44 protein-coding genes are annotated in these 43,368 nt (G+C 63.7%); 20 read left to right on the forward strand and 24 right to left on the reverse strand.

Features of this window, described 5'->3' with window-relative positions; all coding sequences use genetic code 11:
* The 3 genes from AC1D0I_RS26305 to AC1D0I_RS26315 form a co-directional block, all read right to left on the reverse strand.
* A partial coding sequence (locus tag AC1D0I_RS26305; RefSeq protein WP_477398769.1) for a type I glutamate--ammonia ligase occupies nt 1-686 on the reverse strand: 686 nt, incomplete at its 3' end.
* An 88-nt stretch (nt 687-774) separates the two neighbouring features.
* The gene (locus AC1D0I_RS26310; RefSeq protein ID WP_184876729.1) at nt 775-2,331 is read right to left on the reverse strand and encodes an amino acid permease; all 1,557 of its coding nucleotides are present in this window, start codon (nt 2,329-2,331) and stop codon (nt 775-777) included.
* A 20-nt stretch (nt 2,332-2,351) separates the two neighbouring features.
* Entirely contained in the window at nt 2,352-3,170 is an 819-nt protein-coding gene (locus AC1D0I_RS26315; RefSeq protein ID WP_457150363.1) for an N-formylglutamate amidohydrolase, read from the reverse strand.
* 237 nt (nt 3,171-3,407) lie between these two features.
* On the opposite strand from AC1D0I_RS26315, the gene AC1D0I_RS26320 reads away from it, so the two are divergent.
* The 3 genes from AC1D0I_RS26320 (at nt 3,408) to AC1D0I_RS26330 (ending at nt 8,788) form a co-directional block, all read left to right on the forward strand.
* Nucleotides 3,408-4,235, forward strand: coding sequence for a MurR/RpiR family transcriptional regulator (locus tag AC1D0I_RS26320; RefSeq protein ID WP_457150364.1), 828 nt, complete (start codon nt 3,408-3,410; stop codon nt 4,233-4,235).
* A gap of 261 nt (nt 4,236-4,496) precedes the next feature.
* Nucleotides 4,497-5,660 (forward strand): efflux RND transporter periplasmic adaptor subunit, encoded by a 1,164-nt coding sequence (locus AC1D0I_RS26325; protein ID WP_477398771.1) that lies wholly within the window; start codon nt 4,497-4,499, stop codon nt 5,658-5,660.
* Complete coding sequence (locus tag AC1D0I_RS26330; protein WP_477398773.1) at nt 5,657-8,788, forward strand: efflux RND transporter permease subunit; 3,132 nt, start codon at nt 5,657-5,659, stop codon at nt 8,786-8,788. Before AC1D0I_RS26325 ends, AC1D0I_RS26330 begins: the two co-directional genes overlap by 4 nt.
* Before the next feature lie 49 nt (nt 8,789-8,837).
* On the opposite strand, the gene AC1D0I_RS26335 is transcribed toward AC1D0I_RS26330, so the two are convergent.
* From AC1D0I_RS26335 to AC1D0I_RS26360, 6 genes are all read right to left on the reverse strand, one after another.
* Nucleotides 8,838-9,248 carry a GtrA family protein gene (locus tag AC1D0I_RS26335; RefSeq protein WP_095084614.1) on the reverse strand — a complete coding sequence of 137 codons (411 nt, stop codon included), beginning with the start codon at nt 9,246-9,248 and terminating at the stop codon, nt 8,838-8,840.
* Nucleotides 9,245-10,057: a ChbG/HpnK family deacetylase gene (locus AC1D0I_RS26340; RefSeq protein WP_477398775.1), complete on the reverse strand. Its 813-nt coding sequence runs from the start codon at nt 10,055-10,057 to the stop codon at nt 9,245-9,247. The genes AC1D0I_RS26335 and AC1D0I_RS26340 overlap by 4 nt, the downstream gene beginning before the upstream one ends.
* Nucleotides 10,054-11,043 carry a glycosyltransferase family 2 protein gene (locus AC1D0I_RS26345; protein WP_457150368.1) on the reverse strand — a complete coding sequence of 330 codons (990 nt, stop codon included), beginning with the start codon at nt 11,041-11,043 and terminating at the stop codon, nt 10,054-10,056. Before AC1D0I_RS26345 ends, AC1D0I_RS26340 begins: the two co-directional genes overlap by 4 nt.
* Complete coding sequence (locus AC1D0I_RS26350) at nt 11,036-12,199, reverse strand: glycosyltransferase 87 family protein (protein WP_477398777.1); 1,164 nt, start codon at nt 12,197-12,199, stop codon at nt 11,036-11,038. The genes AC1D0I_RS26345 and AC1D0I_RS26350 overlap by 8 nt, the downstream gene beginning before the upstream one ends.
* 206 nt (nt 12,200-12,405) lie before the next feature.
* Nucleotides 12,406-13,443, reverse strand: coding sequence for a zinc-binding dehydrogenase (locus AC1D0I_RS26355; RefSeq protein ID WP_477398779.1), 1,038 nt, complete (start codon nt 13,441-13,443; stop codon nt 12,406-12,408).
* A gap of 54 nt (nt 13,444-13,497) precedes the next feature.
* Nucleotides 13,498-14,739: an acyl-CoA dehydrogenase family protein gene (locus tag AC1D0I_RS26360; protein ID WP_477398781.1), complete on the reverse strand. Its 1,242-nt coding sequence runs from the start codon at nt 14,737-14,739 to the stop codon at nt 13,498-13,500.
* A gap of 132 nt (nt 14,740-14,871) precedes the next feature.
* Here AC1D0I_RS26360 and AC1D0I_RS26365 point away from each other — a divergent pair, with 132 nt between their 5' ends.
* From AC1D0I_RS26365 to AC1D0I_RS26390, 6 genes are all read left to right on the forward strand, one after another.
* On the forward strand, nt 14,872-15,687 hold the full coding sequence (locus AC1D0I_RS26365) for an SDR family oxidoreductase (protein ID WP_477398783.1): 816 nt from the start codon (nt 14,872-14,874) through the stop codon (nt 15,685-15,687).
* Nucleotides 15,688-15,723: 36 nt separating this feature from the next.
* Nucleotides 15,724-16,209 (forward strand): MaoC family dehydratase, encoded by a 486-nt coding sequence (locus tag AC1D0I_RS26370; protein WP_477286079.1) that lies wholly within the window; start codon nt 15,724-15,726, stop codon nt 16,207-16,209.
* Entirely contained in the window at nt 16,206-17,243 is a 1,038-nt protein-coding gene (locus AC1D0I_RS26375) for a phosphotransferase family protein (RefSeq protein ID WP_477398785.1), read from the forward strand. Before AC1D0I_RS26370 ends, AC1D0I_RS26375 begins: the two co-directional genes overlap by 4 nt.
* Nucleotides 17,243-18,019 (forward strand): SDR family NAD(P)-dependent oxidoreductase, encoded by a 777-nt coding sequence (locus tag AC1D0I_RS26380; RefSeq protein WP_477398787.1) that lies wholly within the window; start codon nt 17,243-17,245, stop codon nt 18,017-18,019. Before AC1D0I_RS26375 ends, AC1D0I_RS26380 begins: the two co-directional genes overlap by 1 nt.
* Nucleotides 18,020-18,111: 92 nt before the next feature.
* Entirely contained in the window at nt 18,112-18,756 is a 645-nt protein-coding gene (locus tag AC1D0I_RS26385) for a TetR/AcrR family transcriptional regulator (RefSeq protein ID WP_477398788.1), read from the forward strand.
* A 216-nt stretch (nt 18,757-18,972) separates the two neighbouring features.
* Nucleotides 18,973-19,221, forward strand: a complete 249-nt coding sequence (locus tag AC1D0I_RS26390; RefSeq protein ID WP_477398790.1) for a DUF680 domain-containing protein — start codon at nt 18,973-18,975, stop codon at nt 19,219-19,221.
* Nucleotides 19,222-19,354: 133 nt separating this feature from the next.
* Here AC1D0I_RS26390 and AC1D0I_RS26395 read toward each other — a convergent pair whose 3' ends face one another.
* From AC1D0I_RS26395 to AC1D0I_RS26425, 7 genes are all read right to left on the reverse strand, one after another.
* On the reverse strand, nt 19,355-20,140 hold the full coding sequence (locus AC1D0I_RS26395) for a ThuA domain-containing protein (protein WP_477398791.1): 786 nt from the start codon (nt 20,138-20,140) through the stop codon (nt 19,355-19,357).
* A gap of 76 nt (nt 20,141-20,216) precedes the next feature.
* Nucleotides 20,217-20,447, reverse strand: a complete 231-nt coding sequence (locus AC1D0I_RS26400) for a hypothetical protein (protein WP_477398793.1) — start codon at nt 20,445-20,447, stop codon at nt 20,217-20,219.
* Nucleotides 20,448-20,506: 59 nt separating this feature from the next.
* Nucleotides 20,507-21,091, reverse strand: coding sequence for a sarcosine oxidase subunit gamma (locus AC1D0I_RS26405; RefSeq protein ID WP_477398795.1), 585 nt, complete (start codon nt 21,089-21,091; stop codon nt 20,507-20,509).
* Nucleotides 21,084-24,077 carry a sarcosine oxidase subunit alpha gene (locus AC1D0I_RS26410; protein ID WP_477398796.1) on the reverse strand — a complete coding sequence of 998 codons (2,994 nt, stop codon included), beginning with the start codon at nt 24,075-24,077 and terminating at the stop codon, nt 21,084-21,086. The genes AC1D0I_RS26405 and AC1D0I_RS26410 overlap by 8 nt, the downstream gene beginning before the upstream one ends.
* On the reverse strand, nt 24,074-24,385 hold the full coding sequence (locus tag AC1D0I_RS26415) for a sarcosine oxidase subunit delta (protein ID WP_457150381.1): 312 nt from the start codon (nt 24,383-24,385) through the stop codon (nt 24,074-24,076). Before AC1D0I_RS26415 ends, AC1D0I_RS26410 begins: the two co-directional genes overlap by 4 nt.
* Nucleotides 24,386-24,396: 11 nt before the next feature.
* Complete coding sequence (locus tag AC1D0I_RS26420) at nt 24,397-24,819, reverse strand: hypothetical protein (RefSeq protein WP_095084629.1); 423 nt, start codon at nt 24,817-24,819, stop codon at nt 24,397-24,399.
* Nucleotides 24,819-26,072, reverse strand: a complete 1,254-nt coding sequence (locus AC1D0I_RS26425; protein ID WP_095084630.1) for a sarcosine oxidase subunit beta — start codon at nt 26,070-26,072, stop codon at nt 24,819-24,821. The genes AC1D0I_RS26420 and AC1D0I_RS26425 overlap by 1 nt, the downstream gene beginning before the upstream one ends.
* 200 nt (nt 26,073-26,272) lie before the next feature.
* On the opposite strand from AC1D0I_RS26425, the gene AC1D0I_RS26430 reads away from it, so the two are divergent.
* The 8 genes from AC1D0I_RS26430 to AC1D0I_RS26465 all read left to right on the forward strand — a co-directional run bounded on the left by AC1D0I_RS26430 (nt 26,273) and on the right by AC1D0I_RS26465 (nt 32,563).
* Nucleotides 26,273-26,641, forward strand: coding sequence for a DUF2568 domain-containing protein (locus AC1D0I_RS26430; RefSeq protein ID WP_095084631.1), 369 nt, complete (start codon nt 26,273-26,275; stop codon nt 26,639-26,641).
* A gap of 164 nt (nt 26,642-26,805) precedes the next feature.
* A complete protein-coding gene (locus AC1D0I_RS26435) occupies nt 26,806-27,564 on the forward strand; it encodes an SDR family oxidoreductase (RefSeq protein ID WP_477398798.1) in 759 nt (252 codons plus the stop codon).
* 127 nt (nt 27,565-27,691) lie between these two features.
* A complete protein-coding gene (locus AC1D0I_RS26440) occupies nt 27,692-28,078 on the forward strand; it encodes an SET domain-containing protein (RefSeq protein WP_457153128.1) in 387 nt (128 codons plus the stop codon).
* A 177-nt stretch (nt 28,079-28,255) separates the two neighbouring features.
* Entirely contained in the window at nt 28,256-28,534 is a 279-nt protein-coding gene (gene rpsU, locus AC1D0I_RS26445; protein WP_023810129.1) for a 30S ribosomal protein S21, read from the forward strand.
* A 192-nt stretch (nt 28,535-28,726) separates the two neighbouring features.
* The gene (locus tag AC1D0I_RS26450) at nt 28,727-29,578 is read left to right on the forward strand and encodes a tetratricopeptide repeat protein (protein ID WP_477398800.1); all 852 of its coding nucleotides are present in this window, start codon (nt 28,727-28,729) and stop codon (nt 29,576-29,578) included.
* 189 nt (nt 29,579-29,767) lie between these two features.
* The gene (locus AC1D0I_RS26455) at nt 29,768-30,244 is read left to right on the forward strand and encodes a DUF992 domain-containing protein (protein WP_095084635.1); all 477 of its coding nucleotides are present in this window, start codon (nt 29,768-29,770) and stop codon (nt 30,242-30,244) included.
* Between the two features lie 196 nt (nt 30,245-30,440).
* On the forward strand, nt 30,441-30,923 hold the full coding sequence (locus tag AC1D0I_RS26460; protein ID WP_457153124.1) for a DUF992 domain-containing protein: 483 nt from the start codon (nt 30,441-30,443) through the stop codon (nt 30,921-30,923).
* 203 nt (nt 30,924-31,126) lie between these two features.
* Nucleotides 31,127-32,563, forward strand: coding sequence for an MFS transporter (locus tag AC1D0I_RS26465; protein WP_477398802.1), 1,437 nt, complete (start codon nt 31,127-31,129; stop codon nt 32,561-32,563).
* 94 nt (nt 32,564-32,657) lie between these two features.
* Here AC1D0I_RS26465 and AC1D0I_RS26470 read toward each other — a convergent pair whose 3' ends face one another.
* Genes AC1D0I_RS26470 through AC1D0I_RS26500 form a run of 7 tightly spaced genes read right to left on the reverse strand, consistent with a single transcriptional unit; the run spans nt 32,658 to nt 40,867 of the window.
* Complete coding sequence (locus AC1D0I_RS26470) at nt 32,658-33,350, reverse strand: response regulator transcription factor (protein ID WP_457153126.1); 693 nt, start codon at nt 33,348-33,350, stop codon at nt 32,658-32,660.
* Nucleotides 33,347-36,082: a DUF4118 domain-containing protein gene (locus AC1D0I_RS26475; RefSeq protein WP_477398804.1), complete on the reverse strand. Its 2,736-nt coding sequence runs from the start codon at nt 36,080-36,082 to the stop codon at nt 33,347-33,349. Before AC1D0I_RS26475 ends, AC1D0I_RS26470 begins: the two co-directional genes overlap by 4 nt.
* 57 nt (nt 36,083-36,139) lie before the next feature.
* Nucleotides 36,140-36,703: a potassium-transporting ATPase subunit KdpC gene (gene kdpC / locus AC1D0I_RS26480; RefSeq protein ID WP_457154564.1), complete on the reverse strand. Its 564-nt coding sequence runs from the start codon at nt 36,701-36,703 to the stop codon at nt 36,140-36,142.
* 11 nt (nt 36,704-36,714) lie between these two features.
* Nucleotides 36,715-38,808 (reverse strand): potassium-transporting ATPase subunit KdpB, encoded by a 2,094-nt coding sequence (kdpB, locus tag AC1D0I_RS26485; RefSeq protein ID WP_095084639.1) that lies wholly within the window; start codon nt 38,806-38,808, stop codon nt 36,715-36,717.
* Nucleotides 38,805-39,014 (reverse strand): hypothetical protein, encoded by a 210-nt coding sequence (locus tag AC1D0I_RS26490; protein WP_095084640.1) that lies wholly within the window; start codon nt 39,012-39,014, stop codon nt 38,805-38,807. The genes kdpB and AC1D0I_RS26490 overlap by 4 nt, the downstream gene beginning before the upstream one ends.
* Before the next feature lie 25 nt (nt 39,015-39,039).
* Entirely contained in the window at nt 39,040-40,743 is a 1,704-nt protein-coding gene (gene kdpA, locus AC1D0I_RS26495; protein WP_477227960.1) for a potassium-transporting ATPase subunit KdpA, read from the reverse strand.
* Between the two features lie 34 nt (nt 40,744-40,777).
* The gene (locus AC1D0I_RS26500) at nt 40,778-40,867 is read right to left on the reverse strand and encodes a K(+)-transporting ATPase subunit F (protein ID WP_095084642.1); all 90 of its coding nucleotides are present in this window, start codon (nt 40,865-40,867) and stop codon (nt 40,778-40,780) included.
* Between the two features lie 442 nt (nt 40,868-41,309).
* Here AC1D0I_RS26500 and AC1D0I_RS26505 point away from each other — a divergent pair, with 442 nt between their 5' ends.
* Nucleotides 41,310-41,807, forward strand: a complete 498-nt coding sequence (locus tag AC1D0I_RS26505) for a YciE/YciF ferroxidase family protein (RefSeq protein WP_477306445.1) — start codon at nt 41,310-41,312, stop codon at nt 41,805-41,807.
* Between the two features lie 40 nt (nt 41,808-41,847).
* Here AC1D0I_RS26505 and AC1D0I_RS26510 read toward each other — a convergent pair whose 3' ends face one another.
* On the reverse strand, nt 41,848-42,567 hold the full coding sequence (locus AC1D0I_RS26510; protein ID WP_477227958.1) for a Crp/Fnr family transcriptional regulator: 720 nt from the start codon (nt 42,565-42,567) through the stop codon (nt 41,848-41,850).
* 221 nt (nt 42,568-42,788) lie between these two features.
* Here AC1D0I_RS26510 and AC1D0I_RS26515 point away from each other — a divergent pair, with 221 nt between their 5' ends.
* A complete protein-coding gene (locus AC1D0I_RS26515; protein WP_095084645.1) occupies nt 42,789-43,025 on the forward strand; it encodes a DUF6894 family protein in 237 nt (78 codons plus the stop codon).
* A gap of 145 nt (nt 43,026-43,170) precedes the next feature.
* Nucleotides 43,171-43,368 carry a hypothetical protein gene (locus AC1D0I_RS26520; protein WP_477398806.1) on the forward strand — a complete coding sequence of 66 codons (198 nt, stop codon included), beginning with the start codon at nt 43,171-43,173 and terminating at the stop codon, nt 43,366-43,368.

The following is a 43,368-nucleotide window of genomic DNA, read 5'->3' on the forward strand; positions in this document are numbered from 1 at the left end:
ACGTGGCGGTCCGCCATGTCGAGCGCTTCGGCATAGCGCACATTGATCTCTTCCTGGCCTGGGCCCCACTCGCCCTTGGAATTCTCGATCGGGATGCCGGCCGCTTCCATCTCGTTGCGAAGCCGGCGCATGACGCCTTCTTCCTTGGTGGTGATGCCGATCTGGTAGTCGCCGATGTAAGGCGAGGCGGTATCGAGCCCCTGCCAGTGTTTCTTGCGGGCGGAATCGTAGGTCTCGTTGAACAGATAGAATTCGAGCTCGGAAGCAAAATAGCCGATATAGCCGCGCTCCGTCAGCCGCTTGACCTGCTTCTTCAGGATGGCGCGTGGCGAATGTGGCAGGTCGTCATGCGTGTGGTGGTCGAGCACGTCGCAGATCACCAGCGCCGTCTTTTCCAGCCACGGAATGCGCCGCAGCGTCGCCAGATCCGGCTTCATGACGAAATCGCCATAGCCCTTCGACCAGCTCGCCGCCTTGTAGCCGGGCACCGGCTCCATATCGATGTCGGCGGCCAGGAGATAGTTGCAGCCGTGCGTCTCGTCATGCGCGGAATCGACGAAATACTGCGCCAGGAACCGCTTTCCCGCCAGCCGCCCCTGCATGTCGACGATGCAGGCGAGCACCGTGTCGATCTCGCCGCTGGAGACCGCTTTCTTCAACTGATCGAACGAGAAATTTCCGGCCATTCCTTTGGCACTCCAGCGCTTGAGCTTTTGAACGGGTTAAACAAAACCATGGCCGGCGCGATGCCGGCCATGGCCAGGATGGTTGATGTCAGTGACCAGTTTCGCCGACGGCCTGTTCCGCCGCCTTGATGGCTGCCTGACGCGCCGCGATGATGTCGCCGAGCGGCGGACCCTGGAAGCGGTTCCGTTCGAAGGCGAACCAGACGATCGCCGTCAAGATGAAGAAGCCGACGGTGATGTAGAGCGCCCAATCGTTTGGCGGCTGGATGCCGATGACGAAGATCAGGATCATCGACACGATCGACAGGAACGCGAACAGCATGAACACGCCGCGCCCCATGTTCCACGGACCCATCTTGTCCCACTTCGGCGTGCCCCAGGCCAGCATGCCGAGCACGATCGGCACTGTGAAGGACAGGAACAGGAAGATGACGGTGCAGGACACGACGATGGTGTAGGCCGAGGTCCCGGCGACCGAGACCAGCGTCGAACCCCAGACGAACAGCACCGACAGGATCGACGCCGTCCAGATCGCCGCCACCGGCGTGCGATAGGTCGGGCTGACCTTGGCGAGTGCCGATGAGCCCGGCAGGCCGCCGTCACGCGAGAAGGCGAAGATCATACGCGAGGCAGAGGTCACGGTTGCGAGGCCGCACAGAAGCTGCGCGACGAACACGACGAGGTACACGAACTCCTTGATGCCGGGGCTGACGCGCTGGTCGAAGGCCCAGAAGAACACGTTCCAGCCCTGCTTGGCGGCGTCATCCATGTTCGGGATCATCAGCACGAAGGCGGCCAGGAACAAGTAGCCGAAGACGGCCGACCAGATCACCGACATGACCATGGCGCGCGGCACCGAGGAGGCTGCCTTGATGGTTTCCTCGGAGGTGTGCGCGGAAGCATCGTAGCCGGTGATCGTATAGATCGGCAGCAAGAGGCCAAGTGCGAACACCCAGGCATTCGAAACCGACGGCCAGACGCTGGCGCCGGCATCGCCGGAGTAGTTGTGGAAGGTGAACAGCCGGCTGAAATCCCAGGTCTCGGCGGAGAGAAGGCAAACGACCGCGATCAGGATCGAACCGAAGAAGATCAAATAACCCGAGAAGTCGGTCAGCTTCGCCGTCAGCTTGATGCCGAGATGATTGATCAGTGCCTGGGCGCCGGTGATGATGACCAGGAAGATCATCTGGTTGGTCAGCGTGCCCTCGATGCCGAGCGCCGGTCCGAAGGCACCGACGAAGAACGTCCAGGTGCCGACATTGATGGCGCCGAGCACGGTGATCAGGCCGAGCAGGTTGAGCCAGGCCGTGACCCAGCCGGTGCCGCGGTTGCCAAGGATCGAACCCCAGTGATAGAGGCCGCCGGCAGTCGGATAGGCTGAGCTGATCTGCGACATGGCGACCGCGAAGGTCAGTGAAACGAAGCAGCCGACCAGCCAGCCGATGCCGATGCCGATGCCGCCGGCGCCGGACGTTGCCTGGGCCAGCGAATTGATGCCGCCCGAAAGGATGCAGATGATCGAGAAGGAAACGGCGAAATTCGAAAAGCGGCTGAGGCGCCGCTCCAGTTCCTGGGCGTAACCCATGCTGTGGAGGGCCTTTACGTCCTCCGCCTTGTCAACTTCAGTGTAACCCGGTGCTGCCATTGGAAGTCCCCTGTTGGTTCTTAGCTGGCCGATTGAACTGACTTTCCGACTGAATGCGATCTGGTGTATCCGGCCTCCTGTGGCTCCAGATCCGAAAAAATGCCCGTGAGCAGATCCGCCCATTTCCGCTGCCCGGTCTCGCCGGCGATTTCGTCGTTGCGGATCTCGATCATCGCGCACGGCAGGCCGCGCGAACGTGCGTGGCGCTCCAGCGTGAAATAGACGCGGTCGGCCGGCGAATAGGGCTCGTTGACGCCGACGGTGACGCCGGCAAGCCGCTTCAGCGCCCCAATCAAAGGCGACGCCAGCCGGCGGTCCTCGTCGTGAATGATGCCGATATGCCAGGGCCGGTTGCGGCCCTTGTAGATCGGCGTGAAGGAATGCACGGACACCAGGCGGGTTTCCTGCCCGCGCGCCAGCCTGCCGTCGACAATCTCCTCGATGGCGGCATGAAACGGTTGCCACGACAGCGCGACGCGGGCCGCGCGCTGCTTGTCCGACAGGCCGGCATTGCCGGGTATCGTCGTGGTCTCGCTGACCGGCGGCACCAGATCGGGCGCATCCAGCGGACGGTTGCAGTCGATGACGAGCCGCGAAATGCGGGTTTCGACCAGCGTCGCGTCGAGCGCCTCGGCCATGCGGCGGGCAACAGGCAACGCGCCGGGATCCCAGGCGATGTGACGGGACAGGTCCTCGGCGGCAAGGCCGAGCGTGCCGAATTCGGCCGGCAGGAAATTCGAGGCATGATCGCAGGTCAGCACGAAAGGGCTTGATCCGCCGGGGTTGGTCACCCTCACGGTATCAGACGATGCAAGGCTGGCGGGCCGTGCTTGCTCCATAGTCTGCCGTCCCCGGGGAGCGCTGTATCGTATGTTACGTATTTTGTCTCATTGCGTCCCTATGGATGATTTCATACAGTTTACCCGGTTTTGTCAAATGCGATTTCGGAAAAGACAGTGGACAGGGCCGAAGCATTTTGCAGCCAGGTGGAATCACCTGACGTCGCAAAAATGCGGCCAAGACAAACAGACGGAGCCGGATGGGTTTAGCCATTCCGCTCCGGGGGCGGGGGAAAGATGATTTCCAGCATTGCCGAACTGATCGCCGACCGCGTTGGCACGATGCCGGCCAGTGAAAGGCGCGCGGCCCAGACCCTGATCGCCAGCTATCCGATGATCGGCCTCAAGACGGTTGCCGAATTCTCGGCCGCGGCTGGCGTCTCGTCGCCGACGATCCTGCGCTTCGTTGCCCGGCTCGGCTTCCAGAATTACCCCGAATTCCAGTCGAGCCTGCAGGACGAACTGGCGGCGCAGCTGCAATCGCCGGCCATAAGGACGCTCAACCCGCCCTCGCCCGGCGGCGGCACCGCGTCACCGATGCTGGAAGCGACGCTCGACAATATGCGCGAGACGTTCAGGCACCTGTCCGACAAGCAGCTTGCCGACATCGCCGCCCGCCTTGCCGACCGACGCGGCAAGACCTTCCTGATCGGCGGTCGCTTCACCGATCCGCTGGCGCGTTACATGGCCGCCCACCTCGCCATCATCCAGCCCGAGGTCTTTCACCTCGCCGGCCAGGAAAGCATGTGGCGCGACCGGCTGATCGACATGGGCAAGCGCGACGTGCTGGTGATCTTCGACATCAGGCGCTACCAGGACAGCCTCCTCCGCTTCGCCGAAAAGGCACACCAGCGCGGCGTTCAGATCGTGCTGTTCACAGACCAGTGGCTGTCGCCGATCGCCCGCTTTGCCCGCCACGTCATTGCCGGACGAACCGCGGTGCCGTCGGCATGGGACTCTTCGGCAGCCCTCTTCGTCGTCGCCGAAACACTGATCGGAGCCGTCACAAGGCAACTGGAAGCAGAAGGCGCCAAGCGCATCCGCGAGATGGAAGGTCTGCGTTAGACCGTCAACGTTACACAGATTTAATGTGCGCTGACACTGGCGAGTTGTCATAAAGGCGCGATATCGGGGCGTCTTCTTGCCTTAGAATAGCCTCGCTGCGTCTGCTTCCTTTCGGGAAACCGCCAATGCATGTCGCTCAAAAGTGGCCCCGGTTTTGAGATAACGACATGCATAAACAAAAGACCTAAAGCGCGTCACATGAATCCGTTTCGACGCGACGCGCTTTAGACGGAAGGATTGTTTTGCCTAACCGGAGTGCCGATGGCCGCCTGGAAACAGATACTTTTCGCGCTTGTGGTGCTGGTCGTGGCTTCAGCCGCCTGGCTGCGCTTTTTTCCGGGCGCACCCGAGGTGCTGGCACGCTGGGGGATAGACTGGGTATATGCGGCAACGCCCCCAGCTGAAACCGGTGCCGCCAGCACGAAGCAGGCGAACGGCGGCAATGGCGGCAACCGGCGGGTGAACGTGGTCGCCCTGGCCGCCACTACGGCGACCATCAACGACCGCCTTCAGGCGATCGGCACTGGCCGTGCCAATGCCTCGGTGACCGTCAATCCATACAGTTCCGGCCGCCTTGCCGAACTGCTGGTCGAATCCGGCAGCCATGTCGACAAGGGACAGATCATTGCCACCCTCGATTCCGAGACCGAGGTGATCGCGCAGGATCGTGCCAAGCTCGTCTTACAGGACTCGCAGAACAAGCTCGACCGGGTGAAATCGCTGCGGGCTTCCAACGCAGCGACACCGGTCGCCGTCGCCGATGCCGAAGTGGTGCTGGCGGTCGCCAAACTGGTACTTCGCGATGCCGAACTTGCCCTGCAGCGCCGTTCCATCATCGCACCGATCGCCGGAACCGTCGGCATCCTGCCGATCGCCGCCGGCAATTATGTGACCAACCAGTCGGCGATCGCCACGCTCGACGACCGCTCCAGTATCCTTGTCGATTTCCTCGTGCCCGAACGCTTCGCCGCCGCCGTCAAGGTCGGCGCGCAATTGACGGCGACGCCGATCGCCAATCCCAGCAAAGCCTACACCGGCACGGTTTCGGCCATCGACAACCACATCGATGAAAAGAGCCGCACTTTGCTGGTCAAGGCCAAGATCGCCAACCCGGCCGATTCGCTGCGCGCCGGCATGTCGTTCGGCGTCACTATGAAGTTCGCCGGCGAGACCTATCCGGCCGTCAGCCCGCTGGCGATTCTCTGGGGATCGGACGGCGCCTATGTCTGGCAGGTCGAGGACAGCAAGGCCAGGCGGGTCCCGGTGCGCATCATTCAACGCAACACCGAGACCGTGCTGATCGACGCGGAGATCGACAGCGGCGACATGGTGGTGACCGAAGGCACCCAGAGCGTCAGCGARGGCGGYGCGGTGCACACCGCCGGCGAAGAGCAGCGCGCCGCGGACGCTGCTCAAGGCTCATGACCAGCCCCGTCAACGCCGCAAGCGACACCGGCTTTACCGCCCTGTTCATCCGCAGGCCGGTGATGGCCTTCGTGCTGAACACACTGATCGCAGTTGCCGGCCTGGCTGCCTTCTATGGCGTCGAGATCCGCGAACTGCCTGACGTCGACCGCGCGGTCGTCACGGTCTCGACCGCCTTCGCAGGCGCTGCGGCCGAAACCGTCGACCGTGAACTGACCGACACCATCGAGGGCGCTGTCGCCCGCGTCTCCGGCGTCAAGTCGATCTCGTCGTCTTCCTCCTTCGGTTCGAGCCGCGTCACCATCGAGTTCAACGACGGCGTCGACCTCAATGTCGCCGCCTCGGACGTGCGCGATGCCGTCGGCCGTGTCGCCAACCTGATGCCGGACACGGCCGATCCACCGCGCATCGTCAAGGCCGACGCCAATTCCGACCCGGTGATGCGACTGGCGGTAACTTCGGACAACATGTCGATCCAGGACATGACGGTGGTGGTCCAGGACCAGATCGAGGACGAACTGGCCGCCGTGCCCGGCGTTGCCGACGTCCAGATCTATGGCTATCGGGACAAGATTTTCCGGATCGACGTCGACCAGAACAAGCTCGCCAGCCTCGGCTTCACCGTCGCCGACCTCAGGACGGCGCTTGCCTCAGTCGCTTTCGATTCCCCGGCCGGTTCGATCACCACGACAGACCAGGACCTGATCGTCCGCACGACAGCGGACGTGACCACGCCCGAGGAATTCGAAAACATCATCATCGGCGGCACGACGCGCATCCGCGACGTCGCCACCGTCACGCTGGGCCCCGATGTCGGCCAGACCACGCTGCGTTCGGACGGCAAGACCGGCATCGGCATCGGCATCATCCGCCAAGCGGAATCGAACACGCTGGACATCTCGACCGGCGTTCAGGCCGCCGTCGCCAAGTTGCAGGAGAACCTGCCCAAGGGCATGTCGATCAAGATCACCAGCGACGACGCGGTTTTCGTCAACGGCGCGGTGCACGAGGTCGAGATCGCACTCGGCCTGTCCGTGACCATGGTGCTGATCGTCATCTATGTGTTTCTGCTTGACTGGCGCGCAACGCTGATCCCGGGACTGTCGATGCCTGTTGCCATGATCGGCACCATCGCCGCCATCTATCTGGCCGGCTTCTCGGTCAACATCCTGACCCTGCTCGCTTTGGTGCTTGCGACGGGACTGGTCGTCGACGACGCCATTGTCGTGCTCGAAAACATCGTGCGACGACGCAATGAAGGCATGGGCCCGCGCGCCGCAGCCGTGCTTGGCGCTCAGGAAGTGTTCTTCGCCGTCATTGCCACGACGCTGACGCTTGTCGCCGTCTTCGTGCCGATCTCGTTCCTGCCGGGCCAGACCGGCGGCCTGTTCCGCGAATTCGGCTTCGTGCTCGCCATGTCGGTGCTTTTGTCCTGCGTGGTGGCGCTGACGCTGTGCCCAATGCTCGCCTCGCGCATGCTGTCCAGCGCATCGCTCCACCATGAAGGCGGCCACGGCATCGGCGCCCGCATCGGCGGCGCGCTGAATTCAGCCTACAAGCGCGCCCTGCACGCTTGCCTCGACGCGCCATGGATCGTGCTTCTGGTCGCGGTGCTGTTTGCCGGCACCGCCTTCGCGCTGTTCGGCACCATCCGCCAGGAACTGACGCCGACCGAGGACCGCGCCGCCGTGCTGTTGCGCATCAGCGCCCCGCAAGGTGTCAGCCTCGACTACACGACGCAGCAGATGCAGAAGATCGAGAGGCTGATCCAGCCGATGCGCGAGTCCGGCGAGATCCGCAGCACGTTCGAGAACGCCGGCCAGAACGGCTCCTACAACTCAGGCTTCATGGTGATGACGCTGGCGCCATGGAACGAGCGCAGCCGCAGCCAGCAAGAGATCATGGCCGAGATCAGCCAGCTGACCAGGCAAGTGCCGAGCGTGCGCATTTTCCCGGTGCAGCCCAACAGCCTCGGCATTCGCGGTGCCGGCAACGGCCTGCAGTTCGCGCTGGTCGGTAATAACCGCAAGGCGCTCGGCGACGCGGCGGTCAAGATCATCGCCGAGATGCAGAAGGACCCACGCTTCCAGACGCCGCGCCTGTCCATCGACCCGACGCAGCCGCAACTGGCCGTGGCCATCGACCGTGAGCGCGCCTCCGACCTCGGTATCGACATCACCGGGATGGCCAACACCTTGCAGGCCATGCTCGACGGCAACGATGTCGTCGACGTCTACATCGCCGATCGCAGCTACGGCGTGAAGCTGGTCTCGACCACCAACCCGATCAACGACCCGACCGACCTGGAGAACATCTTCCTGAAGACATCAGACGGCCGCTTCGTGCCGATGTCGACCATTGCCACGCTGACCGAGCGTGCGGTGCCGCCGTCACTATCGCGCGAGCAGCAGCAGCCGTCGGTGGCCATCACCTCCAACCTCAACGGCGACTTCGCGCTCGGCGATGCGCTGACCCGCGCCGAGGAAATCGCCACACCGTTGCTACCGGCGGGCAGCCGCATCCTGCCGCTGGCCGAGGCGGCAACGCTGGGCGAGACCAACAGCGGCATGGTGACCATCTTCGGCTTCGCGCTCGTCATCATCCTGCTGGTGCTGGCCGCCCAGTTCGAAAGCTTCGTCAGCGCCGTCATCATCATGGCGACGGTGCCGCTCGGACTAGCTTGTGCCATCTTCGCGCTGCTGTTCTCGGGCACCAGCCTCAACGCCTACAGCCAGATTGGCCTAGTGCTGCTGGTCGGCGTCATGGCCAAGAACGGCATCCTGATCGTCGAATTCGCCAACCAGCTGCGCGATCGCGGGCTTGGCGTGCGCGAAGCGATCGAGCAGGCCTCGATCATCCGCGTGCGGCCGGTGATGATGACGATGATCTGCACCGTGCTCGGTGGCCTGCCGCTGGTGCTGGCGAGCGGCGCCGGTGCCGAGGCGCGCGTGGCGCTCGGCTGGGTCATCGTCGGCGGACTGGGCCTTGCAACCGTCTCGACGCTGTTCCTGACGCCGGTCGCCTATCTCTTGCTGGGTCGCTTCGTCACGCCGAAGACCCATGAGGAAGCGCGGCTGAAGCGCGAGCTCGAGGAAGCCGCCTATAGCAAGGTTGAGCCGGCCGAATAGAGAAGTCCAAGAAAGTGTGTCGCGGTTCCCGCCCGTGTATAGGCAGTGCCTATCTCAAGAACCGGCCTTCGATCGACCAGCGCGCGGCGAGGAAATTCAGCACCGCCGCCACCACGACGCCGCCGATCTTTGCCGGCCAAACTCCGACGGTAGCGGCAAACAGCGCGATCGAAAGGCTGGAGACACCGAGCGAAATCAGTGCCCCGAGCGAGGCGAAACGAAGGAAGGCGTCACGCAGCCGGATGGCTTGATTGCGCTCGAACGCCCAGAAGCCGTTCGCCACGAACGAAAAGCTGACGGCGATGAACCAGGCAACGATGTTGGCGGGCACCGGCGGCATCTGCAGCTTGAGCAGCAGGTAGAAGCTGGCAAGGTCGATGGCCGTGTTGGCAAGTCCGACGATGGCAAAGCGGACGATCTTGTTGCCGGTCGAACGCCGGGGCTGGTCGGCGCCGCTCATCCCTTGCCGTCCATGATTGCGACACCGGCGCGGGCCAGGCTGGCGCCGAAATCGTCCGATGCCAGGACCGCGAATTCGACCTCGCGCACGCTTTGCATCGGGTCACGCGCGCGCAACGTCTCGTCGACATGGCCGGGGTGGCACATGAACAGCCCCCGTTCCGGCAATGCCTCGACGGCGGCCTGCAGCACGGATGCGAACTTTTCGGGCCGCCGCCAGTCATAGATGCCGGCGAGCGGTTCGAAGACGGTGAAGCCGGCATGCAGCATGGACTGGTTGAACCCGGCGGCGAGCGCTGCGATCGCGGCGACTTTCGGCGCCGTGCCGGCCAGTGCCGGCGCGCCGCGCAGCGCCGGCCTGTCGGCTTCGTCGTGCAGACGCGCGCGCAGCCATGTGCGCACGACGGGAAGAAAATGCACATGCTGATGCCCGTCGACGAAATCGGGGCGGCGCCCGAGTGCTTCGACGAAGCGGCTGTACTGGGCGTCGAGTTCGGCATGCACATCGAGGTCGTCGATGCGGCCGCGCAGAACAGGCAATGCCAGCGAGCGGAGTGGTGGCAGCCGGCCTTCCGGCGCCAGGCTCGACCGGCCGGTGACGGCTGGCTGGTCGGTCAAGGTAAGATGCAGCCCGACCGCGACACGGCCACACAGGGGCTTTATGCGCTCAGCCTCCTGCGCCCATTGCGCAAAGCCGGTCATGCAGCTGGTACCGGTCAGGCGCCCACGATCGAGCAGGTCGAGGATCGCGGCGGAAACGCCTGGCGCCAGGCCGTAGTCGTCGGCGATCAGGCGGATGCGCCGCTTCATGCCTCGCGAGCGCCCGGTGCCAACCTGTCGGGAGCGACGTCGCTGCGTACGACATCGCGCACGATATAGACCGGCCGATCCTTGCTTTCGCTGAGCGTGACCCAGACATATTCGCCAATCAGCCCGAGAAGGGTCAGGTTGAGGCCGCCGAGCAGGACGACGGCGACCAGCAGGCTGGGATAGCCGGGAACGGCAATGCCGTAGAAGATCACCTCGAAGAACACCTTGGCGCCGTAGACCGCGCCGGCAAATGCGGCAAGCAGCCCGCTGAGGCTGATCAAGCGCAGCGGAATGACGGAAAAGGAGGTGAAACCTTCCAACGAGAAGGCGATCAGGTTGAGCCGGCTCCATTTCGACGTGCCGCTGGCGCGGTTCTCCGGCGAATAGGGCAACGCCTTCTGGCGGAAGCCGGCCCAGGCAAACAGGCCCTTGTTGAAGCGTCGTTTGTCACGCAGGCTGGTCAGCGCACGCGCCACGGCACCGCGCATGACGCGAAAGTCGCCGGCATTTTCGGGAATGTCGAAACGCTGGCTGCTGTTGATCAGGCTGTAGAAAAGCCGCGCCAGCTGACTGCGTCGCCAACTGGCCTCACGCCTGTCGTTCTGCGCGTAGACGACATCGATGTCGGGATGCTCCACCAGCTCGGCGATCATCTTCAGGCTGATGTCCATCGAATGCTGGAGGTCGGCGTCCATGATCAGCACCATGTCCCCGCGCGACTGGTCGAGGCCGGCGAGCACGGCGACTTCCTTGCCGAAATTGCGGCTGAGGCGGACGATCTCCCATGACCCCGTCAGCACCTGCGAAAACCGTTTGGCGCCATCGTCGCGGCTGCCGTCGTCGACCAGGATCTTGTGCACGTCCATGCCGAAGCGCTCTGCCACCGCTGCCTCCAGCGCGGCAAGCAACTCGGCGAAGGCCAATGCCGACGGCGCCTCGTTGAGGAACGGCGCGACGATATCGAGTACCGGCCGCGACTCAGCCATTTGCGACCCCCGCATTCACCACCTTTTCTCCCGCCTTGGCCCAGAACCACCAGATCAGGGAACAGGCGATGAAGGCAATCGCGATCGGCCGGAACCAGGGGTAGAGGAAAGCATGCACATGTTGCTCGACGCCGGTCAGCCCGGTCGCGAACAGTGCCGTCGACAGCACCGAGGCGAAGACGCCGCCTCGTTCCTCGCGCCACAGCAGGGCGACGGCGAGCCCGGCGGGCACGGCGATCATCGCATAGGTGTTGGGCTCGACGCGCGGATTGAAGACGCACATGTAGAACGTGGCTGTCAGGAAGATCGCCAGCCCGGCGGTCCCCCGCTCGAGCTTGCGATCGAACCAGAGCACGGTCGAGAGCGTCAACAGGCCGACCACGAAGCGCACCGCCGTGGCGCCGGATTCCGCGACAGGCATCCCCGCCGCCGCAAAAGGCGCGGTGAAATCGGAGGCAACAAAGCGGCTGGTCTTGTCGACCGCCATCGAGGTCAGCATGCGGGCGAAATCAAGATACTGGCCGTTCAGATAACTGGCTGGCGCGAAAGCATAAGGTATGGCGAGCACGAACAGCACCGCCAGCACCAGCACCGGGATCAGCCGGGGGCGCAGCCCTCCTGCCAACAGCAGCATGATGATCGCGGTCGGCTTGGCGATGACGGCCAGCGAAGCCCAGAAGAAGGTCTCGGCGCGCCGACCTTCAAGCGCCGAAAGCGTAAGGAGCCAGCAGGCGCCGGTCAGCAGTATTGTCGATTGTCCGTTGCGGATCGCGCCGAGCGCCAGCGGCAGAGCGAGGAAGAGGCCGAATGAAAGCAGCCAGGTCAGTTGCTGACCGCCGAGCTTGCGAACCTGCCGCATTGCGGCAAAGGTCAGCACCGCGAAGCCGAGGGCATGCCACACCAGGCCGCCCAGATGCGGGCCTAGCTTCAACAGCGGAACATAGAGCGCGGCAAAAGCCGGCGCGTAGAGATACCCCATCTGGGAGCCAAGATTGTAGAGCGGCCGGCCGGCCAGAAATTCCTCGCTGCCAAATCTGTAGGCCCCCAGCACCGAATGCGTGTCGGGCGACCACAGGACCATGACAAGAACGATTAGGAACGCTCCGATCCACATGCTAAGTCCCAAACGGTCGAAAACCGGCTTGGCAATCGTCATCAAGTCACTCCACACCGCCCTGGAACAAGCCCTTGCCGGCGCCGTCAGGCATTCGATGGCGGCGGCATATCACGGACAAAGCGGCGCGGCATAGAGGGCTGAAAGAGCGGATGGCCGCCCGACGGCGCCAGCGGCAGCCGGACACCAGCATTTTTGGCATCGAGAGCGTCTGGAGGCTTCGTATTCGAGCTTCGGGCACCTTCATGCTAAGGCCTGATGAACACCTTGCCGTTGGGCTTGGCCAGTTCCGTCGGCACCCGCGCCATTGCCTCGGCGAGCGGCACCACTGCCGTCACATCGGTCGACCAGCGCCCATCGGAGAACCGTTTCTGCGCTTCCAGGATCGCTGGGCCGCGGCGGTCGCGAAACTGGCGCATCCATTCGCTCAGCCAGAAACCCTCTATGTGCTTGTGCTGGAAGATCAGTTGGCCGGGTTCACGGATGATCGTGGCTTCGGGATCGAGCCGCCCGTAGATGATCCAGCGCGAGCGCTTCGGCATGACGTCGAAAATGGCGGAGGCCAGCGGCCCGGTCACCGCGTCGAGGAAGATGCGCGGCTGTTCGGCCTTCATCACCTCGCGTAGCGCCGTCTTGAAATCCGGCGCCTTTTCGTTGAGGACGTACGCCGCGCCAAGCTCCTTCAGAGGCGCGATCTGATCGTCGCGGCGCACCGTGACGATGGGTCGAAAACCCGCTTCCCTGGCCAGGCCGATGATCAGCTTGCAGAGCTGGCTGGCGCCGGCGGTCATGACAAAGGCCTTTTCGCCCTCCTCTTTGACGATGTCGAACATGGCGAGCGCGGTGAGCGGGTTGACGATCATCGCCGCGCCATCCTCGTCGCCGACGATGTCGAGCAGCGGGATGCAGACCACCGCTTCCGCCACCGCATATTCGGCCCATGAGCCCCAGTTGGTGACGCCTGTGGCGAAAGCGACGCGCTTGCCGACGAGGCTCTTGGGATAGGGCTCATCGCCACTGGCGACGACGGTGCCGACACCCTCGAAACCGGCCGGCTGACCCTTCGCGCGCGGCTGGCCGTACTGGCCCTTGATGAACATGACATCGGACGGATTGATCGAGGCGAGACTGACCTTGATCAGCACCTGCGTCGGCCCCGGCATCGGAACCGCGATGCTGCCCGGTTCGAGATAAGGCTCCATCGCCTCCAGCACGCTGCCGGAAGGTGTCCTTGTGTAGCCGTCGCCGACAAGCAGCAGCGCCTTCATTTCGGAGGGGACGGTCATCGGAACACTCCTTGCTTGGACCTGCCGGCGTCGCCGGGTGACGAATGCCGGCGCTCAGACCTTTTCCTGCGTGTATTTCTTCAGTTCGGTCCGCGCCACCTGGCGGCGATGCACGGCATCAGGCCCATCGGCAAGGCGCAATGTCCGCAGATGCGTCCATGAGCGCGCCAGCGGCGTGTCCTGGCTGATGCCTTGCGCGCCGAACATCTGCACCGCCTCGTCGGTGACTTTGAGCGCGACGCGCGGCGCGATCACCTTGATCTGGCTGATCCAGGGTGCTGCGGCGCGCGCATCGCCCTGGTCGATCATCCATGCCGCCTTCAGGCAGAGCAGCCGCGCCATCTCGATCTCCATGCGGCATTCGGCGATGATGTCGAAATTGGCGCCGAGTTTTGCCAAGGGCTGGCCGAAGGCCTCGCGGTGCACGGAACGCTGGCAAAGCATCTCCAGCGCCATCTCGGCCTGGCCGATGGCGCGCATGCAGTGGTGGATTCGGCCGGGGCCGAGCCGCCCCTGCGCGATCTCGAACCCCCTGCCCTCGCCAAGGATCAGGTTCGATGCGGGCACCCGCACATTGTCGAAGCGAAGATGCATGTGGCCGTGCGGCGCATCATCGTCGCCATAGACCTGCATGGCCCGGACCTTGGTCACGCCCTTTGCGTCGGAAGGCACCAGGATCATCGAATGCCGCCTGTGTTTCGGCTCTTCGTCGGCACCGGTCCTAACCATGACGATGTAGATGGCGCAGCGCGGATCGCCGGCGCCGGAAGCCCACCATTTCTCGCCGTTGAGCACATAGTCGCCGCCCTGGCGCTCACAGCGCATCGCAATGTTGGTGGCGTCGGACGAGGCGACATCCGGCTCGGTCATCAGGTAGGCCGAGCGGATCTTGCCGTCTAGCAGCGGCTCGAGCCACGCCTTCTTGTGGTCGGCCGATCCATACCGTTCCAGCACCTCCATGTTGCCGGTGTCGGGCGCCGAGCAGTTGAAGGTCTCGGCGCCGAGATGCGCCTTGCCCATCTCCTCGGCAAGATAGGCGTATTCGACGGTGGACAGGCCGTAGCCGCGCTCCGAGCCGGTCAGCCAGAAGTTCCACAGGCCGCGCTCCCGTGCGGTCTTCTTCAGCCCTTCGAGGATTTCACTCTGGCGCGCGCTATGGACCCAGCGGTCGCCTTGCTTGCCCACTTCGCCGAGGAATTCCTTGTCGAGCGGCATGATCTCGTCGCGCACCATGGCCGCGACGCGCGCGTGGATCGGCTTCAGCCGCTCGGTCATGCCGAGATTCATCTCCGTCATCGCTAACCCTTCATGCAGGCCAGGCATTTTACCCGTGGCAAGGATGACCGTACTTCGGATAGCCTTGTCAACGCGAACTGTTTTGCCTGCACACCGAGGCCCGCATACCAAGGCAGGGCGCGGAGGATTGTGATGAGCTATCTGGACGAGCTGTTTTCGGTGGCCGGCAAGACCGCGCTGGTGACGGGAGCGGCGACCGGCATCGGCCGCATGGCGGCAACCGCGCTGGTGAATGCAGGCGCGAGCGTCATGATCGCCTCGCGCAAGGGCGAGGATTGCATCAAGGTCGCCGGTGAACTGAACGGGCTTGGCGCACCTGGCCGGGCCGAAGGCTTCGCCGGCGATGTCTCCAGCGAAGCCGGCATTGCCGCACTCGTCGCCGAGGTCAAGGCGCGGACCGACCACCTGAACATCCTGGTCAACAATGCCGGTGTATCCTGGGGCGCGCCGCTGGAGAGCTTTCCCTATTCCGCCTGGGCGAAGGTGCTCGGTGTCAATGTCACCGCGGTCTTCCATCTGACTCGCGAATTGCTGCCGCTACTCGATGCCGCCGCCAGCGATGCCGATCCGGCCCGGGTGATCAATCTTGGTTCGGTGATGGGCACGCAGCCGCTGGCCGACGATGCCTATTCCTACACCGCGTCGAAGGCCGCGGTTCATCATCTGACGCGCACCCTCGCGCTCGAGTTCGCCGCCCGCCGCATCACCGTCAACGCCTTCGCCCCCGGCCCCTTCCAGAGCCGCATGACGGCTTTTGCCACCGGCACCCAGGAACAGGCCGCACATGTCGGCAACCATGTTCCGATCGGCCGTATCGGCGCACCGGATGACATTGCCGGCGCAACACTCTATTTGTGCAGCCGTGCAGGCAGCTATGTTACCGGCGCCATCCTGCCGATCGACGGCGGACAGTCGGTGCAGCATGGGCTGACCTTGTTCAAGGAATAACATTTTCCGGCCGGAGCCGGGGGTGAACTGGAGGACATCCGCGTGGAACCGATCAGTCTCGATGTACTTCTGGCCAGTGTCGGCAAGGAAGTTGGCGTGTCGCCGTGGCGGGTGGTCACCCAACGCATGATCGACCAGTTCGCCGACGCCACCGACGATCACCAGTTCATCCACTGCGATCCGGAGCGCGCCATGCGCGAGACCCCGTTCGGCGGCACAATCGCGCATGGCTTCCTGTCGCTGTCGCTGTTGTCGGCCATGACCTTCGAGACCATGCCGCCGCTGGAAAACGGCAAGATGGGCGTCAACCACGGCTTCGATTCGCTGCGCTTCCTGGCGCCGGTGAAGACCGGCGCGCGCATCCGCACCCATTTCGTGCTGGCCGACGTCAAGGTCAGGCCGTCGGGCTGGGTGCAGACCGCGCATGACGTGACGATCGAGATCGAAGGCTCCAAGAAACCGGCACTGACCGCTCGCTGGCTCACGCTGACCCTGATCGAACGCCAGCCCGAGACGGCATGAACGATCCGAACGTTCTCGACCAGGCAGCACTGGCGCCTTATCTCGAGGCCAGCATCCCCGGCTTCACCGGGCTCCTTTCCATCGAAAAATTCAAATCCGGCCAATCGAACCCGACTTACCTTTTGACTGCGCAAAGCGGCCGCTACGTGTTGCGCGCCAAGCCGCCCGGGCAACTGCTGAAATCGGCCCATCAGGTCGACCGCGAATTCACCGTGATGAGCGCCCTTGCCGGCACCGCCGTGCCGGTGCCCAGGATGCTGCATCTGTCGGCGGAGGACTCGCCGATCAGCCGTATGTTCTACGTCATGGATTTCGTCGACGGCCGCATCCTCTGGGATCCGGCGCTGCCGGAGGCCCGCGACAACGACGAACGCGCCGCCATCTACGATGCCATGAACGCTACGCTTGCGGCGCTACACGATGTCGATGTCGGGGCCGCGGGTCTCGTCGATTTCGGCCGGCCGGGCAATTATTTCGAGCGCCAGCTGGCCCGCTGGACCGCCCAGTATCGCGCCTCGGAAACCGGTACCATCGCCGATATGGACCGGCTGATTGCCTGGCTTGAGACGCATAGGCCCGCCGCCGACGGCCGCGTCTCTCTGGTGCATGGCGACTACCGGCTGGACAATCTGATTTTTGCCGCCGACCAGCCGACGGTTCTGGCGGTGCTCGACTGGGAATTGTCGACGCTCGGGCACCCCTTCGCCGACATCGCCTATCAGTGCATGCAATGGCGCCTGCCCCACGCCTCGGGCTTTCGCGGCTTGGGCGGCGTCGACCGGCATGCGCTCGGCCTGCCCTCTGAAGAAAGCTATGTCGCCGCCTACTGCCGGCGACGCGGGCTGGACGGCATTGGCAACAACTGGACCTTCTTCCTGGCCTTCTCCTTCTTTCGTCTGGCGGCGATCTGCCAAGGCGTCTTCAAGCGGGCATTGGACGGCAACGCCTCCAATCCCGAAAAGGCCAGAACCTATGGCGAGGCGGTAAAACTGCTTTCGCATCTCGCCGCGAAACTGATCGACCAGGAGGCGTGATGGGCCGTTTTGCGGGAGCAACCGTGCTGATCACCGGTGCGACCGGCGGGCTTGGCCGGGGTGCGGCGAAAGGCTTTGCCGCTGAAGGCGCGCGGCTGGTGCTGTCGGATATCGACGAAAGGGCGCTGGCCGACCTTGCAGCCACGCTGCAGGCCGAAACGGCGACCCTTGCCGGCAACATCGCCGACGAAAAACTATCCGAGGATCTGGTCAGGCTGGCGGTCGAAAAATTCGGTCGGCTGGATGTCGCCATCAACAATGCCGGCATCGTGCAGAGCTTCGTGCGCTTGCCGCAGGTCCCCTCGGATGAGGCCCGCCGCGTGCTGGAGGTCGATCTGCTCGGCGTCTTCTATGCCATGAAGCACCAGATCCCGCAGATGGAGCGGCAGTTCAAGGCGACCGGCAAGGGCGGCGCCATCGTCAACATCGCTTCGGCCGCCGGCCTGTCCGGCGCGCCGAAACTCTCGGTCTATGCCGCCGCCAAGCACGGCGTCATCGGTTTGACCCGCTCGGCCGCGGTCGAATACGCCACCAAGGGCCTGCGTATCAACGCCATCTGCCCCGCCCACACGAGGACGGCGATGGTCGACAGCTTCGTGCGCGTCTCCGGCGCGCCGGAAGCGGAGGCGTTGGCGGAGCTGACGCGTGGCGTGCCGATGAAGCGGGTGGCGGAAGTCGACGAAATCACCACCGCCATCCTGTTTGCCGCCGATCCGGCAAACTCCTTCATGACCGGCCATGCGCTGGCCGTCGACGGCGGCATCGGCGCGATCTGAAGCATGCCGTTTGGGAACCTGTCGCGCCCTTGTCCGTTTTCGTACAGCGTATATAATTTAGCCAGGTACCAACCAACCAAAGGCACGAGATCTTGCCGCCTAGCGTCCAGACACGCCGCGAGAAACAAAGGGCCGAACTGCGCTCCGAGTTGGTCGAGGCCGCGCACAAGCTCGTCCAGGAAGAAGGTTATGAAGGCCTGACCATCCGCAAACTGGCCAAGCGGGTCGGCTACGCGCCGATGTCGGTCTATTCCTACTTCGCCGACAAGCAGGACATCCTGTTCGCCCTGGCCGAGGATGCATTCGAGACGCTTGCCCGCCGCATCGAGGAGCATTCGTCCGACGATCCGATTGAGGCATTGCAGGCGGTCATGACCGAGTATGCCGCTTTCGGGCTCGGCAATCCCAACGAATACCGCACCGTGTTCATGACCGAAAAGACCAAGCTGCCGGAAGGCAGGAGCTACGAGGACATGGAATACAGCAACCCGGCGATGAACGCGCTGATCAGCAGGGTCGAGGCCTGTGTCGCCGCCGGCAAGCTGCAGGGCGACCCGCGCGCCATCGCCACCATGTTGTGGGCGGTCGGCCACGGCACGATCTCGCTGCTGATCACCTTTCCGTTCTATCCCTTCGGCGACCCGCAGGCTTTCGTGAAGCGGATGTGCGATTTCACGCTTGCCACGCTGAGCACGCAGACCGTGCCGCCGCTGACCGAAACGCCGGTCAAGTGCTGAGCGGCATCCTTCACAGGCTCTGACAATCACGACCAACGTCCGGTTGGAGTGCTCGGCTGCGCCAGAACGCCGCGATTTTCGGCGTTCAATAAAAGTTCAATAAAATTCATTCGTACATGTACGTCTCTGACTTGAACGACAGCATCGCCAGACGTATATGTACGCCGTATCGTACACGTACGGAAAAAATTCAACGGTCGAAAACGGAGACTGACGATGAAAACGACACTCCTCACCCTCGCCGCCGTGCTGGCACTTTCGGGCTCGGCCTTCGCCGCCGGCGCCACCCATCCGGTCAAGCAGGCGCCTGCTGCGACCTGCGTCGACACCAGGACCCATGTGAAGCTCGATTGCGCTCCCACCGGCTCGGTCGAGAAGCAGGGTTCCACGGAAAACACCGCTGACGGCGAGGGCCCGCGGCTCGGCATCAGCATCAATCCGTGGATCGTGCCCAGCACATTCTGAGACAAAATCAAACGCCGAGGCCGGCGCAAATTGAAAGCCGGCCTGGCGAGCAGTTTGGTCTAAGCGACGCCACCTCGGTTGGCGGCACCGGACTGGCCCAGTCGAACGCTGACGCGTAGCCCGGTCTGGCCCATCAACTCAGGCCCTTGTCACCGTCCGCATGCAGGCGCAGCCCTTTCTGGACGATCTTCTCCTTGGCGGCATCCGTCGGCACGTTCGGCGCATTGGTGATGCCGGACCAGGCCGGCGCCGGGTTGTGCGCCCAATGCACGGCGTTGCGCAGCACCTGTTGCACGCCCTCATTGTGGTAGATCGGGTAGGTTTCGTGGCCGGGCGAAAAGTAGAAGATCCTGCCGGCGCCGCGCTGGTAGGTCAGTCCGGACCGGAACACCTCGCCGCCCTCGTACCAGGAGACAAACACCGTCTCGAGCGGCTCCGGCACCGCGAACGGCTCGCCATACATTTCCGTCTCGCCAATCTCCAGGCACTCGCCGATGCCCTGCGCGATCGGATGGCTGCGGTTGATCGCCCAGACGCGCTCGCGCTCGCCCGCCTCGCGCCATTTCAGCGAACAGGGCGTGCCCATCAGCCGCTTGAAAATCTTCGAGTAGTGGCCGGAATGGAGCACGATCAGCCCCATGCCTTCCCACACCCGCTTCTGCACCCGCTCGACGATCTCGTCCTTGACCTCGCCATGCGACCTGTGGCCCCACCACAGTAGGACATCGGTGCTGGCCAGGCGCTGTTCGTTCAAGCCGTGCTCGGGTTCCTGCAAGGTGGCGGTGGTCGCCTCGATACCCTTGTCCTGGTTGAGCGCCGCGGCGATCGTGCCATGCATGCCCAAGGGATAGAGGTCGCGCACGGCGGCATTGGTCTGCTCGTGGACGTTCTCGCCCCAAACGATGGCCTTTGTCGGCATTTCTCTCTCCCAAAGCGCTTCAAATAGCATGTCCGATGGGATTGAGAAGGCCCGATCCGGCCTGGTCCGATGGAAACTACCTCGTGCGCTTCTTKCGGCCGGCCACGGTCTTAGGCTTGCCCGGCTTCGCGGGACCGCCGGGGATGGCCGTCCCGGTTATCGACACCGGATCGCTGGCCGGAAAGGTGTCCTCGAGGCCTTCCTCGAGTTCTTCTTCGGCGCTCGAGCCTTCGTGCTTCTCATGTTCGAGCGAACGAACGGCAGGGCTCTTCTTGACCGGCGACTTCGGCGCGGAATTCGACGGCATCGGCATTCTCCCTCGGTGTACGGATGCAGAACGAGCGTGCCCTGCAAAACGTTCCGAGTTCAGACCGCTGCGTCCCGCGATCCCTCGGACAGGAAAGTAAAGACATAGTCCGAGAAGGAACGCCAGCACTCGACCCGGAAGCCATCGGCCGCCGTGCGCAACAGCACGATCTCGGCCTTGCCCAGGATCGTGCGCGAAGCCGCTCCGACCGGGAAGGCATCGAGCGACAGATCCTGCGGGCAGCCAGAATTGATCGCCGCGGCCGCGCCGGCGCCCGTCACGGCAATCGCGATGTTGCGATGCGAGATACCGACGGCCGAATGGAGGGCGGAAACCGCGGCGCAGTCGACGAGCGGATCGTTGCCGGCCTCGTCGATGACCAGCCATTCGTCGGGTCCAAGCCACAGAGCGGTGCGACCGGCCTTCGTGGCCGAGGTCTTCGGCTTTTTCGGCAAGGTAACACCAAGCGCCTTGGAAAGGGCGGCAGTCGAAGCCTCCGGCGCGCGCAGCGAGATACGCTCGGCCGGCGGCAGCACCTCGACCTTGGCGCCGGTCGCGGCGGTGCTGCGTCCAGCCAACGCCGGACGGCGCTCGACCGAAGGCGATGCAACCGTGGCCATCTTCTTTGCGGCGGCCTTAGCCATTGAGGCGCCCTCCCGTCTCGTCGAAGAACACCATGCCGGAAACCTCCACTTCGATCACCCCGTTCGGCATCGGCACGTAGAGCGTGTCGCCCATGCGGTCGCGGCCGCCGGCGACCAGCGCAAGGGCAATCGAGCGGCCGCAATTTTCCGACCAGTAGCTCGAGGTGACGTGGCCGATCATCTTCATCGGGATCGCCTGCTTAGGATCCTCGACGATCTGCGCACCTTCTTCCAGCACCACCTTGGGGTCCTTGCTCTTGAGGCCGACCAGTTGCTTGCGGCCCTTGGCGACCAGATCCGGCCGCGCCATGCCGCGGATACCGACGAAATCGGCCTTCTTCTTGCCGACCGCCCAGTCGAGCCCGGCATCGTTCGGCGTCACCGTACCGTCGGTATCCTGGCCGACGATGATGTAGCCCTTTTCGGCGCGCAGCACGTGCATCGCCTCGGTGCCGTAGGCGGCCGCACCATGCTTCTGGCCCTCGGCCCACAGCGCTTCCCAGACGGCCTGGCCGTAGTCGGCCGGCACGTTGACCTCGAAGCCACGCTCGCCGGTGAAGGACATGCGGAACAGCCGGGTCGGCACGCCGCAGATCTTGCCTTCGCGCACCGACATGTGCGGCAGCGCCTCGTCGGACATGTCGATGCCTTCGACCAGCGGCGCGATGATGTCACGCGACTTCGGTCCCTGTACGGCGATGACTGCCCATTGCTCGGTGATCGAGGTCAGCCAGACATTGAGTTGCGGGAACTCGGTCTGGAGATAATCCTCCATGTGGTTCATGACGCGCGGCGCGCCGCCGGTCGTCGTCGTCACATGGAAGCGGTCTGGCGCCAGCCTGCCGACGACGCCGTCATCATAGATGAAGCCGTCCTCGCGCAGCATGATGCCATAGCGGCAGCGGCCTGGCTCCAGCTTCTCCCACGGATTGGTGTACAGCAGTTCCATGAACTTGGCCGCATCCGGCCCGACCACTTCGATCTTGCCGAGCGTCGAGGCATCGAACAGGCCGGCCGTCTTTCGCACCGCGACGCATTCGCGGTCGACCGCGGCGTGCATGTCTTCACCCCCCTTGGGGAAATACCAGGCGCGCTTCCACTGTCCGACATCCTCGAACACGGCGCCTTGCGCCTCGGCCCACGGATGGATCGCCGTCTTGCGCGTCGGGTCGAACAGCGGCCCGCGCGAGTGGCTGACGATCGCGCCGAAGGTGACAGGCGTATAGGGCGCCCGGAACGTGGTCAGGCCGACTTCCGGGATTGGCTTGCCAAGTACTTCGGCAGCAATCGCTAGGCCGTGCATGTTGGAGGTCTTGCCCTGGTCGGTCGCCATGCCGTTGGTGGTGAAGCGCTTGACGTGCTCGATCGAGCGCATGCCCTCATGCACCGCCTGGCGGATATCCTTGGCGGTGACGTCGTTCTGGAAATCGACAAAGGCCTTGACCGTGGTGTCCGGCCCGGCGCCGGGGGCAGCCCCCAGCATGCCGCGCGACCAGCTCTCTGAGGCGTCGACCTTCGGCTTGTTGCTCTTGGCGGTTTTAGCAGCGGCATCTTTCGCTGCCTTCTCGCCGGCCGCATAAGCCTCGTCGATCGTCGCCGACAGCCCGTCGGTGCCGTTGCAGGCGCCGACCGAGACGCAATCCTGCGCATAGGTGCCCGGCACGAAGCGCTTGGTCTCGTCGTTGAAAGCGACCTTGCCGCGCGACTGCGAGAACAGATGCACCGACGGCGTCCAGCCGGCCGACATCAGGATCGCATCGACCGGGATGGTGCGTTCGCCACCGCCATTCTTCGGCTGCACGGTCATCGACGACACCCGCAATTTGCCACCGGCGCGGATCACCGCGCGGCCGAAATTGACCTCGATGCCGAGCGCCCTCGCCTCGTCGATCACCGGTCCGGTCGGATGGTCGCGCAGGTCGACGATCGCCGCCACGTTGACGCCGGCCTTCTTAAGGTCGATCGCCGCCGCATAGGCGGAATCATTGGCGGTGTAGACGCCGACATTCTTGCCGACAGCGACGCCATAATGGTTGAGATAGGTGCGCGCCGCACCGGCCAGCATGATGCCCGGCCGGTCGTTGTCGGCGAAGACCATGTGCCGTTCGATAGCGCCGGAGGCCAGCACCACGCGCTTGGCCCGCACCTGCCACAGCCGCTCGCGCGGCAGGTCGTGGCCGGGGGCGGAGAGATGATCGCTGACGCGCTCGACCAAGCCGACGAAATTCTGCGCGTAGTAGCCGAAGGCCGTGGTGCGCGGAAGCACGCGGACATTGCCCATGCCTTGAAGCCTAGCAATCGCCGCCTGCGCCCAGGCAAAACCGTCCTGGCCATCGATCCCGGCGCCGGTCTCGAAACGCAGGCTGCCGCCGAACTCTGCCTGCTCGTCGGCGAGGATGACGCGCACGCCGGTCTCGGCCGCGGCGAGTGCTGCCGCGATGCCGGCTGCACCGCCGCCCAGCACCAGCACGCCGCAATGCGCATAGCGCGACGAATAATGGTCGGGATCAGGTTTATCCGGGGAAATGCCAAGGCCGGCCGCGGCGCGGATCTTCGGCTCGTAAAGGCTCTTCCAGGCCGCTTTCGGCCACATGAAGGTCTTGTAGTAGAAACCGGCAGAAAACAGCGGCGACGCGATGTCGTTGACCGCGCCGACGTCGAAGGACAGCGACGGCCAGCGGTTCTGCGACTGTGCTTCAAGCCCGTCATAGAGCTCCTGCACGGTGGCCCGCACGTTCGGCGTCTTGCGCGCCGCGTCACGCTTGATCTCGACCAGCGCGTTGGGCTCTTCCGCGCCCGCCGACAGGATGCCGCGCGGGCGGTGATATTTGAACGAGCGGCCGACGAGATGGACGCCATTGGCAAGCAGCGCCGAGGCCAGCGTATCGCCCTCGATACCGGTGTAGGACTGGCCATCGAAGTTGAACCGCGCGGTCTTCGCCTGCTTGAGGCGACCGGCACCGGGAATGCGGAACGCGCCGCTCATTTGGCAACCACTTCGTTAGAGATTATGGGCAGCTTCGACGGCTTCGGTTCGCCGGCCTTGTAGGTCATGATGAACTTGTCGGTGACGGTGTCGCGCACCGCATTGAAGAAGCGCGCGCAGCCATGCATGTGCCGCCAGCGCTCATAGATGATGCCCTTGGGATTCGAGCGGATGAAGAAGAACTTTTCGAAATCGTCGTCGCTCTCGCCAGCCATGTTGGCCGAGCGCGCGATATGCGCCTCGCCGGCGTTGCGGAATTCGAGTTCCGGGCGCTCTTCCTCGCAATAGGGGCAGCGGATGAGAAGCATTTGGTTCGTTCCTACAATTCGCCGTTGCCGACATGAGCGCCGGCGGGTTGGTCGCAAAGCCTCTGGCCCATGGCGGCAAAAGGCGCGACGAGCCGGATGCGCTCCTCCACGCTTGCGGCCGGACGAAACAGGTCGCGGTACGCCATGTTGCCGATGGTGAGTTGCATCGGATCGGTCGTGACGATGACGCGGCGCGGCTCGAATGTGTCGTCCTCATCCTGGTCGGAAGGCATGTTCTCCAGGAACATGACCACCTTCTGGCCGCCGCTCCACACGCAGGCCAGGATGCCGTCATCGACGGAAAACGGCCAGTTGGCCTCGTTCCCGGCGCGGCTGATCGGCTGCGTGCGCACTTCGTCCGCCGAGGGAAAATGGAACATGCCCTGTTCCCCCGCCAGCATCAGCGGCATGGCGACAGCCATCTGCGCCATCATCAGTGCGCCACCGCCGCCGCCGCCGCCTCGTCGATGAGTCGGCCGGTGCGGAAGCGCTCGATGGTGAAGGGCGCGTTGATCGGATGCGGATCATCCTTGGCGATGGTGTGGGCAAAGACATGGCCGGAGCCCGGCGTCGCCTTGAAGCCGCCCGTGCCCCAGCCGCAATTGACATAGAGGCCGGGCACCGGCGTCTTGGCCAGGATCGGCGAGCGGTCGGGTGTGACGTCGACGATGCCGCCCCATGAGCGCAGCATCTTCATGCGCGTGAAGATCGGGAACATCTCGCAGATGGCGTCGAGCGTGTGCTGCAATATGTGCAGGCCGCCGGTCTGCGAATAGGAGACGTACTGGTCGGTGCCGGCGCCGATGACCAGCTCGCCCTTGTCGGACTGCGAGATATAGGCATGCACCGTGTTCGACATCACCACGCAAGGCACCACCGGCTTGACCGGCTCCGACACCAGCGCCTGCAGCGGATAGCTTTCCAACGGCATGCGCACGCCGGCCATGTTCATGATGACGGACGAGTGGCCGGCGGCAACGACGCCGACCTTCTTGGCGCCGATGAAGCCGCGCGTCGTGTCGACGCCCATGACCGCGCCATTAGCCGCCCGCTTGACGCCGGTGACCTCGCAATTCTGGATGATGTGGACGCCGCGCGCCGAGGCGCCACGGGCATAGCCCCAGGCCACGGCATCGTGGCGCGCCGTGCCGCCGCGGCGCTGCAAGGCCGCACCGACGACGGGATAGCGCGCATCCTTGGAGGTGTTTAGCGGCGGGCAGAATTCCTTCGCCTGCTCCGGCGTCAGCCATTCATTGTCGATGCCGTTCAGCCGGTTGGCGTGGACATGACGCTTCAGCACCTGGATGTCGTGCACGTTGTGGGCCAGCATCATGACGCCACGCGCCGAATACATGACGTTGTAGTTGAGCTCCTGGCTGAGCCCGTCCCACAGCTTCAGCGCATGGTCGTAGATGCCGGCGCTCTCGTCATAGAGATAGTTCGAGCGGATGATGGTGGTGTTGCGGCCGGTGTTGCCGCCGCCGAGCCAGCCTTTTTCCAGCACCGCGACATTGGTGATGCCGTGCACCGTGGCGAGGTAATAGGCGGTGGCCAGGCCATGACCGCCGGCGCCGACGATGATGACGTCATACTCCTTCTTCGGCTCAGGCGAGGACCACTGCTCCTCCCAGCCCTTGTGGCCGCGCATGGCCTCGCGGGCGATGGCGAATACCGAATATTTCTTCAACGTTCCAGCCTCGCAAATGGCGGCAGGGCATTCTATCGACCCCGGCGCGCGAGGTGTATCACTAGCGAAACGCAGCTTCCACCCTTGCGCTGTTTGCGACGGCGCTTGCCGTTTTGCGCCGCGCCGAAAATGACGCATGCGATCTGGTAGCCATGGCTGCCTTCAGTCACATTGCCTGTCGCGGGACTCGGGAGGCAATTATGGGCAACGCCTGGTGGAATTTGACGTTGCGCTTCCTGCTGGAGCTTGCCGCCTTGCTTGGCCTCGGCTTGTCGGGCTGGGGTCTCTCCGATGGATTGTGGCGGTGGCTCCTGGCCCTGGCCTTGCCGCTCATTGCGGCTGCCTTGTGGGGGACCTTCGCCGTGCTCGACGATCCCAGCCGGTCGGGCCGCGCCCCGGTGCCCGTACCGGGTGCGGTGCGTCTGGCTCTGGAGCTCGTCATCCTGTTCGGCGGCGCGGCTGGGTTCTATCTGACAGGCCGCATGACCACAGGCATCGTCATGGCTCTGCTTATCGTCATCAGCTACGCATTCTCGCTCGATCGCCTCAGCTGGTTGTTGAAGCAATAGTTCGCCCTACCGGCGTCGCCTTTCGCGAGTCGCTCCCTCCAACGACCAGCCGCAAGAAACGAACTGCGCAGGTATCGGGTGTCGCGGGTAGGTGTGGCCTGCGATCAAGGGACCTCGTTGCCGGCACCAGTCGGCCAGACAGGACCGACAGAAGGACGACAGCCATGCTCGCACTCGCCAACAAGATCGCCATCGTCACCGGCGCCAGTTCCGGCATCGGCCGCGCCACCGCGAAACTCTTCGCCGAGGAAGGCGCCAAGGTCATCGTCGCCGCCCGCCGCCAGGCCGAGCTCGATGCGCTGGTGGCCGAGATAGCCGACGCCGACGGCACGGCCGTCGCCCTTGCCGGCAATGTCCGCGACGAAACATATGCGAAAGCCCTTGTCGATCTGGCTGTCGAAAAATTCGGTGGGCTCGACATCGCCTTCAACAACGCCGGCGCCGTCGGCCTGATGGGTCCGATTTCGGAACTGCCGCTGGAAGAATGGCGCGAGACGCTCGACACCAACCTCACCAGCGCGTTTCTCGGCGCGAAATATCAGGTTCCGGCGATGATCGAGCGCGGCGGTGGTTCGCTGATCTTCACTTCCACCTTCGTCGGCAACACCGTCGGCATGCCCGGCATGACCAGCTATGCCGCGAGCAAGGCCGGGCTGATCGGGCTGACGCAGGTGCTTGCCGCTGAATATGGCCCAAAGGGCGTGCGGGTCAACGCGCTGCTGCCCGGCGGCACCGACACGCCGGCAGCGACCTTCAAGACTCCTGAGTCGCGGGCTTTCGTCGAAAACCTGCATGCGCTGAAGCGTGTCGCGACACCGGAAGAGATCGCCCGTTCGGCCCTCTACCTCGCCTCCGACGCGTCGAGCTTCACCACGGGAGCCGCGCTGTTTGCCGATGGCGGCGTGTCGATCAATCGGACGTGAAGGCTTTTCCCCGCCAGGATGCATGTTGATTGTCGCAAGGTGGACGGCCGGTCTTGCTTTTTCCGTGCGATTTGGCGATGCCGTTTCCTGTCGAAACGGGTCTTTTGCCAATACAGGTCCTGGAACCATGATGCTGATCAGAACCTACGTGGCTGCGAGTGCAATCGAAGGCGTCGGCGTGTTCGCCGCCGAACCGATCAGGAAAGGCGCCTCGATCTGGCGGCTCGATCCGGATTTCGACCGATTGATTCCGATGGAAAAATACGAGGCAGCCCCCTCGCATCTGAGGGAATTGCTCGACCGCTATGCCTATCCAAGCCCGGACCGTCCCGGTTTCATGGTCTATGAGGTCGACAATGGGCGTTTCATGAATCACGCCGAACGGCCGAATACGGATTTTTCGCAGTATGGCGGCGCCATCGCCACCCGCGACATCGCGGCCGGGGAGGAGATCACGTGCGACTATGGTGAGTTCTTCGAGGATTTCGAGCGGCTTCACCTCGCTACGGCGTAGTCGGCTCCCGATCCAGCGGCAAACCGGCTGCGGTTTGCCGCTGATGTTCATTTCGGCTGTGGACAGCGCGGCCTGATTCTGCTATCAGCCGCCACAATTCGTGGTGTAGATCGCCGCGGAGGCTTGTGGCTATGGCCGCTTGCCTGTTGATATCAAACCCGAAAGACAGGATTGCCCGTGCAGGTACTCGTCCGCGACAATAACGTTGATCAGGCGCTTCGCGCGCTCAAGAAGAAGATGCAGCGCGAAGGCATTTTCCGCGAAATGAAGATGCGCGGCCATTACGAGAAGCCTTCCGAGAAGCGCGCCCGTGAAAAGGCCGAAGCCGTGCGCCGCGCCCGCAAGCTGGCCCGCAAGCGCGCACAGCGCGAAGGCCTGCTGCCGATGACGCCGCGTCCGGTCGCTGCTGGCGCCGCCGGCGGTGCAGGTGGTGCTCCGCGCCCGCCGCGGTTCTAACGCCAATTTTTCGTCCTTTTCGAAGGATACCAGAGGTGGCGCGATGCGGAATCGCCGCCACCTTTTTGTTTAGGGCGACAGGCGTCCACTTGGACGCGCAAAGGACGCTCTAACGCTTTACGACAATTTTGACCCGGCCCGGAGGGGGGACCCGGACCCGAGTGACGCGACTGAAGTGAGGACAGGGCAGACATGAACGCAATCAGCGTGGAGCGCAGAACCCCATTGCGCGGCTTTGCCCTGACGGCAGCCCTGCTTTCCGGGCTGGCGCTGGCCGGCTGCCAGACGGCGGGCCCTACAGGCGAATTCAACAACATCGACAAGGCGCAAGGCTCGAGCGAGAACATCTCCTCGCTGTCGGCGGTGATCCAGCGCAATCCCAAGGATCCCGAAGGCTACAATGTGCGCGGCTCCGCTTATGGCCGTGGCGGCCAGTACCAGGCGGCGCTCCAGGATTTCAACACCGCCATCCAGCTCAACCCGAATTTCTACCAGGCCTACTCGAACCGTGCGCTCATTCAGCGCTTCCTCGGCAATCAGAAGGCCGCGCTCGACGACTACAACCGTTCGATCCAGATCAATAGCAATTATGACGCCGCCTATATCGGCCGCGGCAATCTCTACCGCAAGGCGGGTCGCACCCAGGATGCCTTCAACGACTTCCAGAAGGCAATCCAGCTCGACACCACCGATGCGCGCGCTTACCACAATCGCGGCCTGATCTATCAGAGCCAGGGCCAGCACAAATTCGCCATCGAGGATTTCTCGACCGCCATCTCGCTAGCGCCGGACGCCGCCGAACCCTACAACGGCCGCGGCCTTTCCTATCTGGCCACCAACGACGAAGACAACGCCTTTGCCGACTTCAACATGGCGATCAAGCTCGACGGCAAGAACGCCGAGGCCTGGGCCAATCAGGCGCTGATCTACGAGCGGCGCGGCGACAAGGTCAAGGCGGGKAAATCCTACCGCGAAGCCGTGCATCTTGATCCGACCTACCAGCCGGCCAAGGATGGCCTCGCCCGCGTCAGCGGTGCGACTTAGGCGCCAATCAAAGCGCTGCCCGTTGTGCGCCCGAACGAGCGCGCGGCTCTTGAAAACCCATCAATCCGGCAACCGCGCATTAACCCCGGCGGCAAGGTGTTGGCGCGTGCCTTGTTCGCGCCAAGTTTTCAGGGGAACGGTCTGGCCACCCAAGCCGTTATTCCAAGCAATTTGCGAAAGGACCCTCCCATGATCAAGAAACTCGCCTGCGCCGCGGCCCTCGCCACGACGGTGTTCGCCGCCGCCCCTGCCAGCGCCGGCAAGCTGCAGCTCGGAACGCTCGACTGCACCATTGATGGCGGCACCTCTTACATCGTCGCTTCCAACAAGGGCGTGTCCTGTGTCTTCCGCCCCTACCACCACGGACCGTCGGAGATTTACACCGGCGTCATCTCCAAGATCGGCGTCGATGTCGGCCAGACGCATCAGGGCCAGCTCGTCTGGGCCGTGCTGGCGGCAACGCGCGAACGTGATGCGGGCGATCTCGCCGGCAGCTATTATGGTGTCAATGCCGAGGCCAGCGTGGTGACAGGCGGTGGCGCCAACCTGCTGGTCGGTGGCTTCAACAGCGCCTTCATGCTGGAGCCGCTCAGCGTGCAAGCACAGACCGGCGTCAACCTCGCCGTGGCCGTGACCTCGCTGGAGCTGATCCACTCGCTCAAGTAATTGCATGGAGCCATGCGCTCCCACGACCCTCTATTTACGGCGCGGAACCAGATAGGATGGTTCCGCGCCGTTTGATTCTTAGGCAATACCGGGAAAAAGGTGAAACGGTTTTGCCAGGAAAAGCGCGTGGCGCTTTCCCTAGGGAATTGCGTCAAAACAAAGAGATAGAGCGGTTCCGAACCGCTGGGGGGACTGCATGCCAAAGACAGCCATCGCTGCTGCCATATTCGCCACCACGCTTGCCGGAGCGGCGCATGCACAGGACAAGGGCATCGAACTCGGCGTCCTAGATTGCGCCATCGGCGGCGGCACCGGCTTCATCTTCGGCTCGAGCAAGGATTTGAGCTGCACCTTCAACCCCGCCGACAAGACCTTTGCACCGGAAGCCTATTTCGGCGCCGTCAACAAATAYGGCCTCGACATCGGCACCACGAAGCAGACGGTGATGCAGTGGATCGTGCTGACACCGCTGAAGAACATCTACGCGCCGGGCGCGCTGGCCGGCGACTATATCGGCGCCAGCGCCGAGGTAACGGCCGCCGTCGGCGCCGGCGCCAATCTGCTGGTCGGCGGCTCCTCGCAGGCCTTCACCCTGCAGCCACTCAGCCTGCAGACGCAGACCGGCATCAACCTCGCTATCGGCGTCAGTCAGTTCCAGTTGCGCAGCACCGAGAATTGATCGCCCGGTCGCCTCCCGAAAAAATCTCGAAAATTTCGCTTGAGCTCAACCCCGGTTGAGGTTTTACAAGCCTGCCCCGACTGGAGCGGCGCCCTCGACGCGGCGCGCGATGCACGCTCCCGCCTGCGCATGGTCCTGCCGGAAACCCATACTGGCTTCTGGCGCCATGCGCTGGCATCGAGATATGGAAGGCAGGGGTGGAAATGACCGGAATCAGCACAAACAGGGTCGACTGGCGCGCTTTGTGGGCAAGCGGCGACCTGGCGCGTTTCTGCTTCATCAGCCTCGGCATCCTGCTGCACGCCACCAACGAGACGATGGTGGCGACGGTGATGCCGGCCATGGTCGGCGAACTGGCCGGCGTCCAGCTCGTCGGCTGGTCTCTGGCCATCTATGAGCTCGGCGCCATCGTTGCCGGCGCCGCGGCCGGACGGCTGGTGAGCTATGTGGCGCTGCGCACCAACATGATGGTCGCCGCCCTCCTTTATGCCACCGGGGCGCTGATCTGCGCCACCTCGCCTTCCATGCAATTGTTCCTTGCCGGCCGCCTGATCGAGGGGCTTGGCGGCGGCGCGTTGGTGTCGCTGGCCTTCGTCTCGGTCGAACGGCTGTTCTCGCGCGCCATCTGGCCGCAGCTTTTCGGCATCATGTCGGCGATCTGGGGCGTCGCCGCCTTCAGCGGCCCGCTTCTCGGCGCGATCATGACCGAGCTTTTGTCATGGCGCTGGGCCTTTGGCATCTTCACCTTCGGCGGCACTGCGATGGCGATGGCGAGCCTGATTGTCCTCAACACGCCCGAGGCCACCAGGCCGCAGGCGACCGCGGGCAAGGCGCCGCCCTTCCCATTCGCAGCGCTTGGCTGCCTTGCCGTCGCCGTGGTGCTGATCGCCTCGGCAGGCGTCGACATCGCCCTGCTGCGCTCGTCGGTGCTGATGGCCCTCGGCCTCATCGGCCTGGTGCTGTTCTTCTACATCGACGCGCTGAAGCCGCGCTCCCGGCTTTTTCCGGCGCGGCTGTTCTCCTGGCGCACACCGGTCGGCGCCGGCATGACCATGGTCGCCGCCTTTTCGGTAGCGACCTGTTCCTTCGGCGTCTACGGGCCGCTGATCCTGACCAGCCTGCACAACATCCCGCTGCTCACCACCGGCTACATCATCGCCGCCGAATCGATCGCCTGGTCGATCCTGTCGATCCTCGTCGCCAATGCGCCACCGCACCGCGAGCGGTTGATCATCGTTGGCGGCGCGCTGATGATCGCGGCAGGCATCGCCGGCTTTGCCTATACGATACCGCTGGGCTCCATTCCGCTGATCCTGTTTTGCGCCCTGCTGCAGGGTGGCGGCTTCGGCATCGCCTGGCCGTTCCTGACGCGCGTCATCGTTGCCTCCGCCCCGGAGGACGAGCAGACCATCGCCTCGGCTGCGGTGCCGACCATGCAGCGCATCGGCTATGCCGTGGGCGCAGCACTTGCCGGGATCGTTGCCAATGCCAGCGGCTTTTCAGAAGGACTGAATCACGACGCGGCCGCGAATGTCGCGTCCTGGCTGTTTCTTGCCTTCGTGCCGCTCGGCGTTGTGGGCTGCCTCGCGGCCTTGCGGACATCGTCGACGGCAAACCACCTGCAGGAGGCCGCTGGTTAAAGCAATTCGAGGAAAGTGTGAAACCCGGGAAAAGCGATTGGCGCTTTCCCTAAGGGAATTGCTCAAAGAGACAGAGCGTCACGTCGAACGGCCTCTATTCGACCTCTCGCAGTCGATAGCCGACACCGGTCTCGGTGGTGATATAGCGCGGCTGGTCGGGGGTCTTCTCGATCTTCTGCCTGAGCTGCCGCACATAGACCCTGAGATACTGCACGTCGGTCGAATCGCCCCAGACCTGCTTCAAAAGGAAATGATGGGTCAGCACCTTGCCGGCGTGCTGCACGAGGATGCGCAGGATCTCGTATTCCTTCGGCGACAGCTTGACGTCCTTGCCTTCGACCTTGACGATGCGTTTGACCAGATCGACCGACAGGTCGCCGGTCTGGAACACCGGCTTTTCACCTTGCTGCTGGAACTTGTGGCGCAGCGCCACGCGGATGCGGGCAACCAGCTCATTCATCCCGAACGGCTTGGTGACGTAGTCGTCGGCGCCAAGTTCCAGAGCCTGGACGATGCCGGCCTCGTCGGTCCGGCTGGACAGGATGACCACCGGAATGTCGAGGCCGTCGTCGCGCCATTTGCGCAACAGCTCGTGGCCACCCATGCCGGGCAGGCCGAGATCGAGCAGGACGAGATCCGGCTTCTCCGCATCCATCAGTTCGATTGCTGCCTTGGCGTTCGGCGCCTCGCTGATCGCGTAGCCCTGGCTGCCGAGCCCGACACGAAGCAGCTTGCGGATCGGCGGCTCGTCGTCGACAACCAATATCCTGACGTTCGAGTTTGTCATGCCAAGTCACCCACTTCGTTGTCGTCCGTATTGGCGGCATCGAGATCGGGCTGGTTCGCCGGCTTCGGCATCTTGATGGTGAAGACAGCACCCGAACGGTCGGTTCGGTTTGCCGCCGTGATCGTGCCCCCCATCGCCTCGATGAAGCCGCGGCAGATCGACAGGCCGAGCCCGGTGCCGGCGCGGACCTGGTCGCGCTTGCGCACCCGGTAGAACGTATCGAAAATCCGTTCCAGGTCGCCGGGAGGGATGCCCGGCCCTTCATCCATGACCTGCAGGATGACGGAACCATTGTCGGTCCAGCCCTGTATCCGGATCGTCGAGCCGGGCGGCGCGTATTTCGCCGCATTGTCGAGGAGATTGAACAGCGCCTGCTCGAACAGCACGGGGTCGACTTTCAACATTGGCAAATTGCTGGGGATGTCGATCTCGGTCTTGTGCTCAGCGATGATTTTCCTGGCCCTCTGCAGGGCGGAACCGACGATGTCGCCGACATAGTGGAAGGCGTAGTTCGGCTCCATCGCGCCGGACTCGATCTTGGTCATGTCGAGCAGATTGGCGATAAAGCGGTTCAACCGCTCGGATTCGTCGAGCACGGTCGTCAAGAGCTCCACCCGGTCCTGTTCGGGAAGTGCCGGTGCGAATTCCCTCAGCGTGCCAGCCGCGCCCATGATGGCGGCGAGCGGCGTCTTCAAATCATGCGAGATGGAAGTGAGAAGTGCCGAGCGCAGCCTGTCCGCCTCGGCCGCGAGCTTGGCGCGGTCGACGTCGGCGACGAGCTGGATGCGCTCGATGGCGACCGCCGCCTGGTCGGCCAGCGCATCAAGCAGGCGCTGCTGCTCGGGCGTCAGCAACGGACCCTGCTTGTCGTTGTCAAGGCCGACGACGCCGATTGCCGTGCGCCCGGTGCGCAAGGGAAGATAGAGGCGCTTGGCGCCCGGAAGGGTATCGGCGCCGCGTCCCGCGGCACGGTTATGCTCCCAGGCCCAGCGGGCGGCCGCGATGTCGGCCTCGGCCAGCGTGTCGTCGGGCGGATAGCCGGCCTTGACGGTGATCGTTCCGTCTTCCGGCAGCAACAACACCACCCGCAGCTTCAGCATCGAGGCGATCTGGAAGGCGGTGGCCCAAAGAACGTCGTCGAGCGTGCCGGCGCCGGCGAGCTTCTTTGAAAAGAGGTAGATGTCCTCGGTGGCCCGCGCCCGTGAGCGGGCGGCGATCGCCTGGCGCTGCACGCGCACCGTCAGATTGCTGGCAATGACGGCGACAACCAGGAAGACGCCGAGCGCAACGATGCTCTCCGGATCCCGGATCGTCAGTGTGTAGCGCGGCTCCAGGAAAAAATAGTTGAACGCCAGCGCGCTGGCGAGACAGGCATACAGAGCCGGCCACAATCCGCCGGTCACCGCCGATGCCAGCACCCCGACGAGAAAGATGATGGCGAGGTTGCGAACGTCCAGGAACTGGTCGAGAAGGACGGCGAAGGCGAGCGAGCCCATGACATAGGCCGTGGCCTTGAGATAGGGCCATATCTGGAACTGCCACTGTTCGTCCGCCGCCCTGACGTTCCTCGGCGTCGCCTCGGTGTTGCGTTCGTTTCCAGAAATGACATGGACGCTGATGTCACCGGCATTGCGGATGAGATCGTAGGTGAGCGAGCCTTCGATCAATTCGCGCCAGCGCGACCGGGTCGGCCTGCCGACCACGATATGGGTGAAATTGTTCGCCGTCGCATAACGCACGATGTCCTGCGCCAAATTCTGACCCGGAATGGTCGTCACCTCGGCACCAAGCTGTTGGGCGAGGCGCAGGTTCGTGGCGAGTCGGTCCTTGTCCTCCTCCGGCATGCTGGCCGAGCGAGGGCTGTCGACATGCAGCGCCGTCCACGGCGCGCGAAGCCGGTCGGCCAGCCTGCGTGCATAGCGGACGCGGGCCGAGCCTCCCTGGCGCGCGTCGAGACAGACGAGGACCCTTTCGCCTGCAGCCCACGGCCCGGGAATGGCATGCGCCTGCATATGGATCAGCAACTGGTCGTCGACGCGCTGGGCGGTGCGGCGCAGCGCCAATTCCCTCAGCGCCGTCAGGTTGCCGGGCGAGAAATAGTTCTCGATGGCGCGCTGGGCAGTGTTGGGGAAATAGACCTTGCCTTCCTCGAGCCGCTTGATCAGGTCGTCGGGGGTGAGATCGATGATCTCGACATCGTCGGCCTGGTCGATGATGGAATCGGGAACCGTCTCGCGGACCCTGACCTTGGTGATCTGGGCGACGACATCGTTCAGGCTTTCGACGTGCTGGATATTGAGCGTCGTGTAGACGTCGATGCCTCGCGTCAGGATTTCCTGGACGTCGAGGTAGCGCTTGGGGTGGCGGCTGCCAGGCGCGTTGGTGTGGGCGAGTTCGTCGACGAGAACCAGCGCCGGACGCCGGGCGAGGATGGCGTCGATATCCATCTCGTCGAGGACCCGCCCCTTGTAGTCGACCTTGYGGCGGGGAATGACCTCATAGCCCTCGACCAGGGCCAGTGTTTCCTTGCGGCCATGCGTCTCGACGACGCCGATCACCACGTCGACGCCGTCGGCCAGCCTGGCGCGGCCCGACATCAGCATCTCGTAGGTCTTGCCGACGCCGGGTGCCGCACCCAGGAATATTCTCAGGCGGCCGCGTTCCTCCCGCTCGGCATGATCGAGCAGCGCGTCGGGAGAAGGTCTGGTTTCGTTGCGGCTGTCGTCCGGCATCAGCATCGATCATGGATGGCGCCGGGGGTAGTGTCGATCCCCAGCACCCACCATTCACTATTTCGCGGCGTCCAGCGCAAGGTTGAGACCAAGCACGTTGACCACCGGTTCTCCCATGAAGCCGAGTTCCCTGCCCTCGACCTGGCTGTCGACAAGCGCCTTGACCTTGGCTTCATCGACGCCCCTGGCCTTGGCCACCCGGGCGACCTGGAAGTAGGCCGCTTCCGGGCTGATGTGCGGATCGAGGCCGCTGCCGGACGTCGTCACCAGGTCCATCGGCACGGGCTGATTCGGATTCTCCGCTTTCAGCTTTTCGGCATCGCCCTTGATGCGGTCGATCAGCTTGGGGTTGGTCGGGCCGAGGTTGCTGCCGCTGGAGGCAGCGGCGTTGTAGCCGTCGCCTGCTGCCGAAGGGCGGCCATGGAAGTACTTGTCGCTGGCAAAGGCCTGGCCGATCAGTTCGGAGCCGACGACCTTGCCGTCTTTTTCGATCAGGCTGCCATTGGCCTGGCGCGGGAACAGCGCCTGGGCGATGCCGGTCATGCCAATCGGATAGATGAGGCCGGTCAGCACCGTGAAGAAGACGATCATGATGATCGCGGGTCTTATCTGGGTGAGCATGGACGTATTCCTTAAGCGAGGCCGAGGGCGGTGACGATCATGTCGATCGCCTTGATGCCGACGAAGGGGACGATGATGCCGCCGAGGCCGTAGACAAGCAGGTTGCGGCTGAGCAGCGCGCCGGCGCCGATGGCACGATATTTGACACCTTTCAGCGACAGCGGGATCAGCGCGATGATGATCAGCGCGTTGAAGATGATGGCCGACAGGATAGCGCTTTGCGGCGTCGCCAGATGCATGATGTTGAGCGCCTGCAGCGGGCCGGTCGTTTGCCCCGGCGCGACGTAGAACACGGCGAACATCGCCGGGATGATGGCGAAGTACTTGGCGACGTCGTTGGCGATCGAGAAGGTGGTCAGCGAACCGCGCGTCATCAGCAGCGCCTTGCCGATCTCGACGATCTCGATCAGCTTGGTCGGATCGCTGTCGAGGTCGACCATGTTGCCGGCCTCGCGCGCGGCGACCGTGCCGGTGTTCATGGCGACGCCGACATCGGCCTGGGCAAGGGCCGGCGCGTCGTTGGTGCCGTCGCCGCACATGGCGACAAGCTTGCCCTTGGCCTGCTCGTCGCGGATCAGCTTCAGCTTGTCCTCGGGCGTCGCCTGGGCGAGGAAGTCGTCGACGCCGGCTTCCGCGGCGATCGCCGCGGCCGTCATCGGGTTGTCGCCGGTGATCATCACCGTACGGATGCCCATCTTGCGCAGTTCGGCGAAGCGCTCCCGGATGCCGCCCTTGACGATGTCCTTGAGATGGACGACGCCCAGCAAGCGCCCGTCACGCTCGACCGCCAGCGGCGTGCCGCCCGACTTCGCGATCTCGTCGGCGATCGCCTGGAGGTCCCTGACGGTATCGCTGCCGGGCCGTGTGGCGTGGGCTGCGACCGTCGACTGGCTGACATGGGCGAGCACGGAATCGACCGCGCCCTTGCGCACCGAGGAGCCGTCGATATCGACGCCGCTCATCCGGGTCTGCGCGGTGAAGGGCACGAAGGTGGCGTGCAGCGTTGCCATGTCGCGGGCGCGGATGGCGTATTTCTCCTTGGCCAGCACGACGATCGAACGGCCTTCCGGCGTTTCATCGGCAAGCGAAGCGAGCTGGGCGGCGTCGGCCAGTTCCTGCTCGGTGACGCCCTTGACCGGGCGAAACTCGGTCGCCTGGCGGTTGCCGAGCGTGATGGTGCCGGTCTTGTCGAGCAGCAGCGTGTCGACGTCGCCGGCCGCCTCGACGGCGCGTCCGGACATCGCCAGCACGTTGAAGCGCACCAGGCGGTCCATACCAGCGATGCCGATGGCAGACAGCAATGCGCCGATAGTGGTCGGGATCAGGGTGACGAACAGCGCGACCAGCACGGTTACCGAGATGTAGCCACCCGAATAGGAAGCGAAGCTCGGGATCGTCGCCGTCGCCAGCACGAAGATCAGCGTCATGCCGACGAGCAGGATGTTGAGCGCGATCTCGTTCGGCGTCTTCTGGCGTTCCGCGCCTTCGACCAGCGAGATCATGCGGTCGAGGAAGGTATGGCCCGATGCCGCGGTGATGCGCACGCGGATCCAGTCGGACAGCACCTGTGTGCCGCCGGTGACCGCCGAACGGTCGCCGCCGGATTCGCGGATGACTGGCGCGGATTCGCCTGTTATCGCCGCTTCGTTGACGGAAGCGACGCCTTCGATCACTTCGCCGTCCGACGGGATGATGTCGCCGGCCTCGACCAGCACGGCATCGCCAACCTTGAGGCTGGTGCCGGGCACGAGTTTGTATTTCGTGCGATCTTCGCCGGTCAAAAGCTTGGCCTGGGTTTCGGTGCGGGCCTTGCGCAGCGAATCCGCCTGGGCCTTGCCGCGGCCTTCGGCGACAGCTTCGGCGAAATTGGCGAACAGCACGGTGAACCACAGCCAGATGATGATCTGCAGCGTGAAGCTGAAATCGCCACCGCCGGTGATCAGATCCCTGACGAACAGCACGGTCGTAAGCGCCGAAACGACGGCGACGACGAACATCACCGGATTTCTGATGAGGGTGCGCGGGTTCAATTTCTTGAAGGCCCCGCCGATAGCGGGCAAGAGGATGCTAGCATCCATGATGCTCGCGGATTTTGAGTGGCTCATTTTGGAGCTCCGGCTTCGCTGTTGTTGGATGGCACCGATCGATCGGATGCCGAAAAGGGCGGCCCATAGACCAGCAGCCAGATCACGATCATGACCGCCGCAATGCCCAGGAACGTGGATACGCTCGGGAAGGGAGGGGGAGTTGCCTCCCCCTCATTATCGGCCTTGGGCCGAGCCTTGCGACGCGTGGTGTTGAACCAGGACATGACTTCTATCCAAGACGGGGCGGCATCAGAATGTTTGCCCATGGATCATTGCCAGGTGTTCGACGATCGGCCCGATCGCCAGTGCCGGGAAGAAGGTCAGGCCGACGACGATCAGGATGACGCCGACCAGCAGGCCGACGAACAGCGGGCCATCGGTCGGGAACGTGCCCGCCGAGGCCGGGACCGTCTTCTTGGCCACCAGCGAGCCGGCAATGGCCAGCGCCGGAATGATGACCAGGAAACGTCCCATCAGCATGGTGATGCCGAGCGTGATGTTGTACCAGGGCGTGTTGCCGCTGAGGCCGCCAAAGGCCGAGCCGTTGTTCGCTGCCGCCGAGGTATAGGCGTAGAGTATCTCGGAGAAGCCATGCGGCCCGCCATTGGCGATGGATGCCACAGCGCTCGGCAGGACCACGGCGATGGCCGTGAAGACCAGCATCGCCAGCGGCAGGCAGAGGATGGCCAGCATCGCCATCTTGACTTCCTTGGCTTCGATCTTCTTGCCGAGATATTCGGGGGTTCGGCCAACCATCAGTCCGGCAACGAATACGGCGACGACGATGAACATCAGGATTCCGTAGAAGCCGGCGCCGACGCCGCCGACGATGACTTCGCCGAGCTGCATGTTGATCATCGGGATGAAGCCGCCGAGCGCCGTGAAGCTGTCGTGCATGGCGTTGACCGCGCCGCAGGATGCGGCGGTGGTGACGACCGCAAACAGGGCCGACATGGCGATGCCGAAGCGCGTCTCCTTGCCTTCCATGTTGCCGCCATCGATGCCAAGCGCGTGCACCAGCGGATTGCCGCCGGCTTCCGCCCAGTAGCAGACGGCGACACCTGCGATGAACAGGACGCCCATCGTGGCCAGGATCGCCCAGCCCTGGCGCTGGTTGCCGACCATGCGGCCGAAGACGTTGGTCAAGGCAGCACCGAGTGCGAAGATCGTCACCATCTGGATCAGGTTGGAGATCGCGTCGGGATTTTCGAACGGATGCGCGGCATTGGCATTGAAGAAGCCGCCGCCATTGGTGCCGAGCATCTTGATGGCCACCTGCGAGGCGACCGGACCGACCGCGATCGTCTGCTGCGCGCCTTCAAGCGTGGTGGCGTTGACGTACGGGCCGAGCGTCTGCGGCATGCCGAGATAGACGTAGACAAGGGTCAGGACGATGCAGAGCGGCAACAGCACATAGAGGGTGCAGCGGGTCATATCGACCCAGAAATTGCCGATGGACTTGGCCGAAGCACGGGCAAAACCACGGATCAGCGCGACCGCGATGGCGATGCCGACCGCCGCCGACAGGAAGTTCTGCACGGTGAGGCCGGCCATCTGCACGAGGTAGGACATCGTGCTCTCGCCACCATAGTTCTGCCAGTTGGTGTTGCTCACGAAGCTGACGGCGGTGTTGAAGGCGAGGTTGGGTTCGACAGCGGTCATTCCGGCGGGATTGTAAGGCAGGACGCCTTGCAGCCGCTGCAGGACGTAAAGCACCAGGAAGCTGGCAACGCTGAAGAGCATGATGCCTGCCGCATAGGCGGTCCAGTGTTGCTCCTCGCGTTCACTGGTGCCGGCGATGCGATAGAGCCCGCGTTCAATCGGGCCTAGAACCGGCGAAAGAAATGTCCGGTCGCCGTTGAAGACGCGGTACATGTAGCCGCCGAGCGGCTTCACCAGCAAAACGACGATCCCGCAGTAGACGAGGATCTGTAGCCATCCGTTGAGTGTCATGGYTGTAGCTTTCCGGACCTTGCGTCTATTGCCGTCAGAAGCGTTCTGGACGAACGAGGGCGTATGTCAGGTAGACGAGCAGGAACAGCGTCACACTGCCACCGAGAATATAGTCGACGAGCATTTCACGGTCCTCGCGTTAGAGAATGTCGCAGGCTTTGATGTAGGCGAAGGACAGGGCAAAAAACAAAATCCCGATCCCGAGAACGACGATGTCCATTGTGCTTGTTCCTTGCTTCCGATCTTCTACTTTCGACCGTAGCACCTGCCATAGGCAGGTCGGCGATTGCGTAAACAGGTCGGCGATTGCGCAAAAAGCGGCCCGCCATACTTCAGGTGTGACGGCGCCAACTTTTGCTCAAGGCGGAATATGGACCCGATCGCCATAAAGGTTCGAGACGGGGCGGGAAGGAAAGAAATAGGAATTTTATAAAGGTTTTTCGCCCGGCTCATGGCCGGCCCCGGGCCAACAAATTTGGGTCGCTGGGGACGTCATTGCCGCAACGAGCGGAACAAAACTTCCAATGCGAGATTGTCGACCTGAGGGCTCACCACAGGAGATGACCATGGCAAAGCAGAAAATGCTCGACGATCTGTTTCACGACACCCTGAAGGACATCTATTTCGCCGAGAAGAAGATCCTGGCGACGCTGCCGAAAATGGCCAAGGCCGCGCAAAGCGCCGACCTGAAAGCGGCCTTCGAAAAGCACCGCACCGAGACCGAGGGCCATGTCGCAAGGCTGGAGAAGGTCTTCGGCGTCATCGGCAAGAAGGCGGTCGGCAAGACGTGTGCGGCCATCATGGGCATCACCGAGGAAGGCGCCGAGATCATGGAGGAATACAAGGAATCTCCGGCGCTCGACGCCGGCCTTCTCGCGGCAGCGCAAGCGGTCGAACACTACGAGATTTCGCGCTATGGCACGCTTAGGACCTGGGCCGGCGAACTCGGCCTGAATGATGCGGTGACGCTTCTCGAAGCCACGCTGAAGGAGGAGAAGGCCACCGACGAAGCCTTGACGCAGATCGCGGAGACGGCTGTGAACGTTGCAGCCGAAGCGGCGTAACCTGAAAAACTCATGATCGGTGAGCCGCGCCAGGAACGAGCTAGCGCGGTTCCCGCATCATGCTGAGATAGGTCGGGTCGAACTCGGCGATTTCCTGCAGCCGGTGCCAGTCGAGAATGGTCACCGTGTGGTTCGCCCAGTTGACGACGCCGACCTTGCGCAAGGCGCCGATAACGCGGTTCATATGCACAACCGAGAGGCCAAGCACGTCGGCCAGTTCGGCCTGTGAAAGCGGCAGATGAAAGCTCATGCCGTTGGTGCGTTGCACCACCTGCAAGCGCACGAAAAGTTCACAGACGAGATGGGCCAGATGCGAGGTCTTGGAGCGGCGTCCCATCGCCACGATCCACTCGCGGTGGATGGCGCCATCAACCAGCGTGTCCAGCCACAACAGCCGGGTCAGATGCGGTGCCTCCTCGGTGATGGCACGCAGCCGGCTGTGATCGGCGAACATGACATGACAAGGCGACAGGGCAACGATGCCGTGATCCATAGTCTTCAGCAGGAAAGCGTGGAGATCGACGAAGTCGCCAGGCACCTGCAATGAGGTGAACTGTCGGCCGCCATTCTCCAGCACCTTGTAGCGTGCCGCCAGGCCGTCGAGGATCAAAGTCGAGTAAGTCGGCCGCGATCCCGAGGCGACAATGTCCTGTCCGGTCGCAAAATGCCTTTCGAAGGTCATGGCACCGGCCAGCAACGCTTTCTCGCCGTCGGATAGCGCGTCGTGTTGGCCAAGGTTCAGATAAAGGGATTCAAGCACCGCTATCTCCAGCGAAGGGGCTCAGAGCCGATCGCCAATTCGTTTGGCGCAAGCATGGGGCGGCTGCGGAAGCACTAGGTCTTCGGACGGGGCCAGGCATTAACATTTGTTAGAGTGCACTTATTCGCCGGCAAACGCCACCTCAGGTGGAACAACAGTTCGGTCCGCGAATTGTCGGTTGAATCTCTCGCGCACATCATCATCTGGAGGTCCAGCGCATCATGCCCAGATATTACCTCGACCTCTACAATGGTGATGGTCTGACGGTCGACGATGACGGGCAGGTGTTCGAAACGCGCGAACGCCTGCGGCGAGAGGCCATTCGCATATTGCCCGACATCGTCCGCGACGAGATGATCGAGAACGATCGCACGGTCATTACCGTGAAAGTGCGGGACGAGAGCGGGCGCCATGTCTTCGAAGCATCGCTGGTCGTCTCGTCGGGGTGGTGTGACTGAAAGCCTCGGCCCAGGGCTCGAACCGAAAGATTCCACTGGCCATCATTTGTAATCGTCACCGACGCCGCACCGCTGCACCATGCGGAGACTGATTGAGGTGACAACGGTTCCGAAACCGACGTCCCAGCAGCGGAAGGACCGGCATATGAATCGCGCGAAAGTCGATACGGAGCGCGACGAACGCGCCAAGCGTGAGTCGCTGATCGTGACCGCCGCCGAGCGAGCGGCGCGAGAGGAAAAGACGGCCAGGCTGAGAGCTCTGCGCCTTGCCGCGCAGTCGGCGGACGAGCCAGCGTCGGCAGGCCCCAAGCCGCCACGGCGACGCGCACGTTCGACGCAATGA

The sequence above is a fragment of the Mesorhizobium sp. P2_D1 genome (assembly GCF_056404455.1).

What these genes read in the sequence shown, in the direction of transcription:
- AC1D0I_RS26310 (WP_184876729.1), bottom strand. Translation starts at nt 2,331, where the DNA reads ATGGCAGCACCGGGTTACACTGAAGTTGACAAGGCGGAGGACGTAAAG.
- AC1D0I_RS26315 (WP_457150363.1), bottom strand. Translation starts at nt 3,170, where the DNA reads ATGGAGCAAGCACGGCCCGCCAGCCTTGCATCGTCTGATACCGTGAGG.
- AC1D0I_RS26320 (WP_457150364.1), top strand. Translation starts at nt 3,408, where the DNA reads ATGATTTCCAGCATTGCCGAACTGATCGCCGACCGCGTTGGCACGATG.
- AC1D0I_RS26330 (WP_477398773.1), top strand. Translation starts at nt 5,657, where the DNA reads ATGACCAGCCCCGTCAACGCCGCAAGCGACACCGGCTTTACCGCCCTG.
- AC1D0I_RS26335 (WP_095084614.1), bottom strand. Translation starts at nt 9,248, where the DNA reads ATGAGCGGCGCCGACCAGCCCCGGCGTTCGACCGGCAACAAGATCGTC.
- AC1D0I_RS26340 (WP_477398775.1), bottom strand. Translation starts at nt 10,057, where the DNA reads ATGAAGCGGCGCATCCGCCTGATCGCCGACGACTACGGCCTGGCGCCA.
- AC1D0I_RS26345 (WP_457150368.1), bottom strand. Translation starts at nt 11,043, where the DNA reads ATGGCTGAGTCGCGGCCGGTACTCGATATCGTCGCGCCGTTCCTCAAC.
- AC1D0I_RS26350 (WP_477398777.1), bottom strand. Translation starts at nt 12,199, where the DNA reads ATGACGATTGCCAAGCCGGTTTTCGACCGTTTGGGACTTAGCATGTGG.
- AC1D0I_RS26355 (WP_477398779.1), bottom strand. Translation starts at nt 13,443, where the DNA reads ATGACCGTCCCCTCCGAAATGAAGGCGCTGCTGCTTGTCGGCGACGGC.
- AC1D0I_RS26360 (WP_477398781.1), bottom strand. Translation starts at nt 14,739, where the DNA reads ATGACGGAGATGAATCTCGGCATGACCGAGCGGCTGAAGCCGATCCAC.
- AC1D0I_RS26365 (WP_477398783.1), top strand. Translation starts at nt 14,872, where the DNA reads ATGAGCTATCTGGACGAGCTGTTTTCGGTGGCCGGCAAGACCGCGCTG.
- AC1D0I_RS26375 (WP_477398785.1), top strand. Translation starts at nt 16,206, where the DNA reads ATGAACGATCCGAACGTTCTCGACCAGGCAGCACTGGCGCCTTATCTC.
- AC1D0I_RS26380 (WP_477398787.1), top strand. Translation starts at nt 17,243, where the DNA reads ATGGGCCGTTTTGCGGGAGCAACCGTGCTGATCACCGGTGCGACCGGC.
- AC1D0I_RS26390 (WP_477398790.1), top strand. Translation starts at nt 18,973, where the DNA reads ATGAAAACGACACTCCTCACCCTCGCCGCCGTGCTGGCACTTTCGGGC.
- AC1D0I_RS26395 (WP_477398791.1), bottom strand. Translation starts at nt 20,140, where the DNA reads ATGCCGACAAAGGCCATCGTTTGGGGCGAGAACGTCCACGAGCAGACC.
- AC1D0I_RS26405 (WP_477398795.1), bottom strand. Translation starts at nt 21,091, where the DNA reads ATGGCTAAGGCCGCCGCAAAGAAGATGGCCACGGTTGCATCGCCTTCG.
- AC1D0I_RS26410 (WP_477398796.1), bottom strand. Translation starts at nt 24,077, where the DNA reads ATGAGCGGCGCGTTCCGCATTCCCGGTGCCGGTCGCCTCAAGCAGGCG.
- AC1D0I_RS26415 (WP_457150381.1), bottom strand. Translation starts at nt 24,385, where the DNA reads ATGCTTCTCATCCGCTGCCCCTATTGCGAGGAAGAGCGCCCGGAACTC.
- AC1D0I_RS26420 (WP_095084629.1), bottom strand. Translation starts at nt 24,819, where the DNA reads ATGATGGCGCAGATGGCTGTCGCCATGCCGCTGATGCTGGCGGGGGAA.
- AC1D0I_RS26430 (WP_095084631.1), top strand. Translation starts at nt 26,273, where the DNA reads ATGGGCAACGCCTGGTGGAATTTGACGTTGCGCTTCCTGCTGGAGCTT.
- AC1D0I_RS26435 (WP_477398798.1), top strand. Translation starts at nt 26,806, where the DNA reads ATGCTCGCACTCGCCAACAAGATCGCCATCGTCACCGGCGCCAGTTCC.
- AC1D0I_RS26440 (WP_457153128.1), top strand. Translation starts at nt 27,692, where the DNA reads ATGATGCTGATCAGAACCTACGTGGCTGCGAGTGCAATCGAAGGCGTC.
- AC1D0I_RS26455 (WP_095084635.1), top strand. Translation starts at nt 29,768, where the DNA reads ATGATCAAGAAACTCGCCTGCGCCGCGGCCCTCGCCACGACGGTGTTC.
- AC1D0I_RS26465 (WP_477398802.1), top strand. Translation starts at nt 31,127, where the DNA reads ATGACCGGAATCAGCACAAACAGGGTCGACTGGCGCGCTTTGTGGGCA.
- AC1D0I_RS26470 (WP_457153126.1), bottom strand. Translation starts at nt 33,350, where the DNA reads ATGACAAACTCGAACGTCAGGATATTGGTTGTCGACGACGAGCCGCCG.
- kdpC (WP_457154564.1), bottom strand. Translation starts at nt 36,703, where the DNA reads ATGCTCACCCAGATAAGACCCGCGATCATCATGATCGTCTTCTTCACG.
- kdpB (WP_095084639.1), bottom strand. Translation starts at nt 38,808, where the DNA reads ATGAGCCACTCAAAATCCGCGAGCATCATGGATGCTAGCATCCTCTTG.
- AC1D0I_RS26490 (WP_095084640.1), bottom strand. Translation starts at nt 39,014, where the DNA reads ATGTCCTGGTTCAACACCACGCGTCGCAAGGCTCGGCCCAAGGCCGAT.
- kdpA (WP_477227960.1), bottom strand. Translation starts at nt 40,743, where the DNA reads ATGACACTCAACGGATGGCTACAGATCCTCGTCTACTGCGGGATCGTC.
- AC1D0I_RS26500 (WP_095084642.1), bottom strand. Translation starts at nt 40,867, where the DNA reads ATGCTCGTCGACTATATTCTCGGTGGCAGTGTGACGCTGTTCCTGCTC.
- AC1D0I_RS26505 (WP_477306445.1), top strand. Translation starts at nt 41,310, where the DNA reads ATGGCAAAGCAGAAAATGCTCGACGATCTGTTTCACGACACCCTGAAG.
- AC1D0I_RS26515 (WP_095084645.1), top strand. Translation starts at nt 42,789, where the DNA reads ATGCCCAGATATTACCTCGACCTCTACAATGGTGATGGTCTGACGGTC.
- AC1D0I_RS26520 (WP_477398806.1), top strand. Translation starts at nt 43,171, where the DNA reads ATGAATCGCGCGAAAGTCGATACGGAGCGCGACGAACGCGCCAAGCGT.